This is a genomic window from Heliorestis acidaminivorans (genome assembly GCF_008933955.1).
GTDB lineage: Bacteria > Bacillota > Desulfitobacteriia > Heliobacteriales > Heliobacteriaceae > Heliorestis > Heliorestis acidaminivorans.
Window position 1 is genome coordinate 1 of record NZ_WBXO01000013.1, and the last position, 57,671, is coordinate 57,671.

A 57,671-nucleotide genomic window follows, 5' to 3' on the forward strand; every position below is an offset into this window, starting at 1 on the left:
AAAGATGAGACTTCCCACTACATTAAGTAGGTAAGACCCCAGGAAGATGACCTGGTTGATCGGCTCGAGATGGAAGCGCTGTGAGGCGTGTAGTTGACGAGTACGAATCGGTCGAGGACTTAACCTACTCTATTACATCGCAATATTGTGCAGGAATTGTGTGGGGGTCAGACCCCAAGACAATTTCCAAACAATTGACAGGAAACTGTCTAACAATTCTCTGTGTAGCTTTCAAGGAATAAGCAAAAGCTTACTGCGTTAACGAAATGCAGTAAGCTTTTTTCTTGTTTTATATTAACTTTAATTATTAATTGCTAGGCATAACCTATATTAAGATAACCTTATTGAGAAAAATCTATATGCTCCATGAGCTCTTTGCGAATATCCTCAGGAATAGGCACTGATTTTTGCAATGCGTAATCAAAATGAATGATCGTAGCTGTACCTTTAGCACATAGAGTACCTTTTTGCCAAGCTTCATGGCCTAACTGAAAGGAAGAGTTCCCTATCTTATTCACTGTCGTACGAATCTCAACAGAATGACCGTAATGGAGTTGTGCTGTGTAATCAATATTCATATTAGCCATAATCAGACACCACTTCTTAGGGTCCAAATCTGGCGTAAAAATACTAAAAACGGGCTCACGACCAATTTCAAACCATTGGGGAAGAACAGTATTGTTAATATGCCCTAATGCGTCTGTATCACCAAAACGTGGATCAATAGTTTTCACAAACAAGAAAATCACCACCAACATGATATTATTTATAAATCGCAACAATGAGCTGCAAATATCAATAGTATAATCCTTATCTAGCCTTGGGGAAAGTGGTAAGATCTATCTTCATATAAACTTAACAAAAAAAAGCTTGTATAGGTTAAGAAAAAAACATATAATCAACGACATGGCATATTGTATACACCGTAACGGATGTAGGCCATGAAAAGCCTGCAAAGGCTAATAAAGTAGGAGGCGCATTTTTAAAATGGAATACCTGGTAACCTGGATCGATGGAGAAGAAGTTTGCTACCAATTTATGGACAGTACGATGATTCAAAAGGTAAAGCTTGAACCAGATAGACCTTACTCAATCATTGAATTGAGCCAGACATCCTAATTACATCGTAAAACCATAGAATGGAACTTGTTTTCTATGTGCCATTACAGGTAAAATAAATAGGTAGGCCAATGCATAGCCAACCTTAAGATAAAGCACAAGTTTATAGAGGGCAATGAAGCCTACTAGCCTAGTTAACTACTAGGAAAGTAGGCTTTTTCGTTATTATTATTAGCTGACCTAGAGGAGGAACAGCAATGTCTTCAACAAGCATAACAACAGAATTCGAAAAAAATCTAGAACAGGAAGTGGAAAAGCGCTGTCAATTTATTCGCCAACAAGTGGAGCAGGCAGGTCGAAAAGGAATTGTAGTAGGCCTAAGTGGAGGTATAGATAGTGCAGTTACAGCCGCTCTTTGTCAACGTGCCTTAGGAAAAGAAAATGTCCTAGCACTTTTTATCGGTGCTCACAGTGCCAAAGAACATGAGGAAGATGCAGAGCTGATTGCCCAAAGTCAGGGGTTGCGCATGATCAAAGTAAACCTAGACAGCGTAACAGATCAATTAGTTAAGCAAATTCAAAACTCAATGGTAGAAGGAAATATAATTTCCGAACCTCTTTCCACCCTGACCATTGGCAACACCAAAGCGAGAGAAAGAATGATTGTACTCTATGCTGTTGCTAATCAGCTAGGCTATCTTGTGGCCGGTACCTGTAATCGCACAGAAATCTATCTGGGCTATGAAACTAAAGGTGGCGATCAACTTTGTGACTTTAACCCTATGGCTAGCCTGGTCAAAGCACAAGTTAGAGCTTTAGCCGCCTACCTAAGTATACCAGAAAAAATTATCACAAAAGCACCTTCAGCTGATCTATGGCAAGGCCAAACTGATGAGGATGAGATGGGCTTTACCTACGAAGAAGTAGATCGCTATATTCTCACAGGTGAAGGAACAGACGAAGTAATTCAAAAAATAGAAAAACTACACCTCTGCTCAGACCATAAAAGAAAACTTCCTCCTGTCATCTAAAGACCTTTCTAAGCCTTTCAAAGAATGAAAAGATTATGGTACAATAAAAAACTCTAGCGACAGAATGAAGTAAAAACCTAAAGAGGAGGAAATGCTCAGCTATGGCTGGACACTCAAAATGGGCTAATATTAAACACAAAAAAGCAAAAGTCGATGCCCAAAGAGGAAAAATATTTACAAAGTTATCTCGCGAGATCATTGTAGCCGCTCGACAAGGTGGAGCTGATCCGAATGGTAACTTCAGATTAAAAATTGCTATCCAAAAAGCTAAAGAAGCTAATTTACCTAATGATAACATACAGCGAGCTATTCAACGTGCCACTGGTGGCGGCGACAGTGTAAACTATGAAGAACTATCCTATGAAGGCTACGGACCTGGTGGTGTTGCTGTCCTTATTGAAGCCATGACAGACAACCGGAACCGCACAGCCAGTGAGATACGTCATCTTTTCACCAAATACGGTGGTAACCTAGGCGAAAGTGGCTGTGTAGCATGGATGTTTGATCGTAAGGGGCTAATCAGACTAGAAGGCGATCCGGAAAAGGGAGACCAGCCTTTTGATGAAGAAGAAGTAATGCTACAAGCTTTGGAAGCAGGTGCTCTAGATCTACAAGTCTCACCATACGAAGTAGAAATATACACAACAGCGGAACAACTAGAAGAAGTAAAAGAGGCTATTGCGGCACAAGGCTATCAAGTTGCTACAGCAGAAATCACAATGCTACCACAGAATACTGTAGAAATAACCGAAAAAGAACAAGCTCAAAAGCTACTGAGATTCATGGAAATGCTTGATGAGCAAGATGATGTTCAAAACAGTTACGCTAACTTTGACTTGTCAGAATCACTAATGAAAGAATTGGAATAAGATAACTACAATAGAAGAACTAACTCAGTAAAGTGGGAGAAAAGAAAAAAAGGAGCACCCTCTGATTAACAGAAGGTAGCTCCTTTTTCATTTTTTAATCTTACCATACTAGCATAAGCACTATCTATGTACATTTACTGTTAAGAGAAAACCTTAAATTAGCAATTATAAAGAATATTGTCGAGAACGTTCTTATGCTACTAATGAGATCTAGTTCAATCTAGAGTAGAAACATGGACACAGTAAAAATACAAAAAGACCAATTCACAATCTTTCTCTCTGTTCAATTAAGCGCTTTCTTCAGTGCTTTCCTCAGCTGGCAAAGGCAACAGAATTTCTTCCTTATGAGTTGTTAATGCAATAGATGTTCTCATGTGACTTACACCAGGTATGTCCAAAAGATATGATGATAGCAATTGATCCAGCTCACCGGTATCGCTAACTCTAATCTTAAGCAAGAAACCGTCCTCGCCGGTAACTTTGTGACATTCTAAGATATTATCACAAGCATTGACTCTTTCAAGAAACATTTCATGACGACTGGGATGATCGAGACGAAGAGTAATGAACGCTGTAAGTTCTAGATTTAACGCTTTAGGATTCAACCGGGCCTGAAAACCTTGAATAACCCCTTTTTCCTCCAACTTTTTGATCCTTTCGGCTACTGCCGGAGAAGATAACCCCACAAGAGACGCTAGCTCTGTCTGAGTAACTCTTCCATTACGTTGGAGGTGCTGTAAAATACGGCAATCAACGGCATCATACATCTTTTTTGGCCTCCTTGCCTAAAACCACCAACCTTTTGATTCGAATATATAAAAAATTTCAGGAAAAGTCAAGGATAACCGTAAAAGTACAAAAATCACCAAGCATGGCGTTTTAAAGAAACTCTATTTCGGGCACTATATTACTGGTTGATTATGCCTGAAAAGAGAAAAAGGTGAAAAAGTCATGCACATTCCTGAAAAAATAATCAATAAAAACAAAGAAGCCCCATGGACTTCCATAGTGCCTGTTTTCATTTTTATATTCTGGATTACATTTACATTGACCTACCTAGGTGTTTTAGCCTATGATCGTCTAGGAAATAGTTCTTTCGACGATAACACAAAATACTCGACGCAAGAACTACTAGATCGTCCCATCGCACCTGGTGTCGCAATATACATGAAAACAACTTACTCCTTAAGTCAAGAAACTGTTGTAGAAGCATTAGAAAGACCTTACGATTGGACAGGAAGGCCTTTTCGAGAACTACTACAACGCTTTCCAGATCGAGAGGGCTGGCAATATGAACTTAAGCCAGGTCAAATTATCTTCCAACGTACTTTATCAACACTAAGTCCTCAGGACGCAACTAAGCGACATCTTGGGATCGTAGAAGGAGTTATCGCCATTATTATTGGACCACCTGGTATTTACGGTGGTGTAGACAGACTGACAACTATTGAAGCACAGTATCTGCCGGAAGCTTTAAGACGTGTCGCCGAATCAGGCTGGCTAGCTTGGAGCGACGAAGAAGTGCTTTACCAGATTTTGGACGGCATGGATGAATCTAATAGACACTACGAACAGGATTCATATGATGCACGTCGAATATATAATGATGAGGCTTTTTAAGTAATTAAAAAGCCTTTTTAACTTAAAGAACCGTAAACTTAAAGAACCATAGAGTCCTTCTTAAAAGTCTTTCATAAAGTCCTTCTAGTATAGTAATATTCTTGAACACAAAAAAGACTCTGGGGGTGTCCTACCTGATCATCCTGGGAATTGACCCGGGCACGGCCTTATGCGGCTATGGTCTTATCGAAGCCAAAGGCAACCGACTATACCCCCTAGCCTATGGAGCCATTCGTACCAAAGCCCACAGTCCCATGCCTTCCCGATTGCTTACCATTGCAGAGGAACTAGATAATATAATAAAACAATATAAGCCTCATCATGTGGCTGTAGAAGAAATTTTTTTTAGCCGTAATGTGACGACAGCATTAGCAGTTGGACAGGCTAGAGGAGTCATTCTGCTTTCTGCCGCGCGAGCAGGCTTAGCAGTTAGCGAATACAAGCCCACCCAAGTCAAGCAAGCCGTAGTTGGCTATGGTAGAGCAGAAAAAGAACAAGTACAAGAAATGGTACGCATATTGCTCTCCTTATCAGAAAAACCCAAACCAGACGATGTTGCTGATGCCCTTGCTGTAGCCATATGTTGTGCCCACAGTGTACACCAAGAGGAGTGGTCCCGTTGATTTCCTTTTTACGAGGCTTTTTAGTTGGAGTCGGAGAAGACGCCATCGTCCTCGACGTCTCTGGTGTTGGATATCACATTAATATACCTAATTCCCTTTTAGAAAAGCTACCACGACAAGGTGAAGAGTTACTAGTTCATACATACTATCATCATCGAGAAGATCAAGTTCAACTTTTTGGTTTTATATCAGAAGAAGAAGTGGCCTTCTTTCGTCTGCTTTTAGAGGTAAGTGGCATTGGTCCTAAAGTGGGACTGGCTATCCTTTCCACCTTCCCAGCTAAGCAACTAGAGCGGGCGATTGTAACCGAAGATATGATGGTATTAACTCGTATTCCTGGCATTGGACGCAAAACGGCACAACGTCTTGTTATAGAACTTCGTGACAAATTACTCAAGCAAGGCTTGCGCACTTTATCAATTGGTAAAACTCCCTTGAGAGCAAATATAGAAACTGCAGTAACAGCGGAAGCTGATTCTGCATCTACGACAGCAAGGGATAGCCTAGAGGCCAACCTTGATGAGACTGAAAAGACGTCAGCGACCTCAGAAAAGAAAAAAGAGTCAAAAAAATCATCCTTACCACGGCCACCCAAAAGAAAAGCTCGTGAAGAAGCCTTAGAAGCATTACAAGCTCTTGGTTATTCGGCCAACGAAGCCAAAGATGCTCTAATCGAGTTATCTGCTACAACAGAAGACTCAGCTACTGTAGAAGAGTGGATCAAAGGGGCTTTAAGATATTTGGCTAAAGGTTAAGGAGGTGAGAGGATGGAAGAACGACTTGTCTCTATGACTTCCCAACAGTCAGAAGGAGAAACAGAGCTGAGCCTGCGACCGCGAGCTCTACAAGAATATATCGGTCAAGAAAAACTTAAAGCTAATCTTTCTGTTTTTATTCAAGCGGCCTTGCGTCGAAGTGAAGCACTAGACCATGTGCTACTTTATGGACCTCCTGGTTTAGGAAAAACAACGTTGGCCCAAATTATTGCCAACGAATTGAAAGTACAACTAAAAATAACGTCCGGTCCGGCTATCGAAAGGCCCGGCGATTTAGCGGCTATACTGACCAATTTACAGCCAATGGATGTACTTTTCATTGACGAGATTCATCGGCTCAATCGCTCCGTTGAAGAAGTCCTCTACCCAGCCATGGAAGACTTTGGCCTCGACATTGTCATCGGCAAAGGCCCTTCGGCTCGATCAATTCGCATCGATCTGCCACGATTCACTCTTGTAGGAGCAACAACAAGAGCTGGCATGCTCACTTCACCCTTGCGTGATCGCTTTGGCGTCATTCATCGCTTAGAATACTATCGACCGGAAGAACTAGAACTGATCATAACGCGAGCTTCGGCCATACTTGGTGTGACTATTGAAAGAGAAGGTGCTCAAGCTATAGCCTTACGTGCAAGAGGTACACCGCGGATTGCCAATCGACTACTCAAAAGAGTGAGAGATTATGCCCAGGTCCTTTCCGATGGTATTATCACCGAAGAAGTAGCTCAAGACTCCCTAGCGCGATTAGAAGTTGATCCATTAGGTCTAGATCATACAGACCGCAGATATTTATCAGCTTTAATTGAAAAGTTTAGCGGTGGACCTGTAGGAGTAGAAACTATAGCGGCCTCCATCAGTGAATCGGTAGATACAGTAGAAGACGTCATTGAACCTTATCTTATGCAACAGGGCTTTCTCAACCGCACGCCACGAGGTCGTATGGTTACCATTCCCGCTTGTCATCACATGAAAATGGCTGTACCATCAATACTATGGGCTAATGTCGAATCAGCGACAACGACAGATACCATTCAACCTAGCTTAGCTTTTGATACAGAAGGAAAAAGTAAGACGGAGTGAAGGATGAATGAAGTTACTTCTCCACAGTTGTTGTGGTCCCTGCACAATTTATCCCCTTGAAGAGCTACGGCAACAAGGTCACGATGTAACTGCCTACTTTTATAATCCTAATATTCATCCCTATAAAGAGTTTCGTCGAAGACTGGAAACCTTAGAGGGTTACACAGCAACAAATAACTTATCACTACACAAAGAAGAGGACTATGAATTAGAAGAGTTTCTTCAGCAAGTAGCTCCCCAGCCAGCTCAGCGCTGTAACCATTGCTATAGAGTTCGTCTCTATAAAACAGCAGAAAAAGCTCGTGCGCTTGATATGGAAGGCTTTACAACGACTTTGCTCGTTAGCCCCTACCAGAACCATGAACAACTGAAAGCAATAGGGGAGGAGATAGGCAAGGCCTTATCAATTCCTTTTATATATATAGACTTTCGACCTGGTTTTCGCAAAGCACAACAAGAGGCTCGAGAATTAGAGTTATACAGACAGTCATACTGCGGTTGTATCTATAGCGAGAAAGATCGTTACTATAAGCCTAAACCGAAGAAGGAGGGATAAGCCCTGTTAGACGGTGCTTCTGTAGGTAAATGGATTATCATGATAGGTCTGGCCCTCATCGCAGTGGGTGGGTTGCTCTGGTTTCTTAGCCAATTTATCTCCATTGGTCGCCTTCCAGGCGATATATCCTTTCAGAAAGGCAACATGACTTTTTACTTCCCGCTGGCAACAGGACTCCTGTTAAGCCTGATTTTAACGATTTTACTGAATCTTATAGGGCGGAGGTAGGATTTACCCCTACAAAGCATAACCCTGGACTCGAACAATTTTATTGTAGAAGGTGAAGTTTTTGGAACAAATATCACGTAGCAACATGGCCATGACTCGGTTCCAAGAGCCCGGATTCCTTCTTGTTCGCGCCCAAGAGGGCGACGAAACATGTAGAAACGCACTAATCAAGAAGTTTACTCCTTTTATCCTGCGAGTTGCTTCTAATGTTAGCGGTCGTTATGTACGCTTAGGAAGTGACGATGAAGCAAGCATTGGTTTGATTGCTTTTAACGAAGCTATCAACAATTTTCGAGAAGAAAAAGGAGTATCTTTCCTCTCCTTTGCCGACACCGTTATTCGTCGCCGTCTCATTGACTTTTTTCGTAAAGAATCAAAAGCACAAAAAGTCCTACCGCTCTCTACTTTCGATGATCCCAGTGATGAATCAGGGGAAGATGCAAGCAATCGCCTTGAAGTACACCAAGCTCAGGAAACTTTCCGTCTCGAGAATGAATCTTCAGACCGACGTGCTGAAATTGTACAGTATGACAAATTACTTCGAGACTATGGACTTTCTTTTGCCGAACTAGTTGAAGTATCACCAAAGCATGAAGATGCCCGTCGGCGGGCCATTGAAGTTGCCCGACTCATCTCAGAAACGAAAGAGTATAGTGACTACCTCAAGCTAAAAGGCTCCCTACCCTTAAAAGCACTGGAAAAAGAAGTAGACATGAGTCGCAAAACCCTAGAAAGACAGCGAAAGTATATTATTGCTGTCACGATTGTCTTCTTAGAAAACCTAGAATACCTCAAAGAATACATTAACAAGGTCTGACCAACCTTGTTACAAGGAGGAAATTGCTCAGGTGGAGCAACGCGGCATTGTATTAGAAACATCTGAAAAAGAAGTGGTCATCCTCACCGACAATGGTGAGTTTAAGAAAATTCCTCTGCCCAAAAAAATTCCTAGAATTGGCGATGAAATCACTTTAGAAGTCCAGCAACCTTTATCAAGAAGTCTCAAACCTAAAAAGTCTTTTCGTTCCTCCCCTTATCCCTGGCTCGGTGTTGCTGTTGCAGTTTTCTTTGTCTTTCTCTTGAGCTTTTCAAGCCTACAAAGCTATCTATTCCCTGGAACAGAGGGCAAGGACAGCTCTTTGGAAAAAGTAGCTCTGCTCCAAGAAGAGTTACAGGAAACAGAAAGGCTACGTCCTGTCAAGTATGTAACAGTAGACATCAATCCTTCTATTGAGTTAGGGCTAGATAGACAGAATCGAGTCATTGAACTAAAAGCTCTCAATGCTGACGGTGAGAAAATTGTAGCTCATAGAGAGCTTGAAGGACTTTCCGTAGAAGAAGCAATTCAAGAAATCACTAGAGAAGCTTTACGCCAAGGTTATCTAGCAGAGAGCAAAGATAATCAATTGCTTATCGCTGTTTACGCTGAAGAAGAAGAAACAGAAGATGAGCAAAATCAATTAGAAGAAATACTGCGCTATTCAGCACAACAAGTGTTAGCAGAGGATAATCTGCGAACAGATAAGATTCAGACCATCCATGCTTCCAAAGAGCAACGGATTAGGTCGCAAGAGTTAGGACTATCGATAGGGAAATTTGCACTTATCTTAGAAGCTCTTGAGCAAGGTTTAGAAAGCAAAGAACAACAATCAACTTCTCCAGAAGAAGCGCCTTCCCCAGAACCTTTAAAACCTGCAAAAGAAAAAGTAACTATAGCTGATAAAGAGACGACTGTAGCTGAAGACGAAGTAAGAGCAGTTGATAAAGAAATAGCTGTAACTGATGATGAAGTAGATGTGTCTGATGCAAAAGCAAATGGGTCTAATGAAGAAGTTACAGTTGTCGATGAAGAAGTAACAGAAGTAACAGCAACAGAAGGTAAATCAAAAACAGCAAAAGAAGAAGAGGGCCTAGATCAAGAACAAGGCTTAACCAAATCAGAAGATGTAAATGCAAGCAGGAATCTTGAAAAGTTAGATGAATCAGTACCTTCCAGCTGATGCTGGAAGGTTTTTTACTCCCTTTTTTGATGTTAAAACAGGAAAGCTAGTCCTTATGTCGAAAATACCCTTTTGGCGAAAAAAAAGAAGATTGCAAGCAAGGCAACCAGAAAGGATGAAACGCATTGGGCAAGGCACAGAGAAAAGAATGGCTCTATGGCCTAGTCATCTTACTGAGTCTCTGCTTCATAATTATGCCACTATCTCTTGCTGAAGCAGAAGATATCCCTAAAGTTCGCGTGCTCATCAGTCAACCTGTAACAGCAGAAATAAAAATCTCATCTGGTACATACCAATTAATTGATGAGCAAACAGGTTTGACTATTAATGACAGCACTGATTCAGGCTCGTGGCGCATCACCTTAGCCGGACACTCACTCAGGATAGAAAAAGACGGACAAGCTCTAGCTCGTACATATCAAGGTCCAATTTATCTGCATGGAATGGATAGGCAAGAGAATATATTGGAGATAAACGGTAAAAAATACCGAGGAAACTTGCGAATATATGCGCCAATATCGCAAGAACAAAGTGGGCTCATCATAATCAATGAACTCGATTTAGAGTCCTATCTCTACGGTGTAGTAGGTTTAGAAATGGGCTTTAGTGCTCCCACAGAAGCATTAAGAGCACAGGCTGTTGTTTCAAGAAGCTATGCTCTCTATCACCTAAGAATTAGACAACAGAGTAACACCCTTTTTGATCTCCGAGCTGACACTAGTAGTCAAGTTTATCGAGGTCTAGAAGGTGAAAGACCAAATATTTTACAAGTAGTAGATGATACAAAAGGACAAGTTATTAACTACGATGGTCGAGTTATTGAGGCAGTGTTCCACTCTAATGCAGGTGGCAAAACAGAGTCTTCTCAATATGTTTGGAATGAAGGTAGACCTTACTTATTAAGTGTAGCAACACCTGAAGATAGCTATGCTGAAGAATTTAGCACAGCCACAACAGCCGCTTACCGCTGGCGAAAAACAATTACAGCTCAGGAAATTGCAGATAGAACTAGGGCTGTTACAGGACGGGACCCAGGAATAGTTACGGACCTTCGTATAGTAGAGACAAGCCCAACAGGTCGAGTAACTAATCTAGAAGTGATTGGCACAAAGGGAAAAGTATCAGTAGGAAGACTACAAGTAAGAGCTGTCGTAGATAGTCCTTCTACACTATTTACCCTAGAATCAACAAACCCCTCTAACACATCTAACAGTGCCAATACCTCCAATACTGCTAAGTCCCCTAACCAAGTAACAGGAAATCCCACGGGCAATAGCATCATCAATGTTATTTCAGCAAGTGAGAGTACACAGACCTATACAATTAGAGATGCCGCTTTTTACATCATTGGAGCAGACAATATGATTCGCCAAGGCACAGCTAACCAAGAGCTTTACGTACTAGGTCGAGAAGGATTAACCAAAGCTGGCAATACATCAACTAGCCCCGGGACAGGTAGTCAGCATACGGTTGGAACTAGTCAGAGCTTTGTCTTAACAGGCTTTGGTTTCGGTCATGGAGTAGGCATGAGTCAGTGGGGAGCTATGGGCATGTCACAAAAAGGAAAAACATATCAAGAGATTGTAAAACATTATTACAGTGGCGGCCGTCAAGATAGCCGACTTCAAATTGTAGGAGATTGGGGAACTCGATGAAGGTTGACAGTTTCGATTATGAACTACCACATGAAGCAATTGCGCAAGAACCGATAGAACCAAGAGATGCTTCCAAATTAATGGTAATAGATCGCCAGAACAACAAGAGGGAACATCGCATTTTTAGAGAACTAGGCGACTACCTACAACCTGGTGACCTCTTAGTGCTAAATCGTACACGAGTTATTCCAGCACGGCTCTACGGAACTAAAAGCGGTACAGAAACAGCCGTAGAAATGGTCTTACTTACACCTAAAGGTAATGACCAATGGGAAGTACTTGTGCGACCAGGACGAAGACTTAAGCCAGGGACAACTGTGGAATTTGGAGAGCAACTGAAAGCAGAGATTCTAGACAGCACTGCCTTCGGTGGAAGGCTTGTACGCTTTTACTACCAAGGAAATTTTGAAGAAATACTTGATGAACTTGGTCAGATGCCTTTACCTCCTTATATCGAGCGGCCTTTACAAAAAGAAGAAGCAGAACGCTATCAAACCGTCTATAGCCAGGAAAAAGGTTCAGCGGCCGCGCCTACAGCAGGGCTTCACTTTACACCGCAACTACTAGAGAAGCTACAAGAAAAAGGCGTAGAAATTGCTACCGTATTACTTCACGTTGGTCTAGGCACTTTTAGGCCAGTGCAAGTAGAAGAAATAGAAGACCACCAGATGCATGCCGAGTTTTATCAAATCGACGAACAAGCTGTCCAAGCTATTAAGAAAGCCCGCCAAGAAGGCAGGCGAGTTATTGCTGTAGGTACTACGGTTGTACGTACCTTAGAATCAGTAGCTACTTTTGAAGGAGAGATCAAAGCCACCTCAGGATGGACAAACATCTTTATCTATCCAGGGTATCAATTCAAAGTCATTGACGGCTTGATCACCAACTTCCACTTACCACGCTCTACACTGCTCATGCTTGTTTCTGCTTTTACCGATCGTGATACCATCATAGCGGCCTATGAAGAAGCCTTAGAGAAAAAGTACCGTTTCTTCAGCTTTGGTGACGCCATGATGATCTTATAAGGAGGATTCCATTGGCTGTCCGCTACGAACTAATCAAAGAATGTTCACAAACAAAAGCTCGTGTGGGACGATTACATACGCCCCACGGCTCTTTCGAGACACCTATTTTCATGCCTGTGGGTACACAAGCAACCGTCAAAACGATGACACCAGAAGAAGTAAGAGACTTAGGTGCTGGAATTATTCTATCGAACACCTATCACCTCTACCTCCGACCAGGTTCGGATCTTGTGCGAGAAGCAGGTGGCTTACACCGCTTTATGAACTGGCCTCACGGAATCTTAACGGACTCCGGTGGCTATCAAGTCTTTAGCTTAGGACCATTACGAAAAATTACAGAAGATGGCGTAGAATTCAAAAGCCATATCGATGGCTCGAAACACTTTTTCACACCCGAGAAATCTATTCAGATACAAATGGATCTCGGAGCAGACATCATCATGGCTTTTGATGAATGTCCACCTTACCCTTGTGATTACGACTACGCTAAGAAATCACTAGAAATGACGACACGCTGGGCTAAACGTTGTCAAAAAGCTCATAATCGAGAAGACCAGGCGCTCTTTGGTATCACACAAGGTGGTATGTACGCTGATTTACGCCGTGAAAGTGCCGCAAGACTCGTTGAACTAGACTTTCCAGGCTACGCCATCGGAGGTCTCAGCGTAGGTGAACCGAAGCCGCTAATGTATGAAATGCTCGAAGCAACAGTTCCGGAACTACCGCGAGAAAAAGCTCGTTATCTAATGGGTATTGGCAGTCCCGATGCACTTTTAGAAGGCGTTGCTCGTGGTATCGATATGTTTGATTGCGTACTACCTACACGGGTAGCTCGCAACGGCTTAGCTTTTACTACTCATGGCAAAGTTGTCATACGCAATGCCCAATATGCAAGGGATTTTGAGCGCCTTGATCCAGAATGTGATTGCTACACTTGTAATAATTACAGTCGAGCTTATCTACGTCATCTTTACAAAGCCGAAGAAATACTTGTCTACCGACTACTTACTATTCACAACTTACACATTCTGCTCAAAATGATGAAAAAAGCAAGAGAAGCTATTTTAGAAGACCGTTTCGTGCAATTCAAGCGAGATTTTCTTGACAAATACGGGCAGGAAATGGTTAATTAATATTCGAATAAAGTATGATCATGTCCCGACGAAGAAAAGGAGGTTTTTTTAATGGAACAAGGTTGGTTTCTCGTATATATGGTGGCGTTGTTTGCGCTTTTCTATTTCGTCGCCATAAGACCACAAATGAAAGCTCAAAAAGCTCATAAAGAATTGGTATCAAGTCTTAAAGTAAGTGACAAAGTAGTAACAGCTGGTGGTCTCCACGGCACTCTTACTTTTGTCGGCGAAGAGACTGTTATGGTTGAAGTTTCCGAAGGAATTAACGTAGAATTCACCAAAACAGCTATAGTCAAAAAAGCAGACTAAATTGTAGTACAATCTAACTAAAAGAAACAAAAGCTTCTAACAAACCTCCTGAGATAACAAAAAAATACAAAAAAGTTGCAATTTACAGCAGGAAATTGGAAATATAAGTCGAAAGAGTAAAATAAGAACTTTTTGCTTATAAGATTTCCACTTTCTTTGTCAGAAAATGGTTGCAAGACGGAGAAAATTGTCTCAGGAGGGATATGTGAGCATGGATTGTCAAGTTTTGCTAAGAAGAATTCAGCGAAAGCGCAAAGAATTAGAACGTTTAGCTCGAAGAAAAGGAACGGATTCCTTAACAACAGGATTGGTTTATCGCAAATCTTGTGAACTAGACTCACTGATTGTACAATATATGAAGGAAAATCGACAAATGGAGTTAGATTTTCCCGATTATTATCCATTGCCGCTGGGAAGATAATTCTCAGCGGCTTTTTTTTGAAAAACTACAGAGACAGCGAGCTGACTCATATTTGAAAGGAATAATAGAAATGCCCAAAGCAATTACTTTTGAAAAAATTAGAGACAACCCCGAAGTAAGAGCCTATATCGAAGCAAGTAACAAACATCTTAGTGCAATGGGTTTTACGGAACATGGTCTTCGTCATGCCGCCCTCGTTGCCAAAAATGCCGGAGCCATCTTAAAACATCTAGGTTATGAGCAAAAGGATATAGAGTTAGCCCGTATTGCAGGTTATATGCACGATATAGGAAACAGTGTTAGCCGTGAAGGTCATGGTCAGATCGGAGCTTTGTTATCGCGCCTCATTCTAAAAGAAATGGGAGCCGATTATGAAGATATAGCTACCATCATGGCAGCTATTGGTAATCATGATGAATCAGTCGGTCATATCGTCAACGCACCTGGCGCCGCACTGGTCCTTGCAGATAAAGGTGATGTGCATTACAAAAGAGTAGGAGACAAAGATAAAGCTACTTTTGATATACATGATCGGGTCAACTATGCAGTTCGCAATTCTTCTATAGAATTAGGAGAAAACACAGTTACTCTTGTCTTAGAAATTGACTCTAATATCAGCCCCATGATGGACTACTTTGAGATCTTCTTACCTCGCATGGTCCTTTGTCGTCGTGCTGCTAATTACTTAGGTGCTGAATTTCATCTGATGATTAACGGTGCACAAGTTCTGTAAAGTAATCCCTACAGTCCCTCTACTTTCGTTTGACAAGCTTTCTTCATAAAGAGTATAATTCAGGGTGTTCTAATTACCTGTAAATGTGATACAATTGCATGATGCAAGAATGAATATGGCAAGGAGGCAGCTATCGACAATGAAAACACGCAGCACACTGCAAATGATAGCCTTGCTTCTTCTGGTGACCGTTGCTGTCACGCTCAGTTACAACCCCATCCTACAAGGGACCAAGCTAGGGTTGGACTTGCAGGGCGGACTGCATGTTGTCTTACAGGCAGTTGAAGGGCCTGAAGAAGGAGTCACCCAGCGGGAGATGGAGCAGGTCAAAGCTATCATGGAACAACGGATCAATGGCCTGGGTGTGGAAGAACCACTAATTCAGATTCAGGGCGCTGATCGTCTAATTATTGAATTGGCCGGCATTGATGATCCCGATCGAGCTATTGAACTAATTGGTAAGACAGCTATGCTAACTTTCCGCACCGAAGATGGACAAGTCGTTGTGGAAGGTCAAGATTTACGACAAGCTCGTGAACAAATTGTGCCTGGTGGAACAGAAGCAATTGTAACGCTTAGCTTTAATACTGAAGGTACAAGCAAATTTGCTGATGCAACGAGAGCTAACCTTAATCGTACTATCGGAATCTATCTCGATGACGAACTTTTACAAAACCCTGTTGTGCGAAGCGTTATTGTCAACGGAGAAGCACAAATCACAGGCTATGAAAACTTAGAAGAAGCTCGTCGTATCGCTTTATTGCTTAACTCCGGTGCTTTGCCCGTTAAGTTAGATATGATTGAAAAGCGGACTGTAGGACCTTCTTTAGGTGCTGATAGTCTTAGTAAGAGCCAGTCAGCGGCCTTAATCGGACTAGGTCTTGTTATTGCCTTTATGATCCTTTACTATCGAGTCCCTGGCTTCATTGCCACCGTTTCTTTAGCACTTTACGCTGTTATTGTTATGGGCATTTTAGCCTTGCTTAATGCTACCTTAACGCTACCGGGTATCTTTGGTCTCTTGCTCTCCGTTGGTATGGCAGTCGATGCTAATATCATTATCTATGAACGAATCAAAGAAGAAATTAGGGAAGGCAAGTCATTGCGAGCCGCTATTGAAGGTGGCTTTAATCGTGCTTTCCGAGCTATATTGGATGCCAACGTAACAACTCTAATCATTATGGTCATCCTCTACTTCTTAACGACAGGTTTAATTCGTGGCTTTGCCATCACACTAGGACTAGGTATTCTAGCGAGTATGTTTACGGCCATCACCTTTACACGATGGATGCTTCGCTCTACAGCAGGTAGTGGCATGTTCAAAAACCATAAATACTACGGAGCCAAAGAAGGAGACAAACAGTTAGATAGCCTAAGACAAATCAACTTAATGGCCAAAAGAAAGACCTGGTACGGTTTCTCAGCGCTTTTAATTATACCTGCCATACTTTCTTTACTATTGCAAGGATTGAACTTTGGCATCGACTTTACTGGCGGTTCTATGATGCAAGTAAAGTTTGAACAAGCGACTACAGTAGAAGAAGTCAGAACTGTATTAGGCCAGCATGACTTAGCTACTGCCACCATTCAGGCCTCTAACGACAATGACTTCATCATTCGCACGAAAGTACTAGAACATGACGAAAGAACAGAAGTTCTTAACTCTCTAAAAAGCCAAATTGCACCTTTAGAAGTACAGCGTGATGAACTTGTCGGTCCCGTTATCGGTAAAGAATTGGCGATCAGCGCACTCTTAGCACTAGCTGCGGCCGCCGTGTTCATGGTGGGCTATATCACAGTACGCTTTGAGTTCAAATTCGCTGTTGCGGCCATATCAGCACTTCTTCATGATGTCTTAATCGTCGTCGGAATCTTTTCCCTCTTCCAGATAGAAATAACTACAGCTTTTGTAGCCGCAATATTGACTGTTATCGGTTACTCAATCAACGATACGATCATCATTTTTGACCGCGTTCGAGAAAACTACGGTAAGATTAAGAAGAAAGACGACCTCGAAGAAATGGTCAACCGTTCCCTATGGGATACCATGACACGCTCTATCAACACAGCCCTAACAGTTATCTTTGTTCTTGTAGCCTTGCTTTTCTGGGGTGGCGAAACGACCAAGGATCTAGCATTGGCTATCCTAATCGGTGTCACCGTTGGTGTTTACTCCTCTATCTTCCACGCTAGCCCCATTTGGCTTGATCTGAAGAATTGGGAAAGAGCCCAACGTAGAAAAAGAAGAACTAACACAGAAGCCGCTTAATGAGCATATTTTTAAGCACTCTGACTTATATGTCGGAGTGCTTTTCCTATGAGTCTAAAGTTATCAAGACTAATTACCTGGACCTGTGCAGTCATTGTCCTCCGAACGGACTGTTCCCACGCCGTTACCGCCAACAAGTTGGCGACGGCTGAGGTCGCCAAGTCCTCTCTCCGGAAAATGCCTGCCCAGGTCTAGATACACCTTGCTATAGGCAAGTAAGAGTGATTGAATCGTATACAGACTAGCAAAAGATGGAACAATGGGTAATGGAATAGATCTGTTCAATAGCTTTTATATAGATCAAAAAGCTCTTTTTTTACTAATACTGCAGGATTTCCAGCCCATAAAATAGAAAAGGTGAAAGGTTTTTTTCAAAAAAAAGCATCGCAAGAAGCTATAACGCTTGCGATGGGAGGTGTGAAGATGCAGGTAACCCTGGAACAACTTGTAGAACGTATAAAGAGTTATACTAATAACCAAGCTGATTTGGACTTTGTCCAAAGAGCTTATCGATACGCCGATGATGCCCATACGGGGCAGTTTCGTAAATCCGGGGAGCCATACATCTTTCATCCCATGGCTGTGGCATATATTTTAGCCGACCTCGAGCTAGACGTTCCTACTATTGCCGCTGGCTTACTTCATGATGTAGTAGAAGATACACCTATCACCTTAGAACAATTAGAAGCAGACTTCGGAGCAGAAGTGGCTTTGCTCGTTGACGGCGTTACCAAATTAAGTCGTCTAGAATTTCGCTCTAAGCAGGAACAGCAAGTAGAAAGCCTACGTAAAATGTTCCTGGCCATGGCCAAAGACATTAGAGTAATCTTAATCAAGCTGGCCGACCGACTACACAACATGAGAACGCTTCGACACCAAAGACCAGAAAAACAGCGCGAGATTGCCATCGAAACAATAGAGCTCTTTGCTCCTCTGGCCAATCGCCTTGGTATCTCTCGAATGAAGTGGGAACTGGAAGACTTATCACTTCGCTATCTAGAACCGGAAACATACTACGACCTTGTTCAGCGCATTGCTGTAAAAAGACAAGAGCGTGAGAAACGGATTAACGAAATAATCGACATCTTGCGAGAAAAGTTAGAAGCAGTAGGTATTAAAGCTGATATTTCCGGCCGTCCCAAACACTTTTACTCTATCTACAAAAAAATGGTCAACCAGAAAAAAGATCTGTCAGAAATCTACGACCTTATTGCTGTGCGCGTCATCGTAGATAATCTGAAAGACTGCTATGGAGCATTAGGAATCATCCATACCATCTGGAAGCCAATCCCCCTGCGCTTCAAAGACTACATTGCCACACCGAAAACGAACATGTATCAGTCCCTTCATACAACATTACTAGGACCAGTAGGCGAACCTTTTGAAGTACAGATTCGAACCTGGGACATGCACAGAACAGCCGATTACGGCATTGCCGCCCACTGGAAGTACAAAGAAAAAAGCAAAAACCAAGGTAAGAACTTTGAAGAAAAATTAGCTTGGCTTCGACAGCTTTTGGAGTGGCAATCTGATCAAGGCGATGCCCATAATTTTATGGAATCTCTCAAAATCGAATTTTTCTCTGATGCCGTCTTTGTCTTTACCCCAAAAGGCGATGTCGTTGAACTGCCAGCCGGCTCAACACCCCTAGACTTTGCCTATCGCATTCACTCCAATGTAGGTCACCGCTGTATGGGCTGTAAAGTAAACGGACGTATTGTCCCTTTAGACTACAGACTATCGACTGGTGAAATCGTTGATATCTTAACCAAAACAACAGCAGGGCCATCTAGAGACTGGCTTAATATAGTCAAAACAGCAACAGCACGCAACCGCATTCGTCAATGGTTCAAAAAAGAAAAAAGAGAAGAATTTATAGAAAAAGGCAAAGAAGCATTAGAAAGAGAGCTCAAAAAATCTAACATCGATACGGCAGATGCGCTGAAAGCAGAACGACTCAACGATATTAGCAAACGATTTAACCTCCAAAATGGTGAAGACCTTTGCTTTGCTATCGGTGACGGCGCCCTTACAGTCAATCAAGTCATACTTCGCATCAAAGAAGAACTGAAAAAAGAGAAAAAATATGAAGAAGAAGCAGGACCACCACCAGAAATAAAGCCGTTCTCAGGCTTTGGCAAACCTTCTCAAGGGGTGCGCATGCGTGGAGTCGACAACGTACTCATTCGTTTTTCTCGCTGTTGTAACCCTCTACCTGGCGATGACATAGTAGGTTACATCACCAAGGGACGAGGTGTTTCTATTCATCGCGTAGACTGTGTTAACTTAGCTAACATGCCACCAGAAGACAAAGAGCGGATGGTAGAAGTAACTTGGGATAAACAATCGCCAGCCACTTATCAAGTGGAGATTGAAGTTTCTGCTTTTGATAGAGAGCGTCTCACCACAGACGTTATGGTCGCTGTAGCTGACTCCAAAACAACAATCAACTCAATCTACTCCAGAGCAACGAAAAACAAAATGGCTCTCATCAATATGGTTGTAGAAATTCGTGACCTCGGACATCTCAACTTTATCTTTGAAAAAATAAGTAAAATCAAAGACGTCCTAGAAGTCAGACGAATTACCCCAAACGCTGATGGCAAACCAGAAAAAAAAGGACAGCTATCAAGCTAGAATGGCATTCAAAAAGACTTTTAGAAATAGGAGGAGAAAATATTGCTCATACGTAGCTTAGAAACAGGCATGCTCGGTGCTAACTGCTACCTCGTCATCTGTCCAGAAACTAGACAAGGTGCACTCATTGACCCAGGCGATGAAGCCGATAGAATCATGGACTTAGTAAATCAAGAGCAAGTCACCATCGTAGCCATCATCAATACACACGGCCATGGTGACCATATTGGAGCTAACGCAGGTGTACAAAAAGCTACCAATGCCCCAATTATCTGTCACATTGAAGAAGCCCCCATGCTCACTTCAGCAAACCAAAACCTTTCCAAATTCTTTACTCATCCTATCGTCAGCCCTGCCGCCGCAAGAGTAGTTCAAGATGGTGACGAGATAAAAATAGGTAACGTAACCTTAGAAGTTTTACACACACCAGGACACACCCTTGGAGGCATGTGCCTGAAAGGACCTGATGTAGTTTTTTCAGGTGATACCTTATTTGCAGGATCAGTTGGCCGAACAGACTTTCCTAATGGCTCTCACAGCACTCTAATCCAATCGATTCGAGAAAAGTTGCTTACCTTGCCTGATGAAACTATTGTCTATCCAGGTCACGGACCCAAATCAACGATCGAAAAAGAGCGCACTAGCAATCCTTTTCTTATAGGAGGATAAAAAATGGAAGTGCACTTGCGGGGGGTGCCGAGCCGTTACGGGATCACCTTGCAAGAGATCCTATGGCTGTTCTTCCCAGAAGGACAAATCAAAATAGAAGAACCTTCACAGCTAGAACCAACAGCTACATCTAAGCAAATGCAAAGCAAAGTGTCCTCGAAAAAGGAAGAAGAGCAAGCATATATTGAGATCAACTATCAAAAAACAGAATCTCAAATAACTGTTACCTGTCGTTTTTCAAGAGCAGACCGCGAAGGACTCGGTCAAGGGCAGGCATCTCTACCCAAAAAGCCACAAGAAGCCTTGCCGACTACAGACAACAGCAATAACAACCAAAGTGAAGAAAATATTATCCGTCGTCTGACTAAGTTAGCCCTTCTGAGAAGCCTAGAAGCCTATACAGGAAGACCGGCTAATCCTTGGGGCACACTAACAGGTGTACGGCCCACCAAAATCGTTCACCGCAGTCTTGACAATGGACAAAGCATCAAAGCCATCTATGACGAGCTCATGAGCGACTATGCAGTAAGCAAAGAAAAATCACAATTGCTCATTGAAGTAGCTTTGAGACAACGACCTTTCTTCTTACAGACAGAGGAAGACTATAATAAAGTTGGCGTCTACATTGGCATACCTTTTTGCCCTACTCGTTGTCTTTATTGTTCCTTTCCTAGCTATGACTTAAAGCGCTATGGCTCTTGGATTGTACCTGTCATGACAGCACTTCAACAAGAGATCGAAGCACTAGGCCAGATCATGAAAAGAACAGGCCAAGAAGTGCAGTCCATCTACATTGGCGGCGGCACACCAACAACCTTATCGGCCACACAACTAGCGTCGCTACTCCAGGTGGTAGAAGAAAACCTTATCTCTCCAGCCACAGTAGAGTTCACCGTAGAAGGCGGGAGACCAGATACCCTAGACCGAGAGAAAATGAAGATTATGCGCCACTACAACGTAAACCGCTTAAGCATCAACCCACAGACCATGAACAACGACACCCTTCAACGCATTGGGCGATGCCACTGCGCCGCTGACGTCGTCAACATGGTCGAATTAGCCCGAGATATAGGTATCCCTAGCATTAACATGGATATTATTCTAGGACTCCCTGGAGAAACTGTAGCTTCCGTAGAGAGAACCATGAACCGCATCAGTTGGCTCAAGCCAGAAAACTTAACCATTCATACCATGGCAGTGAAAAGAGCTTCTCGATTGACAGCAGAGAAAGAGCAATGGAACTTACCGCCTGTAGAAGAAGTAACTTCAATGCTCACTGTGGCCCAAGAAAAAGCAACCACCAAAGGCCTAAAGCCTTACTACCTCTACAGACAAAAAAGAATTCTTGCCAACTTAGAAAACATCGGCTATGCTATCTCCGGCAAGGAATGTATATATAACATTCAAGTCATGGAAGAAAGACAAACCATCTGGGGTCTCGGAGTTGGCTCGGCCACCAAAATCATAAAAGCACCAACAGGCCTTGTCCTTGATAACTGGCACAACCCCAAAGATCCCCAGAACTACGTGGAGCGTATAGAAGAAATTATCGAACGCAAGATTAAAAAAGCGGAGGGAAAGTAGCAATGCTCACCAGCGCTCCAAGAGGAACGAAAGACATCCTCCCATCGCAGACACGTCACTGGCATCTAATAGAACAAGTCATCGCTCAACTATGTCAAGAATATGGCTACGAAGAGATTCGCACACCTATCTTTGAACATAGCGAAGTCTTTCATCGTGGTGTAGGAGACAGCACTGACATCGTTCAAAAAGAAACCTACGACTTTACCGATCGAGGCGGCCGTGAACTAACCCTGCGACCAGAAGGAACAGCCCCTACAGTACGAGCCTTACTTGAACATAAGCTATATGCCGGTCCTCAACCAGTTAAAGTCTACTACCAAGGACCGATGTTTCGATTTGGCCGTCCTCAAAAGGGACGGCTACGGCAGTTTCACCAATTCGGCATTGAAGTCTTCGGAGCTACAACAGCCCAAGTAGATGCTGAAGTTATCGCTATGGCCATGGACTTCTACAGAAGACTAGGCTTAAAAGACATTGAACTACTCCTTAACTCCATCGGTTGTCCTCAATGTCGCCCTGGCCACAGAGAAGCACTCCAGCAATTCCTCGAACCACAAAAAGAAGAAATGTGCCAGGACTGCAAAAGTCGCTTCGACAAAAATCCCATGCGTATCTTAGACTGTAAAGAAGAAAAATGTCAGAAACTCTCCCATGATGCACCTACCACCGTAGGTTACCTCTGTGATGACTGTAACAACCACTTTACAGAAGTAAAAGAGCTCCTAGACGCCGCCGGCGTAGAATTTACCCTTGACGAACGGCTAGTACGCGGCTTAGACTATTACACCCGAACAGCTTTCGAAATCATCTCCAAAGACATTGGCGCTCAATCCTCCATCGGTGGCGGTGGACGATACGACCACCTCGTGGAAAAGCTAGGAGGGCCACCTGTACCTGGCATGGGTTTTGGCCTCGGTCTCGAAAGACTTCTGCTTACCATGGAAGAACAAGGCCTCCTAGAAACAGAAAAAGCAGAAAAAAGACACATCTTCATCGCCTCAATCGGCGAAGGCACTAAAACAGTAGCCTTCGGCCTTATGCAAACCCTACGTCGCCAAGGTCTTTTCGTAGAAATGGACTACCAAGACCGCTCCCTCAAAGCGCAACTCAAAACAGCCTCTAACCGTTTTCAAGCGCCCTACGTACTTATTGTAGGCGAAGGAGAATTGGAAAAAGGTGAAGTAACCCTGCGCGCAATGAATAAGGGCACGCAAGAGAACATTCCTCTCTACGAAGCTCCTGAACGGCTCTATGCACTTATTCAGGAGGACAGAGATAGGGAAAAAGGCTAGAAACAACTCTAGAACTAACTCTAGAAATAGAAGGAAGGACTTAAGAATCCATGAAGACGCTAAACCTTAACCGAACTCATAACTGCGGCGAAATTCGCAAAAGCCATGAAGGCCAGCAAATCACTCTTATGGGCTGGGTACAGCGCAGAAGAGACCATGGTGGCCTGATTTTTATTGACCTCCGTGACCGTTCCGGTCTCGCACAAGTTGTCTTCAGCCCTGAAGTAGGACAAGAAGCATTCAACCTTGCTGAAAGCGTCCGCAACGAATACGTACTGGCACTGACAGGCGAAGTAAAAGCACGTCCAGAAGGTACAATTAACGAAAACCTACCTACCGGTGAAATAGAAGTATATGCTAGACAACTAGAGATCCTCAATAGCGCCAAAACACCACCCTTTTACATTGAAGACAATGTGGACGTAGACGAACTAGTTCGCCTCAAATACCGTTACCTAGACCTAAGACGCCCAGAAATGCAAAAGAACATCATGGTGCGCCATAAGACAACAAAAGCTATGCGTGACTTCCTTGACCAAGCAGGCTTCTTAGAAATCGAAACACCCATGCTCACTCGTTCAACACCCGAAGGTGCTCGTGATTACCTCGTACCAAGTCGCGTCCATCCTGGCGAATTTTTTGCCTTACCGCAATCACCACAGCTATACAAGCAAATTCTCATGGTAGCTGGCATGGAGCGTTACTTCCAGATCGTTCGTTGCTTCCGTGATGAAGACTTAAGAGCCGACCGACAACCAGAATTTACCCAGCTCGATATTGAAATGTCTTTCATGGACATGGATCAAATACTTACACTAATGGAAAAAATGGTAGCTTCTATCTTCCTCGAAGCTACAGGCCGTGAGATAACAACACCTTTCCGTAGAATTCCTTACAGCGAAGCAATGGAGCGCTACGGTTCAGACAAGCCAGATCTACGCTTTGGACTGGAACTGATCAATGTCACAGAAAAAGTAAAAGACGTAGAATTCAAAGTCTTTGCCGCTGTAGTAAAAGGTGGCGGTCAAGTAAAAGGCATTAATGCCAAAGGTTGCGCCCATTTCTCCCGTAAAGAAATTGACGAACTAACCAAAACAGCGGCCATTTATGGTGCAAAAGGTCTTGCCTACATTCAGATGACCGAAGAAGGCCCCAAATCACCGATTTCCAAATTCTTCACAGAAGAACAATGGACAGCTCTGCTCTCGGAAATGAAAGCAGAAAAAGGCGATCTCCTGCTTTTCGTAGCCGACAAGCCTTCCGTCGTTGCCGCCGCTCTAGGCAACTTACGCTTAGAACTAGCAGAGCGCCTCAATCTAATTGATAGTGAAGAACTACAATTTGCTTGGGTCGTCGACTTCCCCCTTCTAGAATACGACGAAGAGGAAAATCGTTACATCGCCATTCACCATCCCTTTACAGCACCGAAAGACGAAGACAAAGATCTTTTAGATGCAGATCCCTCCAAAGTGCGCGCCAAAGCTTATGACCTAGTACTTAATGGCGTAGAGATCGGCGGCGGTTCTCTCCGTATCTACCAGAGAGATATTCAAGAAAAAATGTTTGCCCTACTTGGCCTTACAGAAGAAGAAAGCAAAGAAAAATTCGGCTTCTTGCTAGAAGCATTTGAATACGGCACACCACCACACGGCGGAATTGCTTTCGGCCTTGACCGCATGATCATGCTTATGACAGGACGCGAAACAATTCGTGACGTCATCGCCTTCCCCAAAACCCAATCAGCATCAGACATCATGGTCGACGGACCTTCTAGTGTTACTACCAAACAGCTAAAAGAACTGCATATCAAAATAGACATGCCTCCCAAAAAGGTAGGGAAAACAAACTAAACAATGAAGCAACATCTTTTTTCTAGAAGTGAACTCTTAATCGGACCGGAAGGACTAGCCACCTTAAATCAAGCCACCGTTGCCGTCTTTGGCCTTGGCGGTGTGGGCTCTTACACAGCTGAAGCCCTCGCTAGAAGTGGCGTAGGACACCTAGTTCTTATAGACCATGACGACATCTGCCTTACTAACATTAACCGTCAACTTCATGCACTACACTCTACTGTAGGACGACCCAAAATTGAAGTAATGGCAGAACGTTTACAAGACATTAACCCCAAGCTCAAACTTACCCTCTTTCGGCGCTTCTACGGCGTCGAAACAGGAGAAGAAATCATTACAGAAAAGCTCGACTATGTCGTTGACGCTATAGACACTGTAAAAGGCAAATTACAAATCATAGAACTAGCCAAAGCTCTTCACATACCTGTCATTTCAGCTCTCGGTGCAGGCAACAAGCTTGACCCAACACAACTGAAAGTGACGGATATTTACAAAACATCAATCGATCCACTAGCCAAAGTCATCAGAAAAGAACTGCGTCGACGAGGTATTAAAGACCTAAAAGTGGTATATTCTACAGAAAAACCACTAAAGCCACAAGGTGAAAATGCTTGCAAAAGCCAATGTGTATGTCCTAATCCAGAAGAGCCTTTTGGAGCTACTTGTCTTAGCAAGAGGCAAATTCCTGGTAGCATAGCTTTTGTACCTCCCGTTGCAGGACTTATGATGGCCTCTGTCGTTGTTAGAGACTTGTTGACAACTGGCAAAAAGACCAATATAATAAAAACAGATACCCCGTAAGGGTATTGGAACGGGGGGCCTGACATGGACTGCACACATTCCAAAGAAGCTTTAATCCGACGACTAAAAAAAGTTGAAGGTCAGGTTAAAGGCATTCAGAAAATGCTTAACGAAGATAAAGGATGCCTAGACCTGCTCGTTCAGGTCGCCGCGGCTAGAGCGGCTATTAATCGCGTCGGTACATTAATTATCATGAATCATACACGCAAATGTTTGTCAGAAGTTCCCCTAACAGAGGAACAAGAAAAAGCTGTAGAAGAATTAGTAGATGTGCTGGCCAAGTTTACTAAGTAGACTACTAGGTAGTAAGCAGATTATTTACAAGGAGATGGATTTAATGGCAAGTGAGAAAGTGGTAACCCTGACAGATGCAAACTTTAAGTCTGCTGTATTAGAAGCAGATAAGCCTGTACTAGTTGACTTCTGGGCGGCCTGGTGTGGGCCTTGCAAAATGATTGCACCTGTTATTGACGAATTGGCTAACGAATACGATGGTCAGGCAATCATTGGCAAATTGAACGTTGACGAGAACCGTCAGATAGCTTCAGAATATGGAATTATGTCCATACCTACTTTGCTAGTTATCAAAAACGGCCAGGTAGTAGACAAAGCCGTAGGCTTTAAGTCAAAAGCCGACTTAGCTAAACTAATGGACAGCCACATCTAAAAAAGCATAATAAATAACGAAAAAGCTGGTTTAACATCCAGCTTTTTTTATTTTCCTTCGCTTGACACTTGCCGTTACTTCAGAAGATAATTAAACTAGCCTAACTATGTAAAACACTAAGACTTTCATATAATCACTCAAAAGGTTCAGGGAGAAAGGTGTGCCCTTTACCATGACTACTTTAATAGAGTTTTTATCCCGACAACTAGATTATTTGCACTTTTTAAGTGGCCTCGCCTTTATTATTCTAGCTGTAACAGCCTACTTACTTACTAAGATACGCTATCGCAATTTGGAATGGTGCTGGCTACTTTTTTTTGGCATAACTTATGGCATCAATAACTGGTTAGACCTTTTTCTGCGCTCTACAGGATACATTAACTTAGATATACTTTTACATATAGAACTTTTTCTAGTACTCCTCTCTATCGCCTTTTTATATGAGTTTGCGCGCAGAGGAATCAAAAACAATGAAAACATAATAAAAAGAATAGCTCCCTGGATACATCTACTGATTTTAATGGTCTTCTTGATTGGCCTTACTAACGCTACGTCAATTTATCTAGAAGCTCTTCGCTTTCTCCTAGGACTAATGGCAGGCTTAGGAGCGGCTTGGACAATTTATAAAGTAACAGAGCAACCACTAGAACATAAAGAGCAAGAAAGAACGAATAAGTACCTGAAGCTAGCTACCTTCTTGCTTATATTGATGTCTTTAACTATCTCCTTTTCCTGCAACGAATCGAATCAGCACTACCATTGGCCAATTGAAGTTTTTCGCACAATTATAACAGTACTCTTTAGCCTTTCCATCTGGATTAGCCGTCACCTTTTCTTTACGGCTAACGCCGATGGAGGGAAAGAAGATCATAAAAAGTATTTCCTGCTTGCTGTTTTAACTGTCACTTTCGTCCTTACCATAGGCTGGCTTTGGACTGACATGACAGGTAGAGAAGAAGAAGAAAATCTCAAAATAGACTTGATGAACAGAGCTACAACTATCGCCGCAACAATAGACTACAACAAGTTCAATACACTAACAGCAACTACAGCAGATTACGAGAATGATGAATTCCTACAACTAGAAAAGAAGCTACAAAATATTATTTTTGTCAATGAAGACATTCGCTTTATCTACTTAATGAGACTCGTAGGCGACAGCTTAGTCTTTCTTGTCGATGCCGAACCAAGAGATTCAGAAGATTACTCTGCACCTGGCGATATATATGAAGAAGCTTCCTATGCCCAAAAAGCCATATTTGAAGATGGTCAACCATTTTTCGATGGACCTATAAATGATCAATTTGGAGAATGGTTTTACAGTACGGCGCCCATCCAAGACAACACAGGCCAAGTTATTGCCACTTTAGGCATCGACATGGACGTAGAGAACTGGCAGGAAAGTATCAAAAAACAGCGTCTCGGTACTATTCTCATCGTCCTCTTTTTGACATTATTGCTCATCTCCTACTTTGTTCTCATCTACATGACCAAAGAATCGGCCATGCGATTTGTCGCTTCCGAGAGACGTTTCATGACGATTTTCGAAAATGCACCAGAAGCAATCTATCTCATTGATCCGCAGACCCTGAAAATTCATGCCGCCAACAGTTATATGCAACAATGGTTAGGCTACGATTCAAAAGACTTGTCTAAGATGACCCTTTGCGACTTACTGAGAATAGAGCCCAAAGCTTTACTAGAAAAGAGACCTTTTTCAATAGAATCAGCTAACCATAAAGAACAAGAATACTACAAAAAAGATGGCACAAAAGTAGATGTAGAAATCACCTCTACCAACTTCCGATTTAACGACAGAAACACTATTCTCTTTTTTGTCCGTGATATTACAGAACGAAAACAAGAAGAGAAGAAAGCAACCTTACTGCGGCAAATCGATCGACAAGTCTTAGAAGGAGAATCTTTAGAAAAGATCCTACAGCACTTATGTCAGCAAATGATCAATTTATTTGGCTACCCCTACGTTAGCATTCAGATTGATAGCGCCATCCATTTTTTAGCTCCACAAGCATCAGCAGATAAAAGCAATCAACTAACACAGCAAGCTAACCTGCAGGGTACAGCATACATTACAGAAGAAGGACTACCAGTCTATCCCCATGAATTAGTCATACCCTTAAAAGTACAAGATAATAAAATTGGCTTAATGTACGTTCGTGGTTACCGCAAAGATTTTTTCAACAAAGCGAAATTACAACCCCTTGAAGATTTTACTCAACGTATCTCTCTAACTCTGATGGCGGCCATGCGCCAGCAACAACTACAGTTACAGGGAGAAACTTTAGCGGCGGCGGCTAACTCCATCATCATCACCAACGCTGAAGGCATCATTCAATGGATTAACCCAGCTGTAACAGCATTAACAGGATACGCAAAAGAAGAAGTGATAGGCCAACGGACGAACCTTCTCAAGTCAGGTCAGCATGAGCCATCTTTCTACAATGAAATGTGGAATACGATCCAAGAAGGGCAAGTCTGGCATGGGGAACTAATCAATCGTCGCAAAGACGGCAGTTTATATACAGAAGAAATGACAATCACACCAGTGCAAAATGAGGAAGGTCAGATTGTCCACTATATTGCCATCAAACAAGACGTAACAGAGCGGAAGCTACAAGAAGCCCAACTCGTAGAAGCCAAAAAAGCGGCCGAGGAAGGCAGTAGAGCAAAAAGTGAATTCCTAGCCAATATGAGCCACGAGATTCGCACTCCTCTTCATGGCATCATAGGTATGGCAGAAATCCTGTTAGAAAGAAGCAAAACAGCAGAAGAAAAAGAGCTGATTGAAATCATCACCGACTCCGGTCATAATCTGCTCGAAATAGTTAATGCCATACTCGACTTCTCCAAAATTGAAGCAGGCAAAATGGATATAGAAGAAGTTGACTTAGAATTTTTTCCGATTGTAAAAGGAACAGTAGAGCTTTTACTACCGAAAGCTAGTCTCAAGAATCTTGACTTACAAAGTAAGATCGCCTCAGACATTCCACAGCGTCTAAAGGGAGATCCAGGAAGACTACGACAAGTCATCTTAAACCTACTCAGCAATGCAATTAAGTTTACAGAAACAGGCTCTGTAAGCTTAGAAGTCACCATCTTATCGATAGATAAAAAACAAATAGAATTACAATTTAAAGTAACTGATACAGGTATAGGTATCGAAGAAGACGTAAGACATAAGCTCTTCCAACCCTTTACCCAAGCTGATGGCTCAACGACTAGAAAATATGGTGGAACAGGACTAGGGCTTTCGATCAGTAAGAACCTTGTTGAGCTCATGGGTGGAGAAATCGGTGTAGAAAAGAATATAGAAAAAGGATCTATCTTCTGGTTTAACCTTCCTTTACGATACGCCGAGGAAGCCTTTTCTGAAAAAGAGCAGGAAAAGCAAGAGCAAGAGCAGAACGAAGCAAGACAAGAGAGCGTCAAGTCTCTCGGCTTTGACCAAATTGCCCTTACTGACTCCCAAGCAATAAATTCAGTAGAGTCAACTCCTTCAACAGCAAAACAAACTCTTGAAGCAGAGAAAAAGCTTATCTTGCTAGTAGAAGATAACCCCGTCAATCAGCGACTTGCTATAATGCAACTAAAAAAGCTAGGCTACGAAGCTAAAGCTGTCGACAATGGTCAAGAAGCTATCGACGCAGTACAGAAAGAGAACTACAACCTCATCTTAATGGATTGTCAAATGCCAGTCATGGATGGTTTCGAAGCAACCAAAATCATTAGAAAACTTGAAGACGAAAAGATAAACAAAATACCTATTGTAGCAATGACAGCCCATGCGCTCGAAGGATACAGAGAGCAATGTATCTCAGCAGGAATGGATGACTACATTACCAAGCCAGTCGTGCTCAGCAAACTAAAAGAAATCATACAAGGCTTAATAAACTAACCCACGCGACGGGGGAAAGTCCCATGGATATCAGCACCAAGCTAAGAATCTTATCATCAGCGGCCAAATACGATGTATCATGCTCTTCTTCAGGTGGTAAACGTCAAGCCCGTAAAGGCATGATTGGTGATACCTCTGCTAGCGGCATCTGTCACAGTTGGACCGACGATGGTCGCTGTGTATCGCTCTTAAAAATCCTCTTATCCAATATATGTGCCTATGACTGCGCCTTTTGCGTCAACAGAAGCTCTAACGACGTCCCGCGAGCGGCCTTTACAGCTGAAGAAGTAGCCGAACTGACCATCAACTTTTATCGTCGCAACTACATTGAAGGACTCTTCCTTAGCTCCGCTGTGGACCAAAACCCAGACCACACTATGGAACAACTAGTCAAAGCAGTTAGTCTCCTGCGCACAGCCTATCGCTTTAACGGTTACATTCACCTCAAAGCTATTCCAGGCGCTGATCCTCTATTGATTCAACAAGCCGGGGAGCTCGTAGACAGAATGAGCGTCAACATCGAGCTCCCTTCCTTCGAAAGCTTGCGCCTGCTAGCACCACAGAAAAAAAGAGATAGTATCCTTAAGCCCATGGGGCAAATCAGCACAACCATCTTAACAAGGCAAGAAGAGAAAAGAAAATTTAAGCGCCTGCCCTCTTTTGTACCAGCTGGACAAAGCACCCAACTGATCGTAGGTGCTAGCGCCGAAACAGACCTGCACATCTTTAAGTTAGCAGAAGGACTCTACAACAATTATCGACTCAAAAGAGTCTACTACTCTGCCTACGTACCGATCAGCACAGATCCTAAGCTACCAGCACTACCACAGCCGCCCTTATTGCGCGAACATCGACTCTACCAAGCTGACTGGCTTCTGCGCTATTATGGCTTTCAAGCTGACGAAATAGTAGATAAGCAGAACCCTAACTTAGATTTAGAGCTCGACCCCAAAAGCGCCTGGGCCTTACGTAACATTCACTACTTTCCCATCGAAATCAATTATGCCGACTACTACTGGCTCTTGCGTGTACCTGGCATTGGCGTCAAATCAGCACGACGCATACTTTACTCTCGTCGAGTTCGCTCCATTCAGTTCGAAGATCTCACCCGTATCGGCGTTGTGCTCAAACGAGCTCGCTACTTCATAACCTGCAACGGTCAATATTACGGACAGATCAACATGGATAGAGACCAAGATAGAGAGCTCATACGGCATAACCTGCTAGAAAAAAAGCAAGAGAAGACTCCTAAAGATAGTAACTGGCAACAATTACAGCTTTTCTAGAAAAAATGCCTCTTTTTAGCTTAAGCAGGGACTGATTCCCTGAAGCTGAAAAGAGGCATTTTTTTGTGATCTAAACCTTTGACTTTCGGCAAAAGTCGTGATAAACTACGACCAAGAAAACCTACTTGTTTGGTAGGGATTAAACCACTAGTGACCTTAAAATACAGAATATGTAATGAAAGCCTCAATAAGGAGGTGCTTCCCGGTGAAGTTATCAACGAAAGGCCAATACGGCGTAAGGGCCATGTTTGAACTAGCTCTACAACATGGAAGAGGTCCCGTATCGTTGAAGCTAGTAGCAGAACGACAAGACATCTCGGAACACTACTTGGAACAAATCATTGCACTACTACGCAAAGCCGGTCTAGTCAACAGCATTCGAGGAGCCCAGGGAGGCTATGTACTAGCTAGAGAACCGGGAGAGATTAGCGTCGGTGATATCATCCGTGTCCTAGAAGGACCGGTAGCACCTGTAGAATGCGTAAACGATGATACATCTGATCGCTGTATGCGTGCCGAACAATGTGTATCCAAAATGGTTTGGGCCAAAGTAAAAAACTCTATCGAACAAGTTATTGACTCCATTACCTTGGCCGATATGTGTGAAGAAGCAGAAAAAGCCCGCTTTGAGCAAGGCTCTTTCATGTATCATATCTAAAAAAAAGATCCTGTCAAAAAGATCGTCAGCAGAGGAGAGAATTCCCATGCAACCAGTATATATGGACCATGGTGCAACCACACCAGTACATCCTGAAGTTGTTAAAGCAATGGTAGAAACCATGGAAAAAAGCTTCGGTAACCCCTCGAGTGTCCATGCCTTCGGTCGAGAAGCAAGAAAACTGCTCGATGAAGCAAGAGCTAGCGTTGCATCCTTGATGGGAGCTAGCCCTGAACAAATCATCTTTACCAGCGGTGGTACAGAAGCTGATAACATGGCTATCTTTGGCGCGGCCCGAGGTATGCGATTAAAGGGCAAAGGCAACCATATCATCACCTCAGCAGTAGAACACCACGCTGTCCTAGATGCCTGTAAAGCCTTAGAAAAAGAAGGCTTCGAAGTAACGATTCTACCAGTTGACGAAGACGGACAGGTTCATGTTGAAGAGTTAGAAAAAGCACTTCGTGATGACACTGTCTTAGTTACCATCATGCATGCTAACAACGAAGTGGGCACTATTCAACCAATCCAAGAACTAGCTCGTCTAGCCAAAGCACGAGGAGCTGTTTTTCATACTGATGCAGTTCAATCATTTGGTAAAATTCCTGTAGACGTGAACGAACTTGGCGTGGACTTACTCTCTGCCTCTGCTCATAAGATCTACGGTCCCAAAGGTGTAGGCTGTCTCTACATTGCCAAAGGTGTTAAACTTACACCCCTGAGCTATGGCGGAAGTCAGGAACGTCGTCGCCGCCCTGGCACAGAAAACTTACCAGGCATCGTTGGTTTTGGGAAAGCCGCATTAATCTCTCAAGCAGAAATGCAAGCAGAAGCAGAACGACTAACGCGCTATCGTGACCGTCTTATCGATGGTTTGATGGAACTACCTCATGTCAAACTGAACGGTCACCGTACCAACCGCCTACCACAAAACGTAAACTTATCTTTCCACTTCATTGAAGGAGAATCGCTCCTGCTCATGCTAGACATGAAAGGCATTGCCGCATCATCAGGATCAGCCTGTACCTCAGGATCACTAGATCCCTCCCATGTTTTGCTGGCTATGGGCTTAAGTCATGAAATCGCGCACGGCTCCCTTCGTTTAACCTTAGGAAGAGGCAACAGCGAGGAAGACGTTGATTATATATTAAATACAATTCCAGAGATCGTAGAGCGCTTGCGGGCCCTCTCACCTCTCTACGAAGGCAAGGAGGCTGTAACATCATGTACACAGAGAAGGTAATGGAGCATTTTGCTAACCCCCGCAATGTCGGCGAAATCGAAGAAGCTAGCGGCGTTGGTGAAGTAGGTAACGCCAGCTGTGGCGACATCATGCGCATTTCCATCCAAGTAGAAGACAACATTATCAAAGACATTAAATTCAAAACTTTTGGCTGTGGTGCCGCTATCGCCACCAGCTCTGTCTGTACCGAATTAGTCAAAGGAAAAAGCATCGACGAAGCCCTCGAACTGACCAACCAAGCCGTAGCTGATGCACTAGGAGGATTACCTCCAGCGAAAATGCACTGCAGTAACTTAGCGGCAGAAGCACTTCATGAAGCTATAGCAGACTATAAAGCCAAACAAGGGAAAGAATAATAGAAGCACCAATATGGACCTGGAAGGGGAATAGACCTTTCCAGGTCCCTGTGTAAATAAATGCCAAAGATAATTAAGTAAGAAAAAGTGAGGGGAGAGACCCCCATGGAAAAGAAAAAAGAAACAATTGTTGTTGCTATGAGCGGTGGTGTAGATTCTTCAGTCACCGCCGCTCTTTTATTAGAACAAGGCTACCACTGTATTGGAGTTACCCTACAGATCTGGCCCGTCGACGCGCCAGAAGGAGCTGACGGTGGCTGTTGCTCTCTATCAGCAGTAGAAGACGCACGACGTGTCTGTGATGCCTTAGGCATAGCTCACTACGTCATGAACTTCCGTGATTACTTTGAAGAAGAAGTAATCCACTACTTCGGAGAAGAATACTTAGCTGGCAGAACGCCTAACCCTTGTATTCGCTGTAATCGAGTTATCAAATTCGAAGGACTACTGCAAAAAGCGCTGGCTATCGGAGCAGACAAAATCGCCACAGGCCATTACGCCCAAATAAACCATGATCCTGCCACAGGCCGCTATCGCCTAGGTAAGGGCAAAGACAATAACAAAGACCAATCTTACGCCCTTTACAACATGACGCAGGAGCAATTAGCCAGAACGCTCTTCCCTGTAGGATCTTATAGGAAGCCAGAAATACGAGAAAAAGCTAAAGCCCTAGGTCTAGGTGTTGCTTCCAAACCAGACAGCCAAGAGATCTGCTTTATTCCAGACAACAACTACAGAAACTTTCTACAAGAACGATATCCCGATGAGAAATTTCCTCCTGGACCTTTTCTTAATACAGAAGGAAAAGTCATAGGACAACATGGCGGCCTACCTCTTTACACAGTAGGACAGCGCAAAGGACTAGGCCTAGCATTAGGCTATCCTGCCTACGTTGTTGCCTTAGACATAGAGAAAAACAGCGTAATAATTGGGGAAGATAAAGACGTCTTTAGCTCTAAGCTACTAGCTCATGATCTGAACTGGATCGACATCGAAAGCTTAGAAGAGCCCATTGAAGTAGAAGCCAAGATTCGCTACGCCGCTCCACCAGCGAAAGCCTTACTCATTCCACACCAGCAAGACGAAGTGATCCTTCAATTTGAGCAACCACAACGAGCCATCACACCAGGACAAGCTGTTGTTTTTTATCAGGGAGACTGGGTCATCGGCGGTGGTACTATCGCACAAAACCTAAGTCTAGATTTGAAAATAGTCTAGACCAGAAATTTTCAGAAAAGACGGTGAAAGAGAAGCAACAAGTATAGAGAAGCCTCCAACAGGTCAACACTAGATCATGGATATAAAAACATAGAAATCCACCACGCGAGAAAAGAAGAGAGATCCAAGAAAAAGAATTAAAAAACAGGGAACAAAGGAACAAGGATGCTAAAAGGTAGAGATCTTTTACAAAGACCGCTCCTAGAAAGTCCAACAGGAAAAGTTCTAGGACACATTACCGACCTAGTCATAGAAACAGAAAAAGCAAAAATCACAGGCCTTGCCATTGAGACAGAAGACCACAAAAGAAAAAAACTACTCTGGAACAAAATTCATATTGAAGACGATTTAATTTACTTAACAGCAAAGTTAGATGAAGCAGAGGAAAAAGAAGTAGATGAAGTACAAGAAGCACATGAAGAACAAGAAAGACCAGAAGTCCAAGAAGAGAGTAAAAGCTTAAATCTTTCTCAACTAAGAGGTCACAATGTGACAACAGAAAGCGGAAAAGAGCTAGGGGAAGTAGGCGACATCATTTTTGATAAAGATCATGGCAAGATCGTAGCACTAGAAGTATCAGATGGTCTTTTTCAAGATCTGCTTACGGGACGCCTTCAACTTCCTTGGCCTGATATTATTCATTGCACAACAGAAGATATAACTGTATCGAACGACTGGAAAGACGCGTGGTAATAAAGAAAAGTAAAAGTACAGAGAAATTCAAGAAATTATCAAGACAATTATTACATGATCTAATGTAAAGTCCTGTATGAAGGAGGCTGGCTTCCCATGTCCTGCCCTGTCTGTGGAGGAAAACAAGTGGGCAAAGTTGGTGTTACACAGTTCTACTGCTGGAACTGTTACGTTGAGTTTAACGATCGACAAGAAATCTTTGAAGTAGCAGAAGATGGAACGCTCATGGCTTTCGAAGATGACTTCTTTGACCCTATCCCAGAAACCGAGCTGTCGCCCCAGGCGGGTGTCTAAAGCCCGGCATCAAGTGGCCTGAAAGCCCGAGATGCACCGGGCTTTCTCTATATTAGGAGGTGTCAAGACACTGACTTGGATGAACAGTCGCGGTCGTCTCTTACTGGTCATCCTGATCATAAGCACCTTACTCATCTTGGCTTACTTTATAAGAGCCGTCTTAATCCCTTTTTTCATAGCTTTTGTCATAGCCTACTTGCTTCACCCTGCCGTCTACTGGTTAGAACACAAAGGCCTCTCCCGAAGCTTAAGCATACTAGGCATTTTCTCACTCTTCTTTGGCATCCTTGCCGCTCTCATAGCTTTTGCCATGCCCAAGATCATTGAAGAAATGCTCCACTTTAGCGAACAAGTACCTAGCTACATTCAAGAAGTAGACATATTACTAGCCCGTATCCAAGAAAACATGATGAGGGCCGGCTTTCCACCAGGACTACAACAAGTCTGGGGTGAAACGCTTACAGAAATAGAAGAAAGCCTGCTCCGAACAGTACGCAACATCTTAGATGGCATCTTTGACCTACTAGCTCACTCTTTAGAAATCATACTCATCCCCGTTATGTCCTTCTACTTTCTACGTGACTGGGACAACATTGGACAGACCCTCCATCGAATCACACCACGTAAAATAAGAGGCGACGTGCAATACCTTGCCTCTGAAACAGACCGAGTCCTCAAAGCCGTCATCAGAGGTCATCTCTTAATAGCCCTCATCGTAGGCACTTTAACAGCCATCGGCATGTGGGCCATCGGTATGAAATACAGCCTGATGATCGGCGTCATCGCCGGCGTAGCAGACCTCATTCCCTACTTTGGACCTATCATCGGCACTATCCCCGTAGTCATCCTCGGACTTCTCCACTCACCTCAAACAGCCCTCTGGGCCGTCCTGATCATGTTCATCATCCAACAAATTGAATCAAACCTCATCTCTCCCAAAATCCTCGGAGACTCCGTAGGACTACACCCCTTGATTATCATCTTCGCCCTCCTAGCCGGCGGCCATCTCTTCGGCCTCATCGGCCTACTGCTAGCCATCCCCCTAGCCGCCGTTCTCAAAGTCATAGGGCGATATATACTGCTGAAAGTTTTAGTATAATAAACCGCAGAGACACAGAGACGCAAAAGACGCAGAGAAGACAATCTATAAGGTTTTCTCAATTATATAATTAGTCCTCTGTGCGCTTTGTGTCTCTGCGATTAACCACTGCCCTTATCCTCGCTAGTCCCTTCTTGACAGGCAGAAGGACGAAAGAGTATAGTACAATTTGGATAAATATTGTCCAAATTGAACAAAAATTTGTCCATAATAAACTAACATAGAAGACCACAGTAGGTCAGCACATACAAACAAGGGGGCATTACCTTGCATAGAGGCAACGAGATACGGCAAAAGTTCCTCGATTATTTTGCCAGCAAAGGACACACAATCGTAGAAAGTTCTTCCCTAGTCCCGCACAACGACCCAACTTTGCTTTTCACTAACGCCGGTATGAACCAGTTCAAAGACCTCTTTTTAGGCTACGAGAAAAGAGATTACGTACGAGCAGTAACAGCTCAAAAGTGTGTTCGAGCAGGTGGAAAACATAACGATCTTGATACAGTAGGTAGAACAGCGCGACATCACACTTTTTTTGAAATGCTCGGTAACTTCTCCTTTGGCGACTACTTCAAAACAGAAGCTATTCAATATGGTTGGGAATTCCTCACTGAAGTAGTAAACCTACCAAAAGACAAACTTTATGCTACCATCTACCTTGACGATGACGAAGCTTTCGGCATCTGGAAAAACACAATTGGCTTGCCCGAAGAGCGCATTCTTCGCTTAGGGGAAAAAGATAACTTCTGGGCTATGGGAGACACAGGACCATGCGGACCTTGCTCGGAGATCCTAATTGATCGAGGCGAACACCTACGCTGTGACGCTGAAACTTGTGCCATCGGACATTGCGATTGTGACCGTTGGCTAGAGATATGGAACCTCGTTTTCATGCAATACAACCGTGATGAGAGCGGCACAATGACGGCACTGCCTAAACCTTCTATAGACACAGGTATGGGTTTAGAGCGCCTTACCTCAGTCATTCAAGACGTAAGCACTAACTATGATACAGACTTAATGAAGCCCCTGATCCAAGCTGTCGAGACCATTAGTGGCAAAAGCTATCAACCAGGCGAAGCAGGCTTTCCTTTTCGCGTCGTAGCCGACCACATTCGCTCCTGCACCTTCCTCATCACTGATGGAGTTCTACCAGGCAACGAAGGAAGAGGCTACGTTTTACGCCGTATATTGCGTAGAGCCGTTCGCTTCGGTAAAGTACTGGGCATCGAAAAACCATTCATGTACAAAATCGTCGCTAACGTAGTAGAACAGATGGGACAAGCCTACCCAGAAATCAAAGAAAAACAAGAATTCGTAGAAAAAGTAATTCGCATCGAAGAAGAAAGATTCCACGAAACCTTACATGACGGCATGCGCATTGCCTCAGAAATGGTCAACAAAATCAAAGCTCAAGGGGGTCAAAGCTTACCAGGCCAACAAGCCTTTATTCTCTATGACACTTATGGCTTTCCCCTAGACTTAGCAGAAGACATTGCTGAAGAAAACGGACTAGCCATTGACAAAGAAGGCTTTGAAAAAGCTATGGAAGAACAGCGCGAAAGAGCTCGCTCAGCTCGCCAAGATGAAAGCTATGGCGCTGGCATGGAGCTCTGGAGTGCCCTTTCCCAACGCTACACTAGCACAACCTTCCTAGGCTATGAAAGCACCTCCCTAAAAAGCCGCATCCTAGCCCTCGTAGTAGCAGGAGCAGAAAAAGGTGAAGCTACAGCAGGCGAAAAAGTTCAAATTATCTTAGAAGAAACACCTTTTTACGCCGAAGCAGGAGGACAAAAAGGTGACAGCGGTACGCTCAACACAGAAAGAGCAACAATACGCATTGATGATACGAAAAAAATGGCTGGCCGCCTAATTGTCCACATTGGTGAAGTGACGAGCGGAACAGTTCAAGTAGGGAACTTAGTTCAAGCAACAGTAGAAGGACAGCGCCGTCAAAACATAGCAAGCCACCACAGCGCCACACATCTACTGCACAAAGCCCTCAAAGAGCGTCTAGGCGACCATGTTAACCAGGCTGGATCAGCTGTAGAAGAAGATCGACTACGTTTTGACTTTTCCCACTTCACACCGCTGACCAAAGAAGAGTGGAAAGACATTGAAGCCAAAGTGAACGCAGAAATCTTCCGAGCTCTCACTATTGAAGCATTAGAAACATCTATGGATGAAGCCAAAGCCATGGGCGCTATAGCTCTCTTCGGAGAAAAATATGGCGACCAAGTTCGCGTCGTCAAAATGGGTGACTACTCTATAGAACTTTGTGGCGGCACACACTTACAAAATACTAGCCAGATTGGCCTCTTCAAAATCTTAAGTGAAGGCGGCATCGGTGCAGGAATCAGACGTATTGAAGCCATAACAGGGCAGACAGCTTTACAATACCTTAATGAACAAGAAGAAAAAGTAAAGAAAATAGCAGAAAAACTTAAAGTACCAGCCACAGAAGTACTCAACCGACTCGAAGTCGTGCAGAGCACCATCAAAGAAAAAGAACGAGAAATCGAGCAACTACAAGCTCGCCTGGCTCGTTACCAAATCGACGAATTATTGCATCAGCAAGAGAACATCGGCGGCGTCAACGTCCTAGCCGTACAAGTGCAAGCACCTGACATGGAAGGCTTACGACAAATGGCCGACTTATTGAAAGAAAAAATGACTTCCGGCGTGCTGATGCTTGCCGCTGTCACAGACGATAAAGTAAGCCTCGTAGCTGTCGTTACCAAAGACCTACTGAACAGAGGACTTCATGCAGGACAACTGATCAAAGAAACAGCAAAAATCGTCGGTGGCGGCGGTGGTGGCAGACCAGACATGGCCCAAGCGGGTGGTAAAGACCCTGCCGGAGTTCCTCAAGCCTTAGCAGAGGCAAAAAAATGGGTGAAAAATCGACTAGAAGCATAAACATTATCTTGAACGTATTTTCCTCTTTCCTTTAGAGGAAAAATAAAGGTTAATGGCGAATATGTTCCCACAAGTTCATTGATACGATTATGTTTCATTCGATGGGGGGTTGGAGCTTTATGTCTCATGATTCCTTTGAACAAACCATGATGTTTCAGGCCAAAGAAGAAGAAGAGATGGCAACTAGCGAGATTCTTCAAGCGGTCTATCAAGCCCTGAAAGAAAAAGGATACAACCCCATTAACCAAATGGTGGGCTATCTTTTGTCAGGTGATCCGGCCTACATTACTAGTCACAACAATGCCCGTAACCTTATTCGCAAACTAGAACGAGACGATCTCTTAGAAGAACTAGTTCGACATTATCTAGAGTCCAATAAAAAATAACAGTACGAAAGATTAAGCAATGCTATCGCAAAGAGAATTAGGTCACACAGGAATATACGTATCCAGACTATGTTTTGGTAGCCTGACTTTAGGACCACTGCAAGCTAATTTGCCCCTTCAAGAAGGGGCAGATCTGCTTCGGAGGGCTTTTGAGTCAGGTGTTAATTTTATTGACACAGCTCAGCTATACCAGACTTATCCTTACATCAGACAAGCCTTAGCTGGTTACGACCAACCAGTTGTCATAGCTACCAAATCCTACGCCTACAATCGAGAAGATATGGCCAAAGCAGTAGAAGAAGCACGAAGAGAGCTTGATCGTGACGTTATAGATATTTTTTTGCTTCACGAACAGGAAAGCGAACATACCATTTCAGGACACCAAGAAGCTCTAGAATATCTTCTCGAAGCCAAAAGCAGAGGTATCATAAGAGCTACAGGACTTTCTACGCACACTATAAGAGCCGTAAGAGCCGCTACAAATCATCCTGACCTAGAGGTCATTCATCCCATAATCAACCGCTCTGGCATCGGCATCGTCGATGGCACAGCAGAAGAGATGGTACAAGCCCTAGCCCAAGCCTACGAAGCAGGAAAAGGCATTTACGGCATGAAAGCTCTCGGTGGCGGCCACCTTTTTGGACAAGCTAGAATAGCTTTAGAGTGGGTTTTACAAAACCAGCATCTTCATGCCATTGCTGTAGGAATGCAAAGCGAAGAAGAACTAGCCCTCAACATAGAACTCTTTCAAGGACAGAAAGGCAACGAAGCAACCTGGCAAGCAGTACAGCAAAAAAAACGACGACTACTCATAGAAGAATGGTGCAGTGGTTGTGGCAACTGTCTCGCTCAATGTCCCCAAGGAGTATTACAGATTGAAGCAGAGAAAGCGACAGTCAATCAGGAGCAATGCATCCTCTGTGGATACTGTAGCAGTGCCTGTCCTGACTTTTGTATCAAGGTGGTATAGATTATGCGCATCCTCGGCTTAGACGTAGGTGACAAAAGAATCGGCATTGCCATCTCTGATCCCATGGGCTGGACAGCTCAAGGCATAGAAACCTTAAAGCGACAATCTAAGGAAAAAGATCTAGCACGCCTTGTAGAATTAATCCATACCTATGAAGTGGATACCATTGTTTGTGGTTTGCCACGTAACATGAATGGCACTTACGGTCCTAAAGCAGAAGAAACACGTCGCTTTGGCGATAAACTACAAGAACACTTCCAAATCCCCCTGATATACTGGGATGAACGCCTTACTACAGTGTCAGCTCAGAAAACACTCCTACAAGGTGACGTTTCACGAGCTAAGCGCAAAGAAGTAGTTGACAAAATAGCCGCCGTTTTTATCTTGCAAAACTACCTTGACGCTAGAGCAAAAAGTTAACTATGTTTATAACCAAAAAAGAGAGGACATACTAACTTTGAGCATTCATTGACAAAGTAGAAAAGACTGGTATACAATGATATCAGCTTGGTATCGAATTGAGGTGATAGGCGAATGGATCAGGAACAAGAAAACATCATCATTCTCTCAGACGAAGAGGGTAACGAGATTGAATTCGAGGAACTGGACAGAGTTGAAGTAGATGGCAAAGAATATGCTATCCTTCTACCAGCCGATGACGAAGAAGATGAGGCTATCATCTTGCGTGTGGAACTAGAAGATGGTGAAGAAGTATTTAGTCACATTGAAGATGATGAAGAATGGGAAAAAGTGGCTGACTATTGGCAAGAACTCACCGAAGAAGAAGTGGACGAAGACTAATCGAATCGTTCAATTCAATGAAAACCATCCGGGCAACTGGGTGGTTTTTTGATTTTTCTATTTTTCGACAGATGTTGAGCCTCAAAGCAGAAAGAAGTATAATGCTTTCATGAGCATTAACAAAGAACATATGAAGCTTGTATGTATGAGAATTAATACTTACTGGGAAAGACCTTAGAGGAGGCTACATCATGGGCAAAAGGAAAAAAAGTAGATTAGGCTTAAGCCTGATTACCATTTTCCTATTGGGAATCGTTTTTACCTACTTTTTATATGAACAACAACTAAAACCATTATCAGCAGAGTCAACAGAACAAATCTACGTAACAATTCCATCTAATGCTACCGTAGAGCAGATTGGACAGCTATTAGAAGACGAAGGCTTAATTAGAAGCGGAGCAGCTTTTTACTACTATGTCCGTTTCAACGCCGAAGAGTTTCTCAAAGCAGGAGAATATGCACTTAGTCCATCTATGGCCTTACCTGAAATAGTACAAGAACTGCAAAATGGCAAGCCAGTTCTCCATACTTTTACCATACCAGAAGGCTTTAGCATTAAGCAGATTACGAAACTTTTAACAGAAAGAAATTTTGTAAAAGAAGACCTCTTTCACCATGCGCTAGCTTTTACGCCTCTTCCTTACGACTATATAGAAGATACAGGTGATATTAACAGACTAGAAGGATTTCTATTTCCCGCTACCTATCGCGTTGCACGGAACATAAGCGAAGAAGAACTAGTCAAAATGCTCGTTGCCCGCTTTGACCAAGAAGTAACGGCAGAAGTGCGACAAAGAGCAGACGAATTGGGCATGACTATAAAAGAAGTAGTTACACTAGCTTCCATTATCGAAAGAGAAGCAGTGATTCACGAAGAAAGACCAATTATATCAGCTGTTTTTCACAACCGTCTTAACTCTAACCGTAGGTTAGAAGCTTGTTCCACTATTCAATACCTGCTAGACGAACCAAGAGAGAAGCTCTACCTGCAAGACCTAGAGATTCAATCGCCTTATAACACCTACCGTAATAATGGTTTGCCTCCAGGACCTATCGCTTCGCCAGGTATTCTGAGCTTTAATGCCGCTCTCTACCCCTCTAACGTAGACTATCTATACTTTGTAGCCAAAGGTCAAGGATACCATCACTTCAGTAGAACTTTTGAAGAACACAATCGGGCGGTGGCACGCTATGTCAATTGAACTGCTTGCACCAGCAGGCAATCTTGAAAAACTAACAATGGCACTCCACTACGGTGCCGATGCACTTTACATGGCTGGAGAGCGCTTTGGACTTCGAGCCTATGCTGGTAACTTTACGACAGAACAAATGTCTAAGGGCATAGCAGAAGCCCATAAACAAGGCAAAAAAGCTTATGTAACAGTAAATATTTTTGCTCATAACAAAGATCTACAGGGCCTAGACGATTACTTGCGAGAACTAGAAGCTATAGGAGCAGACGCCATCATCGTCTCCGATCCTGGTGTTTTTGCCATAGCTCGTCGCACCGTTCCCAACCTACCTATCCATATAAGCACACAAGCCAACGTAACGAACCTAGAAGCGGCTCGTTTCTGGGCTGAACAAGGCGCTGAACGCATCGTTTTAGCCCGCGAACTGACGCTAGCAGAGATCAAGGAAATCCATGAGCAGGTCAACGTAGAACTAGAAGTTTTTGTTCATGGCGCTATGTGCATGTCTTATTCTGGCCGCTGTCTAATTAGCGACTACCTAACAGGTCGCAAAGCCAATCAAGGCGAATGTACTCAAGCTTGCCGCTGGAAGTACGCACTTATGGAAGAACAGCGCCCAGGTATGTATATGCCTATCGAAGAAGATGAGAGAGGATCTTACATCTTTAACGCTCGAGACCTATGCCTCCTTGAAGATATACCCGCCCTTATCGAAAGCGGCGTCAAAAGCTTCAAAATCGAAGGTCGCATGAAAAGCGTGCACTACGTAGCCACAGTGACGCAAGTTTATCGTCGCGCCATCGACAGCTACTACAAAAGAAAAGCAGAAGGCAAAGAATACAAAGTCGATCGAGCTTGGTGGGATGAACTAGGCAAGATTAGCCATCGCCCTTACACAAGAGGTTTTCTTCACGGTCCTCCAGGGCAAGAACCAGACGTAGCTTACAACCGAGAATATGACTTTGTCGGATTAGTTCGCCAATATGACGAAAAAAACAAGCGAGTACAAGTAGAAGTTCGTAACCGCATCCTCCTTGGCGACATATTAGAATTTAGTGGTCCTGACAAAGCGGCTTTTCTAACCGTAGCCAACGAAATGTGGGATGAAGAAGAAAAGGCAATTGAGCAAGCACCGCGACCGCACCAACTGATCTGGCTCAAGAGCCGCTTCCCTTTAGACCAGCTGGACATGGTTCGCCGTCCCAAAGGCAGTGGGGAAGAAGAATATCTTAAAGTACGCATCGATCCTTCCCATATCTTTTACCTCGACATTATCCTCGAAGGATTTGGACACCTTGGAGTTCCCACAACAGTGGACCGGCAGAGCGGCATTGTGCTTATAAGAACTACAAAAGATACAAGACCAGAAGTAATTAAAATCCTCGAAACACTACCCTGGCCAACTCAGCTATACAACAGCAATGAACCATAATATTCCATGTGACCAGAGAGCCTCGGCGGGTACACTAATCTCGGAGGTGACGGTCAGAAATGGAATTAAAGACAAAAGATTTTCTGATGAAAGCACTGCTTAACGAACAAGAACTAGTCAGAGACTACCAGAAGTTTTCCCAGACTACGGACGACTCAGATGTGGCTGAACTATTCAAAGAATACGCAACCACAGATGCCTTACGAGCCAACCGTATCAAAGAGATTCTCCAAGACAAATACGGAGTAGATGAAGAACTGAAAAGCTAATCTTCAAGAAGGCAATCTTCAATACAGACAAGCAAGACAAAGACCCCGAGCCGAGAGGCTTCGGGGTCTTTGTCATAAAAAAAGAGCATATGAGACCGGAGATAATGACGATTTATCGAGGCCAGAGCAGATGTCCAAGATAGAATACCAAGGCGATAGCTACAACGTGCCAAACCCACCAACCTACATTAAGAAATTCCCATGTAGTACCATCAAGGGCATTCTGCTTTGTCTTTTCTGTTTCGTTTTCCATTGTGCGTAATATCTCTCCTTTCAAGTTTTTTATAGTATGACCATCACCAAAAGAGATTAAACATGGTAAAACAAATGATAGGAAAAAGAAGAAAAAAATGTCGGAAATATGGAAAATTAAGGTTGACTTTGCATACTATGGAGGGTATAGTAAACAGTATATAGGCCAAGCTGTCGAAAGCACAAAACAAAAGACAAATTATGGCAATAAAAAACAACAAGCACACATAACAAAGCATAATAACTAAGGCAAGCAATAATAAGGCCGTTAAGAAAAACATACGTAATAATAAGAACTAGAAAGGGGTAGACAACTTGAAGTCGACAGGTATAGTGCGTAAAGTAGATGAACTAGGCAGAGTCGTAATTCCTATGGAGCTACGAAGAATTATGGGCATCGCTGAGAAGGATGGACTGGAGATTTACGTAGAAAACGAAAAAATAATCCTTAAGAAATACGAACCAGCTTGCGTATTTTGTGGCAGTGCCGTGCAAATACAAGACTACAAAGGCAAAATGGTCTGCCGCAAATGTGCCACCGCCGTAGCCGATCACGTTGTCTAACAAAAAAGACGCCCTCACTTAAGAGGTCGTCTTTTTTTGTTCACTAAACTGCTCAACCTTTTCACTTTTTGGCCAAGAGAAATGGAATTTATAATCTGACTGCAAGACAAACCAGAAAGCGGCCGTCCCTAACAAGGAAGCGAGAACATCGCTAGGCCAATGAGCACCAAGATATACACGACTGACAGCAACAGCTAAGATAGCTACCATAACCATCAGCAAAGCTTTCTTTTGATAAGGTCGGTCAGCTAAAGTAATCAGCAAAGCCGGCAGAATCAAAGCCGCACCTAAGGTATGGCCAGAAGGAAAGGCTGGAGAAGACTCCATCACTAGAGCTTCAACAATATCAGGTCTTACTCTGCTAAAAAGAGCCTTTAAAGGATAATTAAAATAAGCCCAAGCCAGCAACAAAGCTAACAACATTTTAGCTTTTTCATAAGCACCTTGGCGAAAAAAAAGAAACATAAAAAGCAAGGTCAAAGGAATTAACAACTGCGCTGAGCCAAAATAAGTAATGCCATTCATCAAAGCATTAAGAAAATCATTACGTAAAGAAACAGTAGCTATTAACAAGGACTCATCAATCTGCCGAATTAGCTCCCAGTTCATAAGGACTTTACCTAATGAACCACTAGCAACAATTACAAAAGTACCAGCCAACAAAGCAAGGAAAAAACGAGGTAAATGAAACAGAACAGACCCTCCTAACAAGAACTAAAGCTAAAATGATAACCTTTACTTAAAGTATACCCTAAAACCACCTATGTCAAATTACTTTATGCCTTCCTGCACCTTCCTAGTTTGATCATAATAACAAGAAGAGAACAAAAACACTCAAAACAGTTGTTCCCATAAACAAATTATGGTATGATGAAGCTAATTAGAAAGAGAGGTGTTGGCTTTGAACTTAACACCTAGAGAAAAAGACTTATACCACATGCTTCAGGAATTTGTAAATGCTAAAGGATACCCGCCTAGCGTCCGAGAAATTGGAGAGAAGATGGGGTGGGCTTCTAGTTCTACTGTTCATCTCTACCTAGAACGCCTAGAAAAAAAAGGCTATATCCGCAAAGACCCTTCCAAACCAAGAACAATAGAAATAATTGGTCAACGACCTGACTTTACCTCCATACCACTCATAGGCACAGTCTCAGCTGGTAACCCTTTACTAGCTGTAGAATGTATTGAAGAATACTTACCTATCGCCAAAACATTCATCGGTGAAGGAGAATTTTTTGCTCTTCGCGTCCAAGGCGATAGTATGATTGAGGCAGGCATCTTTAACGGCGATCTCGTAATCGTGCGCCAACAACAGGATGCCTTAAACAGTGAAATCGTGGTAGCTCTCTTAGAAGATGAAGTTACAGTCAAGCGATTTTTCAAGGAAAAAGATCAAGTGAGACTACAACCAGAGAATAGCGCACTTGCACCTATCTACTGTCGTGACATGACCATCTTAGGCAAAGTAGTTACCGTAATAAGACGTTTGAACTAAGAATTCACTAATATTCCATAACTAGAAGTGCAAGCTCAGACAAGATAAAGCTCTACAGAATAAAAGACCAGATCTTCACAATACGGAAGATCTGGTCTTTTTGGTTTTATTTGCCCTGTCACCTGTCAAGCACTACCGCCATAGGATATATGACAGTATCTGACCGGAGGTGGGCTCATGATTGACATTGTAGGAGCCTTAATTCTTCCTTTTATAAAGGGTGTTACAGCTCTGATGAGCTATATAAGTAACAACGCCTTTCCTCATCCTTTAAGTGAGAAGGAAGAAAAGCTCTACCTACAAAAACTAACCAAAGGTGACGGCGAAGCAAGAAACAAACTTATCGAACACAACTTACGCCTTGTCGCTCATGTATGCAAAAAATTTGACGGTACTGGTGAGAACAATGACGATCTGATCTCCATTGGCACAATAGGACTAATCAAAGCGATTAATACTTTTAAGCCGGATAAAGGAACGAAGCTAGCTACTTATGCCGCTCGGTGCATCGAAAACGAAATTCTCATGCACTTACGGGCCATGAAGAAAACGCGTGGAGAAGTGTCCCTTCACGATCCCATTGGTGTAGACAAAGAAGGCAATGAGATCACTCTTATAGATATTTTAGGTTCTGACGGCGACAGCGTACCTGATATCGTCGAAAGCGCTCTTGAACAAGCGAGATTGCTCAAGAAGATGAAAAAACTAACGAAAAGAGAACGTTATGTACTAGAACTACGTTACGGACTGCTCAGTGGTGCTAGGCAAACACAGCGAGAGATCGCCAAAAATTTGGGAATTTCAAGATCTTACGTTTCTAGGATTGAAAAGAGAGCCGTTCAAAAGTTGATGAAAGATTTAGGGACAGAAGGAGCTTAGCTCAAGGTAATCTTTTCAGTTGCTCTATTCCTACCGCCTAGGGTGTTTATCGCTATGAGAAGATTCATAAACCTTCCAGCGACCATTTTCATAACGCAACTCAGCCACAGTATAATCATCAAAACCCCATACAAATTGCTCTGCTTCTGAAGTAAAGTGCCATACAGAAGCTATCTTCTTATCGAAATCAACTTCAAGAATATGCACATCATCGTCGGGCATAAACATAGTTCCTTCTGTAGCGATAAGACCGATGTTATCAGCCCAACTATAATCAGCTAAACGCCAAGAAATAACTTCTGAGTAGCCCTGACGGAAAAACTTATAGACATCCTCTTTAGACTTCCATCTCTCCCAATCAGCATGGAGCTTCTCTTCCAGTGACAGAGCATAGAGGTAATCATTAATAATAGCTAGCTCTCTTTCTTTAACGGAAAGAGTTTCTTTTTGTGTAGCCCTATTTTCACTTTTAGACTCTTTATCGTCTCTGTCTTCAGAAGCAGAGCTTTCACCAGCAGATGCATCTGCATCACCCACAGCGTCATCAGATAAGTCAGCAGTATCAGCAGGAGAAGAAAGTTCTACTTGATCACTTTCAAGATTAGCAGAAGTGGAAGAATCTTGAGCACCACAACCTGTCAACAAAAGCAAAGAAAGCAGAAGAAAAGGAAAAAAACGAAGAAGGTTAGTTGTTTTCATCAAAGTTACACCTCATTTGAAAAATTTTTACGCTTTTCGTCTAAATATATCACACTTTGTTAACTTGTGCGCAACATTCTCCTCTTGCTTAAGAACAGTTTTTTCGTTATTATCCAATTAAAGACAGGGAAGGAGGTGGCAAAAGCGTTGCCTTTACCCAAAGTAGTAGGAGCAGATCAAGAAAAATGCTGTGGATGCCTCGCTTGCGTGGAAGTCTGTCCTGTAAAACTATGCAACTACGTAGTAGACAAAAGAGTCACCATCGACGACGACCTCTGCATTGGTTGTGGAGAATGTTTACGTGTTTGCAACGAAAGAGGTCACTCAGCCCGCTATGTAGTCGATGACTTTACGGAATTCTTAAAAGCTCTTCAACAAGGTGAGAAAGTCGGCGTCTTAATAGCACCAGCGGCGGCCGTAAACTGGCCTAACCGACTAGCTAACTTAATTACAGCCTTAAAAAACATGGGCGTTCATAGCGTTTTTGACGTAAGCTTTGGCGCAGAACTGACAACCTACCTTTACATCAAAGCCTTAAAAAGCGGTGTCCCCTTGCCCATCATCGCTCAACCTTGCCCAGCTGTTGTTACCTACATAGAAACATATCTACCTCAGCTAATTCCCTACTTAGCTCCAACACACTCACCAACCCTTGACGCAGCCATCTGGATTCACGGACAGACAAAATACCAAGACCTCAAGCTAGCCTTTCTGGGGCCATGTCTAGCCAAGAGGAGAGAATTTGCCGATCCTAATACGAAAGGCCACGTTCGCTGGAATATAACCTATGCTTCACTAGAACAGTATTTTCAAGACAACGGAATCAATCTCGACAAAGTACCACCATCTACTTTTGACAATCCCGAAGCAGAAAGAGCTGTCGTCTTTTCCAAGCCAGGTGGACTAACAGAAACCTTCGAACGCTTTGGCATCAAAGTAGATAAAGCAGACATTCCCCGCGTTGAAGGAGCTAGAGAAGTCTACAACGAATACCTATCGGGCTTAGAAGAAGACATAAAGAGAAATGATAAACCAATACTCGTAGACATACTTAACTGCCTACATGGATGCAACGTAGGTCCTGCTACAACGCACCACTTGACTCGTCGACAAGTAGAAAAAATCATGGACCAACGGAAGAAAGAACAACAGGCCAAACATCCCGATAAGAAATGGCCCAAACGCAAAGAAGCCGATCTATTTCAAGAAATCTACCGAGAAATAGACCGCTCCGGCTTAGACTACTCTAGAAAATACACAGACCGTTCTGCTCTATTAGATAAAGCCATCAAGCCTTCCCTAGAAGCTCACGAAAAAGCCTGGAAAATCCTACACAAAGAAGACCCTCAAGATCGGACAATTAACTGCCAATGCTGTGGTTACGGAAGTTGTGAAGGCATGGTAGAAGCTCTTGCCGCCCAACGCAACAGACCAGAAAGCTGTAAACACTTCCTATTAAAAGAAAACGAAATCAACCTTGACAAAGTCGCCGTAAGAGAACAAGAAGCCCGCTTAGCGGCAGAAACAGCAGAAAAAGAACAAGAAAGAGCAAAAGAAGCTCTACAAGCACTAGTAGAAGCTAACAAAAAAGTAGCTCAAGCCCTAGCAGAAATTAGAGCATCGAACAAGGAAGTCTCTCAAGGCGTAGCAACAGCATCTAACTGTGCACAAAAAATTCACCTAGGAATCAAGGCAGTAGCCGAAACATCAGCAACAATCGAAAGCTTAGCCAAAGATACAGGATCTATCGGCCAAGAAATAGGAGCTATCGCCTCGCAAACTGACTTACTTGCCCTTAATGCGGCTATTGAAGCGGCAAGAGCAGGAGAGTCAGGCAAGGGCTTTGCCATAGTCGCCCAAGAAGTACGTAAACTAGCAGAACAAGCCACGAAAGGTTCTAATCGTATAGGTGACTTCTTAGATTCTATAACAGAACAATCAGGCTTTTTAGGACAAAAAATAGCAGAAGCCATCACTTCCGCAGAAAAAATAGCCCAGTCCGTAGCCTTAGCCGATGAACTTGTCTTGCGTCAATCAGAAAAGCTAAAAGTAGAAGAAGAGAAGCTTTTGAATAAAAAAAGCAGGCACTAAAGACGCCTTCACTAAAAGAGCCCAAAAAAAGAAGCCGGCAATGCCAGCTTCTTTTTTGTTTACTTCAGATCTTCAATAGAATCAATGTCCATATAAGCAGGAACGACTAGACCAATGCGCGTTCCTTCCATATTAACACCAAGGTCTTCAAAGCGACCTTCGAACTCAGCATAGTAATCAGCATGCGTCGTTGGCAACCAAGCCCCTACTATAGCATCAGCACTTCCATCAGCCACACCAGCCCACATAGGACCAGGCTCAACTTGACGAAGCGTGACATCATAACCTACAGAGCGTAGTACTTCAGCAACCACATTAGTGCTAGCAATCTCAGAATCCCAAGCTACATAAGCAAGGGAAATCTTATCACCATCAACAGCATCGACACCTTCGATCCAAGAGGCTACAGTTTCAGCATTTTCATCAATCCAAGCATTAGCGGCCGCTACAGGATCTAGACCGTCTTCTACCATGATCATCACAGCGCCCATATCATCAGAAGTCCAAGCGAAGCGATCTAGAACAGTATAAGCATTAGGCAAGTCTTCTTGGAGACCGAGACGGGCAATCGTATGTACATACTCCTCAGCACCATAAATACCTTTTGGATCATCTAAATACTTCAGATCGAACTTAGAAAACTTCCAATGAGGCGTCCAGCCTGTCACAATAATGGGCTCATTATTGTTATAAGCACGAGTTAGAGCGGCAGTCATAGCAGGACCAGAACCAGTTTGCACACGCCAACCTTCCAACTCATACTCCTCAATAACTCGCTCAGTTGCTCGCATCAAGCCAGCACCAGGATCAATCCCCGTAATCTGATAACCAACTTGCTGACCTACAGGCGCAGAACTGTCTACAGCAGGACCATCTTGGCCACCACAACCAGCCAGAGCAACAGCAAAGCCCACAGATAAGGCAATGGTCATTAACTTTTTCTTGCCTTCTAACAAAGACAACTTCATCGAAAAAACCCCTTTCAAACCTACTTTTTCTTTATATTTTGAGTAAACCGATCTAGCACAATAGCCAGAACTACAATAGCTAGACCAGCCTCAAAGCCAGAACCAATCTTCAACTGCGTCACAGCACGATAAACTTCCGCACCAAGACCAGGCGCTCCAATCATAGAAGCAATAACAACCATAGAAAGAGCCAACATAATACTCTGATTCACGCCAGCCATAATCGTAGGCATAGCTAGGGGCAACTGCACCTTCAACAACTTCTGCTTAGAAGTAGAACCGAAAGCATCAGCCACCTCCACCAGATCAGCAGGCACTTGGCGAATACCCAGATTAGTTAAGCGAATCGTCGGTGGCATAGCAAAAATAACAGAAGCCACAATACCAGGCACAACACCAAGACCAAAGAAAAAGATAGCCGGAATCAGATAAACGAAAGCAGGCATAGTCTGCATGAAATCAAGAATAGGCGTCACCACTTTGCGCACACCATCGCGCTGAGCCGACAAAATTCCAATAGGCACACCAATGACAATAGAAATAGTCACAGCCGTCAAAACAAGGGCAACCGTATCCATGGTATGCTTCCAGTAGCCAATATTTTCAATAAAAAGCAAACCAAGACCAGTAAAGAGAGCAAACTGCCAACTGCGAGCATACCAAGCCAAAGCACAGAGCAGAAGAATCAAAACAATAGAAGGAAAAAAGTTTAACATCGAGACGAGCAACTCAACAAAACTTGCTAAGTTTTTGGATAAAAGACGGAAAAAACCCTCAAAGTAAGTCAAGAAAAAATCAAGAACAGACTCCACAGCTCGATCGACAGGAATCTTAGGCAAAAGCTCACCCATAATTAGCCCACCTCTCTTTTCGTAGAGGTAGCTTCATCTAAAGATATAGCATCCTTATTCCCGGCTAAAGCTCCTAGAATAGCCCCACGAATCAGAACACCCTTAATCCGACCTTCCTCATCAATAACAGCAACAGGCACTGACGTATTAGCCACAAGATCAAAAAGATCAGTCAACAGTCGATCCAGAGGAACTGTAGGTACATCACTAATCAGAATATCTTGCAAAACTAAACCTTTCTCAATAGCTCTAGAAGCATCCTGAGCCGTCACCACACCTAACAAAAGCTTTTTGCGATCAACAATATAAATAGAAGAAATACCTCGATCGCGCATTAACTGCAAGGCTACCCGAGGACCTTTGTCAATGCCCATCGTCTCTGGACGAACCATCACATGAGCGGCCGTCAAGACACGTGACAAATCAATATCTTCAACAAAACGCTCAACATAAGCGTTAGAAGGATTCATCAAGATCTCTTCAGGCGTACCAAGCTGAACAATCTTACCATCTTTCATCAAAGCAATACGATCACCAATGCGCAAAGCTTCATCAAGATCGTGAGTAATAAAAATAATCGTCTTTTCCATCGTAGACTGCAAAGCTAACAACTCGTCTTGCATATCCTTACGAATCAGCGGATCAAGAGCGCTAAAAGCCTCATCCATCAACAACACATCAGGGTCATTAGCCAAAGCTCGCGCCAGACCAACCCTCTGTTGCATACCTCCACTTAACTCATCAGGAAAAGAATCTTCCCAGCCTTTTAAGCCCACAAGCTCAAGAGCCTGCTGAGCTTTACTTTTACGTTCCGACTCTTCCATACCTTGAATCTCTAAACCATAAGCGGCATTTTGCAAAACAGTACGATGAGGGAGCAGAGCAAAACGCTGAAAAACCATGCTAATTTTTTTGCGACGCAGATCACGTAACTCTTCATCTTTCATCTTTACAAGGTCCACACCGTCTATGTAGATCTCACCAGAAGTCGGCTCAATCAAACGATTTAACATGCGTAGCAACGTTGACTTACCACTACCGGACAAGCCCATAATCACAAAGATCTCACCAGGCTGTACATCGAAATTAACATCATAAACCCCGACAGCAACACCTGTCTGCTCTAGAATCTCTTGCTTGCTTTTTCCCTCTTTAATGAATGCAAGCGCTTTTTTTTGCTGTTTTCCGAACAACTTACTAACATTACGAACTTCAATCTTTGCTGTTTTTTCAGCCATATCTTCACCTTCAACTCTGCCAGCAGAAAAAGCAGGAAAAAAAGCATCCTCGCTGGCTAAAAACTATTGAACCTTCTTAAGTATAAAGGACAAGTAACGAAAAGTTCAAAAAGCATATATCGTTCATAAAGAGCGTATTATATATACAGAAAAAACTGTACGAAGTGAGAGAGGGAGGTCTTACGTATCCTCCTAAATACTCCGTATTAATGCTACTCTTGCTACTTTACATAAAGCATTGGCATGATTTAGAATACATGAAGGTATGTACCAACGATGAAGGAGGAAAAGCAGTGAATGCAGAAGAGCGCATTGAGAAAGCGCGGGAAAGAGTCATCGAAGCCCTTTCCAAGAATATGGATCTCTACGGCGTAACTCCTTCTATCGGCAGGCTCTACGGAATTCTCTACTTTAACGACGGACCGATGACACTCGAAGAAATGAGCGACGCCCTCGGCATGAGCAAAACCAGCATGAGCACAGGTGTCAAGACACTAACAGACCTCAAAATGGTGGAAAAAACATGGAAAAAAGGTGTGCGCAAAGACTTGTACCGAGTCGAGGAAGACTGGTACGAAACCTTTAGTGAATTCTTCTGTATCAAATGGCGCAAAGGCAGTGACATGAACCTAGCGGCCATAGAAAGATCTTTAACGGAATTACAGGCGGTCATAGCAGATGAAGAAAGTTCAGAAGAAGTCAAAGCAGTAGCCCAAAAAGACATAGAACGCCTTCAGCAAGCTCAAGAGTACTACCACTGGCTCAACCGCTTGGTAGATGCTTTTGAGACAGGCGAAATCTTTAATCATATACCTAGAAAAGAATAAGTACCTTTTTCTTGGCTGAGCCATGCTGGTCATGTTGCCCTTGCTAGGCTATTAAGCCCTTGCTAGGCCATGAAGTTATAGATGGCCATGAAGCCATGCTGGCCATGAAGCTATGCTAAGCCATGAAGCCTTTGCTAGGCCATGAAGCTTTGCTAGGCCATGAAGTTATGCTAGGTCATATATTAGGAATAGAGAAAAGCCCTGTAGAGTGCAGTTCAAACATAGATCACTCTACAGGGCTTTTAGTCTTTTCTATACTCTTTCATTTGTTCTTTCTTATAAGGAGGCTCAAGCTGGGACTGAGGTAAACCGATTCTTCCGAACGGGCGTCTCCCACGTCGTTTCGCCAGCAAGCTGTCGACGACTGAGGTCCTTTTTTAGCTTTTCAAGAATTACCCCAAAAGCAAAAGCACCTGCCCCTGCCGTTCCCAAGCATTACCAAGCCACAATAAGCACCGATAAAGGACCGTGGAATATAATGTAAACGAATCTGGGGGAGAGCAAAGGGGTGATCAAGTGGCCGTAATCAGAGCAGACAGCAGTGACATCGAAATCCTTGCCCGACTCATTCGAGCGGAAGCTGAAGGAGAAGGAGATCTGGGAATGCTCATGGCAGGGAACGTCTGCGTTAACCGCGTCATCGTTAACTGTCTGGACTTTCCCCACATTCGTACCGTACGAGAAATGGTTTATCAGTCCCCCGGTGGCTTTGAAGCCGTACAGAAATCCTACTTTTACCAAAGAGCTCGAGAAAGAGAGAAACGGCTGGCCGAAAGATTAATAAGAGGGGAGAGATTTCACCCAGCCAGCAACGCCCTCTGGTTTTTTCGACCTGATGGACCTTGTCCAGGAACCTGGTATAATCAGCCCAACACAGGCCGATACAAAGCCCATTGTTTTTTCCAACCCCTCCCCGCAAACTGTCCCGAAGTATTTAGAGGTGGATAAAGAAGGAGTGTTCTCATGAGCAGAGACATTTTTGATGAAGAAGTGACTGCATCTTGCAAGCCTCGTCGACCAATCAAAGACCCCTGCGCCACAGTACCTAAAGATCCTTGCCAGGACATTCGCCCCACACCGCCTGTACATGATCCTTGTCAAGACCCCTACTACACCGATCCTTGCTACGATCCTAGACTAGATCCTATCTATGATGATCCTTGCAGAAGACCTTCTTATGGCTACGACAACCCCGACCATTATGATAACAACTACTATGACAACAACTACTATGACAATAACTATGATAACAACAACTTTAACAACAACCTAGACGACACTATCGCCGTACCACCAGGCTGGAGAAGACCTGCTGGTGGATGGAGATTCTTCCCCCGTCCCACACAACCACCAAGTGGCGCTATTATCCCTGGCACACCAGCTTATCCCCCAGAAACAGAGCTTGCTCCAGTAGCACCTGGTGTTCCTGCTATGCCTGGCGCACCTGGCACCTTACCCATTGAAGAATCATACGTCGAAAACATTCTCCGTCTCAACAGAGGCAAACTAGCGACCATCTACGCAACCTACGAAAACAACATGCGCTGGAACGCCAAAATCTTTCGTGGCTGTATCGAAGCGGCCGGACGAGATCACATCATTATCAGCGATCCCAAAACAGGAAAAAGATATCTCCTCCTAATGCTCAACGTGGACTATATTACATTTGACGAAGAAATCGCCTACGAATATCCCTTTAACGGCGTCCGTACTTTCCCACGCTAAGTCACTGCCCCATGCCAAAGAACCCATGGCCTGCAGACCATGCCAACGCATGGAACGGTAGGCTTATTTTTTTTGACAACAAAAAATAGATAAAAGATAATTAAAAGAAAAAATTTTACCCAAAGGGAAGCAATATTGGGTAAAATAGAACAGAACGGCAGAAACCAACGAAGGAGGATAATAGTGCAAACAGCAAAAGATAGATTAATCGTAGCCCTAGATGTGGACAGCCGCGAAGAAGCCCTAGCCATCGTGCAAGCAGTAGGAAAGAACTGCGGCACTTTTAAGATAGGCATGCAACTTCACAATAGCGTTGGCTTTGCCATCACCGAAGAAATCATCGCCCTTGGCTACCCCGTATTCCTAGATCTCAAATTCCACGACATCCCCAACACAGTAGCCAAAGCTTCAGCAGTCGTAACAGGCAAGAGCGTCTCCATGTTTACCCTCCACGCTAGC

General features: G+C 43.4%; 59 protein-coding genes and 1 rRNA gene (1 of these 60 running past the window's edge). 52 read left to right on the forward strand and 8 right to left on the reverse strand.

The window, feature by feature from the left end; all coding sequences use genetic code 11:
- A 23S ribosomal RNA gene (locus tag F9B85_RS12805) occupies window positions 1-127 on the forward strand; the annotation flags it as partial.
- 214 nt (window positions 128-341) lie between these two features.
- On the opposite strand, the gene F9B85_RS12810 is transcribed toward F9B85_RS12805, so the two are convergent.
- Entirely contained in the window at window positions 342-734 is a 393-nt protein-coding gene (locus F9B85_RS12810) for an acyl-CoA thioesterase (RefSeq protein WP_243138229.1), read from the reverse strand.
- A gap of 253 nt (window positions 735-987) precedes the next feature.
- On the opposite strand from F9B85_RS12810, the gene F9B85_RS14945 reads away from it, so the two are divergent.
- From F9B85_RS14945 to F9B85_RS12820, 3 genes are all read left to right on the forward strand, one after another.
- Complete coding sequence (locus F9B85_RS14945) at window positions 988-1,119, forward strand: hypothetical protein (protein ID WP_279237789.1); 132 nt, start codon at window positions 988-990, stop codon at window positions 1,117-1,119.
- Window positions 1,120-1,316: 197 nt separating this feature from the next.
- Window positions 1,317-2,090, forward strand: a complete 774-nt coding sequence (gene nadE, locus F9B85_RS12815) for an NAD(+) synthase (RefSeq protein ID WP_151621584.1) — start codon at window positions 1,317-1,319, stop codon at window positions 2,088-2,090.
- Window positions 2,091-2,191: 101 nt separating this feature from the next.
- Entirely contained in the window at window positions 2,192-2,959 is a 768-nt protein-coding gene (locus F9B85_RS12820) for a YebC/PmpR family DNA-binding transcriptional regulator (protein ID WP_151621586.1), read from the forward strand.
- 287 nt (window positions 2,960-3,246) lie between these two features.
- Here the strand turns inward: F9B85_RS12820 and F9B85_RS12825 are convergent, their stop codons facing one another.
- Window positions 3,247-3,726, reverse strand: coding sequence for an Lrp/AsnC family transcriptional regulator (locus tag F9B85_RS12825; protein ID WP_151621588.1), 480 nt, complete (start codon window positions 3,724-3,726; stop codon window positions 3,247-3,249).
- Window positions 3,727-3,910: 184 nt separating this feature from the next.
- Here F9B85_RS12825 and F9B85_RS12830 point away from each other — a divergent pair, with 184 nt between their 5' ends.
- From F9B85_RS12830 to F9B85_RS13025, 40 genes are all read left to right on the forward strand, one after another.
- On the forward strand, window positions 3,911-4,579 hold the full coding sequence (locus F9B85_RS12830) for a hypothetical protein (protein WP_151621590.1): 669 nt from the start codon (window positions 3,911-3,913) through the stop codon (window positions 4,577-4,579).
- A 134-nt stretch (window positions 4,580-4,713) separates the two neighbouring features.
- Window positions 4,714-5,202, forward strand: coding sequence for a crossover junction endodeoxyribonuclease RuvC (ruvC, locus tag F9B85_RS12835; RefSeq protein ID WP_151621692.1), 489 nt, complete (start codon window positions 4,714-4,716; stop codon window positions 5,200-5,202).
- Entirely contained in the window at window positions 5,199-5,957 is a 759-nt protein-coding gene (ruvA, locus tag F9B85_RS12840; RefSeq protein WP_170270526.1) for a Holliday junction branch migration protein RuvA, read from the forward strand. The genes ruvC and ruvA overlap by 4 nt, the downstream gene beginning before the upstream one ends.
- Before the next feature lie 12 nt (window positions 5,958-5,969).
- On the forward strand, window positions 5,970-7,058 hold the full coding sequence (ruvB, locus tag F9B85_RS12845; RefSeq protein WP_151621594.1) for a Holliday junction branch migration DNA helicase RuvB: 1,089 nt from the start codon (window positions 5,970-5,972) through the stop codon (window positions 7,056-7,058).
- Window positions 7,059-7,065: 7 nt separating this feature from the next.
- Window positions 7,066-7,614 carry an epoxyqueuosine reductase QueH gene (locus tag F9B85_RS12850; protein ID WP_151621596.1) on the forward strand — a complete coding sequence of 183 codons (549 nt, stop codon included), beginning with the start codon at window positions 7,066-7,068 and terminating at the stop codon, window positions 7,612-7,614.
- Window positions 7,615-7,650: 36 nt separating this feature from the next.
- Window positions 7,651-7,842 carry a DUF2905 domain-containing protein gene (locus F9B85_RS12855; RefSeq protein ID WP_341474393.1) on the forward strand — a complete coding sequence of 64 codons (192 nt, stop codon included), beginning with the start codon at window positions 7,651-7,653 and terminating at the stop codon, window positions 7,840-7,842.
- A gap of 61 nt (window positions 7,843-7,903) precedes the next feature.
- A complete protein-coding gene (gene sigI / locus F9B85_RS12860) occupies window positions 7,904-8,659 on the forward strand; it encodes an RNA polymerase sigma factor SigI (protein WP_243138217.1) in 756 nt (251 codons plus the stop codon).
- Between the two features lie 31 nt (window positions 8,660-8,690).
- On the forward strand, window positions 8,691-9,842 hold the full coding sequence (locus F9B85_RS12865; protein ID WP_170270528.1) for an anti-sigma factor domain-containing protein: 1,152 nt from the start codon (window positions 8,691-8,693) through the stop codon (window positions 9,840-9,842).
- Window positions 9,843-9,967: 125 nt separating this feature from the next.
- Window positions 9,968-11,497: a SpoIID/LytB domain-containing protein gene (locus tag F9B85_RS12870; protein WP_151621602.1), complete on the forward strand. Its 1,530-nt coding sequence runs from the start codon at window positions 9,968-9,970 to the stop codon at window positions 11,495-11,497.
- Window positions 11,494-12,522, forward strand: coding sequence for a tRNA preQ1(34) S-adenosylmethionine ribosyltransferase-isomerase QueA (gene queA / locus F9B85_RS12875; RefSeq protein ID WP_151621604.1), 1,029 nt, complete (start codon window positions 11,494-11,496; stop codon window positions 12,520-12,522). The genes F9B85_RS12870 and queA overlap by 4 nt, the downstream gene beginning before the upstream one ends.
- An 11-nt stretch (window positions 12,523-12,533) precedes the next feature.
- Entirely contained in the window at window positions 12,534-13,655 is a 1,122-nt protein-coding gene (tgt, locus tag F9B85_RS12880; RefSeq protein ID WP_151621606.1) for a tRNA guanosine(34) transglycosylase Tgt, read from the forward strand.
- Window positions 13,656-13,706: 51 nt separating this feature from the next.
- Window positions 13,707-13,964 (forward strand): preprotein translocase subunit YajC, encoded by a 258-nt coding sequence (yajC, locus tag F9B85_RS12885; protein ID WP_151621608.1) that lies wholly within the window; start codon window positions 13,707-13,709, stop codon window positions 13,962-13,964.
- Window positions 13,965-14,175: 211 nt separating this feature from the next.
- Window positions 14,176-14,385 (forward strand): aspartyl-phosphate phosphatase Spo0E family protein, encoded by a 210-nt coding sequence (locus F9B85_RS12890; RefSeq protein ID WP_170270530.1) that lies wholly within the window; start codon window positions 14,176-14,178, stop codon window positions 14,383-14,385.
- Between the two features lie 70 nt (window positions 14,386-14,455).
- Window positions 14,456-15,118 carry an HD domain-containing protein gene (locus tag F9B85_RS12895; protein ID WP_151621612.1) on the forward strand — a complete coding sequence of 221 codons (663 nt, stop codon included), beginning with the start codon at window positions 14,456-14,458 and terminating at the stop codon, window positions 15,116-15,118.
- A gap of 139 nt (window positions 15,119-15,257) precedes the next feature.
- Window positions 15,258-17,387 carry a protein translocase subunit SecD gene (secD, locus tag F9B85_RS12900; protein ID WP_151621614.1) on the forward strand — a complete coding sequence of 710 codons (2,130 nt, stop codon included), beginning with the start codon at window positions 15,258-15,260 and terminating at the stop codon, window positions 17,385-17,387.
- 423 nt (window positions 17,388-17,810) lie between these two features.
- Window positions 17,811-20,024 carry a RelA/SpoT family protein gene (locus F9B85_RS12905; protein ID WP_279237790.1) on the forward strand — a complete coding sequence of 738 codons (2,214 nt, stop codon included), beginning with the start codon at window positions 17,811-17,813 and terminating at the stop codon, window positions 20,022-20,024.
- 42 nt (window positions 20,025-20,066) lie between these two features.
- On the forward strand, window positions 20,067-20,693 hold the full coding sequence (locus tag F9B85_RS12910; protein WP_151621618.1) for an MBL fold metallo-hydrolase: 627 nt from the start codon (window positions 20,067-20,069) through the stop codon (window positions 20,691-20,693).
- A gap of 3 nt (window positions 20,694-20,696) precedes the next feature.
- On the forward strand, window positions 20,697-22,277 hold the full coding sequence (gene hemZ / locus F9B85_RS12915) for a coproporphyrinogen dehydrogenase HemZ (RefSeq protein ID WP_151621620.1): 1,581 nt from the start codon (window positions 20,697-20,699) through the stop codon (window positions 22,275-22,277).
- Between the two features lie 2 nt (window positions 22,278-22,279).
- Window positions 22,280-23,572, forward strand: a complete 1,293-nt coding sequence (gene hisS, locus F9B85_RS12920; protein WP_151621622.1) for a histidine--tRNA ligase — start codon at window positions 22,280-22,282, stop codon at window positions 23,570-23,572.
- A 50-nt stretch (window positions 23,573-23,622) separates the two neighbouring features.
- Entirely contained in the window at window positions 23,623-25,422 is a 1,800-nt protein-coding gene (gene aspS / locus F9B85_RS12925) for an aspartate--tRNA ligase (protein ID WP_151621624.1), read from the forward strand.
- 3 nt (window positions 25,423-25,425) lie between these two features.
- A complete protein-coding gene (locus F9B85_RS12930; protein ID WP_151621625.1) occupies window positions 25,426-26,223 on the forward strand; it encodes a tRNA threonylcarbamoyladenosine dehydratase in 798 nt (265 codons plus the stop codon).
- Between the two features lie 24 nt (window positions 26,224-26,247).
- Complete coding sequence (locus tag F9B85_RS12935; protein ID WP_151621627.1) at window positions 26,248-26,517, forward strand: metal-sensitive transcriptional regulator; 270 nt, start codon at window positions 26,248-26,250, stop codon at window positions 26,515-26,517.
- 43 nt (window positions 26,518-26,560) lie between these two features.
- Window positions 26,561-26,890, forward strand: a complete 330-nt coding sequence (gene trxA, locus F9B85_RS12940) for a thioredoxin (RefSeq protein WP_151621629.1) — start codon at window positions 26,561-26,563, stop codon at window positions 26,888-26,890.
- A gap of 172 nt (window positions 26,891-27,062) precedes the next feature.
- Window positions 27,063-30,806, forward strand: coding sequence for a PAS domain S-box protein (locus F9B85_RS12945; protein ID WP_151621630.1), 3,744 nt, complete (start codon window positions 27,063-27,065; stop codon window positions 30,804-30,806).
- Between the two features lie 23 nt (window positions 30,807-30,829).
- On the forward strand, window positions 30,830-32,092 hold the full coding sequence (locus F9B85_RS12950; protein WP_151621632.1) for a putative DNA modification/repair radical SAM protein: 1,263 nt from the start codon (window positions 30,830-30,832) through the stop codon (window positions 32,090-32,092).
- A 205-nt stretch (window positions 32,093-32,297) separates the two neighbouring features.
- Window positions 32,298-32,750 carry an RrF2 family transcriptional regulator gene (locus tag F9B85_RS12955; RefSeq protein WP_151621634.1) on the forward strand — a complete coding sequence of 151 codons (453 nt, stop codon included), beginning with the start codon at window positions 32,298-32,300 and terminating at the stop codon, window positions 32,748-32,750.
- Window positions 32,751-32,796: 46 nt separating this feature from the next.
- Window positions 32,797-33,993, forward strand: a complete 1,197-nt coding sequence (gene nifS / locus F9B85_RS12960; RefSeq protein WP_151621636.1) for a cysteine desulfurase NifS — start codon at window positions 32,797-32,799, stop codon at window positions 33,991-33,993.
- Window positions 33,975-34,349 carry a Fe-S cluster assembly scaffold protein NifU gene (gene nifU, locus F9B85_RS12965; RefSeq protein WP_151621638.1) on the forward strand — a complete coding sequence of 125 codons (375 nt, stop codon included), beginning with the start codon at window positions 33,975-33,977 and terminating at the stop codon, window positions 34,347-34,349. Before nifS ends, nifU begins: the two co-directional genes overlap by 19 nt.
- A gap of 105 nt (window positions 34,350-34,454) precedes the next feature.
- Window positions 34,455-35,567: a tRNA 2-thiouridine(34) synthase MnmA gene (gene mnmA, locus F9B85_RS12970; RefSeq protein WP_151621640.1), complete on the forward strand. Its 1,113-nt coding sequence runs from the start codon at window positions 34,455-34,457 to the stop codon at window positions 35,565-35,567.
- A 165-nt stretch (window positions 35,568-35,732) separates the two neighbouring features.
- Entirely contained in the window at window positions 35,733-36,260 is a 528-nt protein-coding gene (locus F9B85_RS12975) for a PRC-barrel domain-containing protein (RefSeq protein ID WP_151621643.1), read from the forward strand.
- A gap of 96 nt (window positions 36,261-36,356) precedes the next feature.
- Window positions 36,357-36,554 carry a hypothetical protein gene (locus F9B85_RS12980; RefSeq protein WP_151621645.1) on the forward strand — a complete coding sequence of 66 codons (198 nt, stop codon included), beginning with the start codon at window positions 36,357-36,359 and terminating at the stop codon, window positions 36,552-36,554.
- Window positions 36,555-36,633: 79 nt separating this feature from the next.
- Window positions 36,634-37,653: an AI-2E family transporter gene (locus F9B85_RS12985; protein WP_170270532.1), complete on the forward strand. Its 1,020-nt coding sequence runs from the start codon at window positions 36,634-36,636 to the stop codon at window positions 37,651-37,653.
- Between the two features lie 267 nt (window positions 37,654-37,920).
- The gene (gene alaS, locus F9B85_RS12990; protein WP_151621649.1) at window positions 37,921-40,572 is read left to right on the forward strand and encodes an alanine--tRNA ligase; all 2,652 of its coding nucleotides are present in this window, start codon (window positions 37,921-37,923) and stop codon (window positions 40,570-40,572) included.
- 119 nt (window positions 40,573-40,691) lie between these two features.
- Complete coding sequence (locus F9B85_RS12995) at window positions 40,692-40,958, forward strand: IreB family regulatory phosphoprotein (protein ID WP_151621651.1); 267 nt, start codon at window positions 40,692-40,694, stop codon at window positions 40,956-40,958.
- Window positions 40,959-40,977: 19 nt separating this feature from the next.
- Complete coding sequence (locus F9B85_RS13000; RefSeq protein WP_151621653.1) at window positions 40,978-41,928, forward strand: aldo/keto reductase; 951 nt, start codon at window positions 40,978-40,980, stop codon at window positions 41,926-41,928.
- Between the two features lie 3 nt (window positions 41,929-41,931).
- A complete protein-coding gene (gene ruvX, locus F9B85_RS13005) occupies window positions 41,932-42,348 on the forward strand; it encodes a Holliday junction resolvase RuvX (RefSeq protein ID WP_151621655.1) in 417 nt (138 codons plus the stop codon).
- 114 nt (window positions 42,349-42,462) lie between these two features.
- Complete coding sequence (locus F9B85_RS13010; RefSeq protein WP_151621657.1) at window positions 42,463-42,729, forward strand: DUF1292 domain-containing protein; 267 nt, start codon at window positions 42,463-42,465, stop codon at window positions 42,727-42,729.
- A 191-nt stretch (window positions 42,730-42,920) separates the two neighbouring features.
- The gene (gene mltG / locus F9B85_RS13015; protein WP_151621658.1) at window positions 42,921-43,931 is read left to right on the forward strand and encodes an endolytic transglycosylase MltG; all 1,011 of its coding nucleotides are present in this window, start codon (window positions 42,921-42,923) and stop codon (window positions 43,929-43,931) included.
- Window positions 43,921-45,354 (forward strand): U32 family peptidase C-terminal domain-containing protein, encoded by a 1,434-nt coding sequence (locus F9B85_RS13020; RefSeq protein WP_151621659.1) that lies wholly within the window; start codon window positions 43,921-43,923, stop codon window positions 45,352-45,354. Before mltG ends, F9B85_RS13020 begins: the two co-directional genes overlap by 11 nt.
- Window positions 45,355-45,413: 59 nt before the next feature.
- Entirely contained in the window at window positions 45,414-45,623 is a 210-nt protein-coding gene (locus tag F9B85_RS13025; protein WP_151621660.1) for a hypothetical protein, read from the forward strand.
- 112 nt (window positions 45,624-45,735) lie between these two features.
- Here the strand turns inward: F9B85_RS13025 and F9B85_RS14485 are convergent, their stop codons facing one another.
- Window positions 45,736-45,876 (reverse strand): hypothetical protein, encoded by a 141-nt coding sequence (locus F9B85_RS14485; protein ID WP_170270533.1) that lies wholly within the window; start codon window positions 45,874-45,876, stop codon window positions 45,736-45,738.
- 314 nt (window positions 45,877-46,190) lie between these two features.
- Between F9B85_RS14485 and F9B85_RS13030 the strand changes: the two genes are divergently transcribed.
- Window positions 46,191-46,439: an AbrB/MazE/SpoVT family DNA-binding domain-containing protein gene (locus tag F9B85_RS13030; RefSeq protein WP_151621661.1), complete on the forward strand. Its 249-nt coding sequence runs from the start codon at window positions 46,191-46,193 to the stop codon at window positions 46,437-46,439.
- An 18-nt stretch (window positions 46,440-46,457) separates the two neighbouring features.
- On the opposite strand, the gene F9B85_RS13035 is transcribed toward F9B85_RS13030, so the two are convergent.
- The gene (locus F9B85_RS13035; protein WP_151621662.1) at window positions 46,458-47,048 is read right to left on the reverse strand and encodes a phosphatase PAP2 family protein; all 591 of its coding nucleotides are present in this window, start codon (window positions 47,046-47,048) and stop codon (window positions 46,458-46,460) included.
- A 286-nt stretch (window positions 47,049-47,334) separates the two neighbouring features.
- Between F9B85_RS13035 and lexA the strand changes: the two genes are divergently transcribed.
- Both lexA and sigK read left to right on the forward strand, forming a co-directional pair.
- Window positions 47,335-47,934 carry a transcriptional repressor LexA gene (lexA, locus tag F9B85_RS13040; RefSeq protein WP_151621663.1) on the forward strand — a complete coding sequence of 200 codons (600 nt, stop codon included), beginning with the start codon at window positions 47,335-47,337 and terminating at the stop codon, window positions 47,932-47,934.
- A 177-nt stretch (window positions 47,935-48,111) separates the two neighbouring features.
- On the forward strand, window positions 48,112-48,813 hold the full coding sequence (gene sigK, locus F9B85_RS13045; RefSeq protein WP_151621664.1) for an RNA polymerase sporulation sigma factor SigK: 702 nt from the start codon (window positions 48,112-48,114) through the stop codon (window positions 48,811-48,813).
- A 30-nt stretch (window positions 48,814-48,843) separates the two neighbouring features.
- On the opposite strand, the gene F9B85_RS13050 is transcribed toward sigK, so the two are convergent.
- On the reverse strand, window positions 48,844-49,512 hold the full coding sequence (locus F9B85_RS13050; protein WP_151621665.1) for a hypothetical protein: 669 nt from the start codon (window positions 49,510-49,512) through the stop codon (window positions 48,844-48,846).
- Window positions 49,513-49,659: 147 nt separating this feature from the next.
- On the opposite strand from F9B85_RS13050, the gene F9B85_RS13055 reads away from it, so the two are divergent.
- The gene (locus tag F9B85_RS13055; RefSeq protein ID WP_170270535.1) at window positions 49,660-51,603 is read left to right on the forward strand and encodes a [Fe-Fe] hydrogenase large subunit C-terminal domain-containing protein; all 1,944 of its coding nucleotides are present in this window, start codon (window positions 49,660-49,662) and stop codon (window positions 51,601-51,603) included.
- A gap of 59 nt (window positions 51,604-51,662) precedes the next feature.
- Here the strand turns inward: F9B85_RS13055 and F9B85_RS13060 are convergent, their stop codons facing one another.
- The 3 genes from F9B85_RS13060 to F9B85_RS13070 are packed head-to-tail and all read right to left on the reverse strand — an operon-like array spanning window position 51,663 to window position 54,660.
- Window positions 51,663-52,571 carry a glycine betaine ABC transporter substrate-binding protein gene (locus F9B85_RS13060; protein WP_151621667.1) on the reverse strand — a complete coding sequence of 303 codons (909 nt, stop codon included), beginning with the start codon at window positions 52,569-52,571 and terminating at the stop codon, window positions 51,663-51,665.
- 20 nt (window positions 52,572-52,591) lie between these two features.
- Window positions 52,592-53,422 carry an ABC transporter permease gene (locus tag F9B85_RS13065; protein ID WP_151621668.1) on the reverse strand — a complete coding sequence of 277 codons (831 nt, stop codon included), beginning with the start codon at window positions 53,420-53,422 and terminating at the stop codon, window positions 52,592-52,594.
- Window positions 53,423-53,424: 2 nt separating this feature from the next.
- Complete coding sequence (locus F9B85_RS13070) at window positions 53,425-54,660, reverse strand: quaternary amine ABC transporter ATP-binding protein (protein WP_151621669.1); 1,236 nt, start codon at window positions 54,658-54,660, stop codon at window positions 53,425-53,427.
- Window positions 54,661-54,953: 293 nt separating this feature from the next.
- Here F9B85_RS13070 and cudC point away from each other — a divergent pair, with 293 nt between their 5' ends.
- The 4 genes from cudC to pyrF all read left to right on the forward strand — a co-directional run.
- Window positions 54,954-55,487: a choline uptake/conversion transcriptional regulator CudC gene (cudC, locus tag F9B85_RS13075; protein WP_243138228.1), complete on the forward strand. Its 534-nt coding sequence runs from the start codon at window positions 54,954-54,956 to the stop codon at window positions 55,485-55,487.
- Between the two features lie 516 nt (window positions 55,488-56,003).
- Window positions 56,004-56,435, forward strand: a complete 432-nt coding sequence (locus F9B85_RS13080; protein WP_151621671.1) for a cell wall hydrolase — start codon at window positions 56,004-56,006, stop codon at window positions 56,433-56,435.
- A gap of 15 nt (window positions 56,436-56,450) precedes the next feature.
- Window positions 56,451-57,212, forward strand: a complete 762-nt coding sequence (gene gerQ / locus F9B85_RS13085; protein ID WP_151621672.1) for a spore coat protein GerQ — start codon at window positions 56,451-56,453, stop codon at window positions 57,210-57,212.
- 183 nt (window positions 57,213-57,395) lie between these two features.
- On the forward strand, window positions 57,396-57,671 hold the 5' portion of the coding sequence (pyrF, locus tag F9B85_RS13090; RefSeq protein ID WP_151621673.1) for an orotidine-5'-phosphate decarboxylase. Its footprint extends 468 nt past the window's final position; 276 of the gene's 744 nt are visible here — the first part of the coding sequence; it begins with the start codon at window positions 57,396-57,398; the stop codon falls past the right edge of the window.

What these genes read in the sequence shown, in the direction of transcription:
- F9B85_RS12935 (WP_151621627.1), top strand. Translation starts at nt 26,248, where the DNA reads ATGGACTGCACACATTCCAAAGAAGCTTTAATCCGACGACTAAAAAAA.
- F9B85_RS13070 (WP_151621669.1), bottom strand. Translation starts at nt 54,660, where the DNA reads ATGGCTGAAAAAACAGCAAAGATTGAAGTTCGTAATGTTAGTAAGTTG.
- F9B85_RS13020 (WP_151621659.1), top strand. Translation starts at nt 43,921, where the DNA reads ATGTCAATTGAACTGCTTGCACCAGCAGGCAATCTTGAAAAACTAACA.
- F9B85_RS12895 (WP_151621612.1), top strand. Translation starts at nt 14,456, where the DNA reads ATGCCCAAAGCAATTACTTTTGAAAAAATTAGAGACAACCCCGAAGTA.
- F9B85_RS14945 (WP_279237789.1), top strand. Translation starts at nt 988, where the DNA reads ATGGAATACCTGGTAACCTGGATCGATGGAGAAGAAGTTTGCTACCAA.
- F9B85_RS12830 (WP_151621590.1), top strand. Translation starts at nt 3,911, where the DNA reads ATGCACATTCCTGAAAAAATAATCAATAAAAACAAAGAAGCCCCATGG.
- F9B85_RS12850 (WP_151621596.1), top strand. Translation starts at nt 7,066, where the DNA reads ATGAAGTTACTTCTCCACAGTTGTTGTGGTCCCTGCACAATTTATCCC.
- nifS (WP_151621636.1), top strand. Translation starts at nt 32,797, where the DNA reads ATGCAACCAGTATATATGGACCATGGTGCAACCACACCAGTACATCCT.
- ruvX (WP_151621655.1), top strand. Translation starts at nt 41,932, where the DNA reads ATGCGCATCCTCGGCTTAGACGTAGGTGACAAAAGAATCGGCATTGCC.
- F9B85_RS12975 (WP_151621643.1), top strand. Translation starts at nt 35,733, where the DNA reads ATGCTAAAAGGTAGAGATCTTTTACAAAGACCGCTCCTAGAAAGTCCA.
- yajC (WP_151621608.1), top strand. Translation starts at nt 13,707, where the DNA reads ATGGAACAAGGTTGGTTTCTCGTATATATGGTGGCGTTGTTTGCGCTT.
- mltG (WP_151621658.1), top strand. Translation starts at nt 42,921, where the DNA reads ATGGGCAAAAGGAAAAAAAGTAGATTAGGCTTAAGCCTGATTACCATT.
- queA (WP_151621604.1), top strand. Translation starts at nt 11,494, where the DNA reads ATGAAGGTTGACAGTTTCGATTATGAACTACCACATGAAGCAATTGCG.
- F9B85_RS12995 (WP_151621651.1), top strand. Translation starts at nt 40,692, where the DNA reads ATGTCTCATGATTCCTTTGAACAAACCATGATGTTTCAGGCCAAAGAA.
- hisS (WP_151621622.1), top strand. Translation starts at nt 22,280, where the DNA reads ATGCTCACCAGCGCTCCAAGAGGAACGAAAGACATCCTCCCATCGCAG.
- F9B85_RS13025 (WP_151621660.1), top strand. Translation starts at nt 45,414, where the DNA reads ATGGAATTAAAGACAAAAGATTTTCTGATGAAAGCACTGCTTAACGAA.
- F9B85_RS12980 (WP_151621645.1), top strand. Translation starts at nt 36,357, where the DNA reads ATGTCCTGCCCTGTCTGTGGAGGAAAACAAGTGGGCAAAGTTGGTGTT.
- F9B85_RS12820 (WP_151621586.1), top strand. Translation starts at nt 2,192, where the DNA reads ATGGCTGGACACTCAAAATGGGCTAATATTAAACACAAAAAAGCAAAA.
- gerQ (WP_151621672.1), top strand. Translation starts at nt 56,451, where the DNA reads ATGAGCAGAGACATTTTTGATGAAGAAGTGACTGCATCTTGCAAGCCT.
- F9B85_RS12825 (WP_151621588.1), bottom strand. Translation starts at nt 3,726, where the DNA reads ATGTATGATGCCGTTGATTGCCGTATTTTACAGCACCTCCAACGTAAT.
- F9B85_RS12890 (WP_170270530.1), top strand. Translation starts at nt 14,176, where the DNA reads ATGGATTGTCAAGTTTTGCTAAGAAGAATTCAGCGAAAGCGCAAAGAA.
- F9B85_RS12930 (WP_151621625.1), top strand. Translation starts at nt 25,426, where the DNA reads ATGAAGCAACATCTTTTTTCTAGAAGTGAACTCTTAATCGGACCGGAA.
- F9B85_RS12985 (WP_170270532.1), top strand. Translation starts at nt 36,634, where the DNA reads ATGAACAGTCGCGGTCGTCTCTTACTGGTCATCCTGATCATAAGCACC.
- mnmA (WP_151621640.1), top strand. Translation starts at nt 34,455, where the DNA reads ATGGAAAAGAAAAAAGAAACAATTGTTGTTGCTATGAGCGGTGGTGTA.
- secD (WP_151621614.1), top strand. Translation starts at nt 15,258, where the DNA reads ATGAAAACACGCAGCACACTGCAAATGATAGCCTTGCTTCTTCTGGTG.
- F9B85_RS13065 (WP_151621668.1), bottom strand. Translation starts at nt 53,422, where the DNA reads ATGGGTGAGCTTTTGCCTAAGATTCCTGTCGATCGAGCTGTGGAGTCT.
- F9B85_RS12905 (WP_279237790.1), top strand. Translation starts at nt 17,811, where the DNA reads ATGCAGGTAACCCTGGAACAACTTGTAGAACGTATAAAGAGTTATACT.
- F9B85_RS14485 (WP_170270533.1), bottom strand. Translation starts at nt 45,876, where the DNA reads ATGGAAAACGAAACAGAAAAGACAAAGCAGAATGCCCTTGATGGTACT.
- hemZ (WP_151621620.1), top strand. Translation starts at nt 20,697, where the DNA reads ATGGAAGTGCACTTGCGGGGGGTGCCGAGCCGTTACGGGATCACCTTG.
- sigK (WP_151621664.1), top strand. Translation starts at nt 48,112, where the DNA reads ATGATTGACATTGTAGGAGCCTTAATTCTTCCTTTTATAAAGGGTGTT.
- aspS (WP_151621624.1), top strand. Translation starts at nt 23,623, where the DNA reads ATGAAGACGCTAAACCTTAACCGAACTCATAACTGCGGCGAAATTCGC.
- F9B85_RS13035 (WP_151621662.1), bottom strand. Translation starts at nt 47,048, where the DNA reads ATGAACTGGGAGCTAATTCGGCAGATTGATGAGTCCTTGTTAATAGCT.
- F9B85_RS13060 (WP_151621667.1), bottom strand. Translation starts at nt 52,571, where the DNA reads ATGAAGTTGTCTTTGTTAGAAGGCAAGAAAAAGTTAATGACCATTGCC.
- ruvB (WP_151621594.1), top strand. Translation starts at nt 5,970, where the DNA reads ATGGAAGAACGACTTGTCTCTATGACTTCCCAACAGTCAGAAGGAGAA.
- F9B85_RS12945 (WP_151621630.1), top strand. Translation starts at nt 27,063, where the DNA reads ATGACTACTTTAATAGAGTTTTTATCCCGACAACTAGATTATTTGCAC.
- F9B85_RS13010 (WP_151621657.1), top strand. Translation starts at nt 42,463, where the DNA reads ATGGATCAGGAACAAGAAAACATCATCATTCTCTCAGACGAAGAGGGT.
- F9B85_RS12950 (WP_151621632.1), top strand. Translation starts at nt 30,830, where the DNA reads ATGGATATCAGCACCAAGCTAAGAATCTTATCATCAGCGGCCAAATAC.
- nifU (WP_151621638.1), top strand. Translation starts at nt 33,975, where the DNA reads ATGTACACAGAGAAGGTAATGGAGCATTTTGCTAACCCCCGCAATGTC.
- trxA (WP_151621629.1), top strand. Translation starts at nt 26,561, where the DNA reads ATGGCAAGTGAGAAAGTGGTAACCCTGACAGATGCAAACTTTAAGTCT.
- F9B85_RS13050 (WP_151621665.1), bottom strand. Translation starts at nt 49,512, where the DNA reads ATGAAAACAACTAACCTTCTTCGTTTTTTTCCTTTTCTTCTGCTTTCT.
- nadE (WP_151621584.1), top strand. Translation starts at nt 1,317, where the DNA reads ATGTCTTCAACAAGCATAACAACAGAATTCGAAAAAAATCTAGAACAG.
- F9B85_RS13000 (WP_151621653.1), top strand. Translation starts at nt 40,978, where the DNA reads ATGCTATCGCAAAGAGAATTAGGTCACACAGGAATATACGTATCCAGA.